This is a genomic window from Cloacibacterium normanense, assembly GCF_002943105.1.
Classification (GTDB): domain Bacteria; phylum Bacteroidota; class Bacteroidia; order Flavobacteriales; family Weeksellaceae; genus Cloacibacterium.
This window is the reverse complement of record NZ_PTPZ01000003.1, coordinates 403,520-461,190: the sequence shown is the minus strand read 5'-3', so window position 1 is coordinate 461,190 and position 57,671 is coordinate 403,520. Positions and strand designations below refer to the sequence as shown.

Below are 57,671 nucleotides of genomic sequence, written 5' to 3'. Positions count from 1 at the left end.
GCAAGTATCATTAGAATGATTTGACCATAAGTTATTATAAATTTATCCAATCACAAATTTATTGGATATGTAAACAAAAAAAACTTCGTATAATAAAAACGAGTTTGCAAATTCATAAATAAATTCAACAACAATGCGAATGAAAACAATTTTAAAACGGAATTCAAAATTATTGATTACCATATTTATGATTTTGCAAGCAATTACTGCATTTGGTCAAGCAAGTGTAGATTTCAAATTAGTACAATTATTAAGTTGGAAATATGACGGAATCCAACATGAAATGCTTATTTTCCAGGACGATTTAATAGCTTCCAATGCTACTACTTATAGAGAACCGGGCTTACTTATGCCCGTTACCGTAAGGATGAAATCTACAGATAATAAAGCTAATGTAAATATCATCGAGTTTGACACAAATGCCATGTTTAAATATACCTTCAACATTAATGGAGAATCTACAGGTTTTACAATCGAAATTTATCCAAAAAATGGAACTCGTGTCATCAAAGGCAAAGATATTCTTGGATTATTCACGTATAAATTGACCTTTGATGAGAAGTCAAATTTCACAAACGGACATGTGGAGAGAACAAAACTGGAAACAAGTTCAGTATATGCTGGTGCAGATACTGAAAACATAGCAACAATAAGTACTTTTCCTGTAAATTCACAAGAAGAATTTAACAAGTCTATTAATGAAATGTATCCCAATGGAAAAAACCATTTGGCAAATGAATTACTATTAAGACAAAAACCAATTGAAACCTATGTAGAAAAAAAAGCAGATGATTTTCTAAAACATATTAAAGAAATTGTAGCGGCAAAATGGTCTCAGGTAAAAGGCAATTTGATAGATCAACAAAAAGATGATGAAAATAGTATTATGTCTCGATACTACTCAACACAACAGTCAAAAAATCTTGGTACGACAACTATAATGCTTGAGTATTTATTTGATAAGGAAATTAGTTACCCTTCGCATTACGTAATTATTAAAGAAGCAGCTACAATAAACGAAAGTATTATTGACTTGTTAGCTAAAAAAGTAAAAGAAAATTTCAAAGAGTATAGTGAAATAACTGACTCTACTGAAAATTCAGACAATATAAGAGATATTAATTTTAAAACTCCTAACCTTTTTTCTAAAAATATTAACATGTACATTTCAAAAGACGGAAGACTTTTTATTGCTATAAGTCCTGAAAAATTTGAATAAGTTATTTTGAATATTATGGTTTTTATTTCTTTTGCAACATTATTATAGTAATAAGTGTCAAAATATCCTATTTAATAAACCGAATAAGTTTTCATAAATGTAATTCAAAATAAATAACATGATGAAAAAAGCAATAATAGTATTTATTTTATTGTTAGTGAATTTTTCTTTGGCACAAAACAGAAGTGCAATAGATAGTTTGTTCCAAGTAAAAGACTATTTGCTGAACGTGAAGCACTGTATCAATGAAGAGCAAACAGGGGGAGAAAAAATAGCGCAATTGAAACAGTTTATAAAGCTTGCTTCCTCACAGGAAGCAATTTTTGAACGCAATGCAACTGCTATTATAAAAAACAAAAAAGAACTAACGCAATTAAAAACAACGCTTCATTTTATATTGCAATCCATCATTTTATATCATGAAGACATCAACCAAAATGGTAAAAGCCCAACGGAAAGTTTTTATCTCAATAAAAACATCCCTCCACTAGTAGATAAAATATACTATTATTGCAAAATTGAGAAACTAGAAGAGCAGAAAAGAACACCTAAAAAACAGTAGTAGAACAGAATATTTTTATCCTTACAAAAAAATAGGAGTAAAATCAGTAAATTAGTGTAATTTAATTCATTTGGCATGTCTCAACGCTTTCAAGATCAAAATTTTCGACTTACCCATTTCCAAGAGGAAGTAGCAGTGGTTTGTCCCAAATGCAACAAAAAAGCAAGGGCAACTGTAGACTATGAAGAGAAAAAAGCTAAACTTACTTGCTCGTATTGTGGCTTCCATGAAATAAAAGACAGTTTACTAACCTATTTGGGTTATACTGCTCATTATAAAGCAGAGGCCGGTGCTTATTTTGATGCGGCACTATGGTATTACGCTCCATTTAAAAACGATGTCTTTTTTGCCTACAACGAAGCCCATTTGTTGTATTTAGAACAATACATCGGTGCCAAATTGCGCGAGCACAAAGACCGCACGCATTTTACGCTTTTAGAAAAACTACCCAAGTTTTACCACGAAGCCAAAAACAGAGCGGCTTTATTAAAACTAATCCAGAAATTGAAAAAGAAATAAAATGAAAAAACACCACTTTCTATTTTTAGTCCTAGCCTGCCTTGCGCAAATGGCATTTGCTACACCACCACAAAACCCAAATATGGTTTTCGTAAAAGGAGGTTCATTCATTATGGGTAATGGTGCCGAAGATAAAAAATGGGCACATGCCGAAACAGTAGCTGATTTTAGCATTAGCCGCTACGAAGTAACCGTTGGCGAATACAAAACTTTTTGCACCGCAACCAATAGAGCCATGCCCGAAGCACCTTATTGGGGTTGGAACAACCAACACCCCATGGTAAATGTATCTTACAATGATGCGATTGCCTATTGCGAATGGTTGAGTAAAACTTTGGGCTTTACTTACCGCTTGCCGACCGAAGCCGAATGGGAATTTGCAGCCAACGGAGGTACACAATCCAAAGGCTACACCTATGCCGGTAGCAACGACATCAACGAAGTAGCGTGGTATTACAAAAATGCCAACTATCAAATGCAAGCCGTAGGACAAAAGAAACCCAACGAGCTTGGGCTTTTTGACATGACAGGCAACGCCTGGGAATGGTGCAGCGATTTTTTTGAGGATATAGCATTTGACAAAGGTGTACTGAAAGGAGGCAGCAGCATGAGTTTTGAAACCAACAGCACCAACGTACAACGCAATTACAGAGCCACGAATCGTGCCATTTACAGCGCTGGTTTTCGCTTGGTAACTACCGCCAAAATAACGGCTAGTGCAACACCAACTTCCAAAGCTAACCCTAAAGCTGAATATTCTGAATTTAAGTGTAATACAAAAAAAACTGGATACGCTATTTTATGTGGAGCTTTAGAAAGCAATAGACCAGTAGATGATGATGAATTCTTGTATGCTTATAAATACGAACAAGAATTAGCCCGTTTAGCCCAAGCTGATGCTGAAAACGACAGCGATATTTTCTATGTAGAAAAAATCCATGTATACGTTACCCGATGTTCATGCTGCTTGGTTTGTGATACCATTCGAACTGCTAAAAAAGAAATCTCATTACTCAAAGTGGCAGTCGCTACAGGAAATCTAGATTTTTTCCAGCGAGCGGTTAATCTCTATCGTTATCCGTTAGATGTAGTAGATGAAATGGACGGGATGAATATTATGGATTATGTATATGAGGATTTAGAGTTTTTGAACAAGAATAATCCAAAAAGTGATGAGGTTGTAAGATCAAAAATCATGTTCGACGTCGCAAAAAAAGCGGGAGGCAAATTCCACAAATACAAACATTTGAATGAATGACAAATCTGAGAAATTATGAGTATAATAAGTATAATCACCTTCGTATTTATGTTGAAATTTTCTGTTTACGCCCAAAAAGCAGATACAACTTATTACCCAGCTGGCCAAATCAAAAGCGTAGGTGTTCGCAATTTAGAATCGAAAAAAACCGGCGAATGGCGCACGTACTTTGAAAATGGTCAAGTAAAGTCCATCATTCAATACCAAAACGGGACCGAACATGGAAAATGGATTACATATTTTGAAACGGGTGTAATTTCCAGTCAAGGTCAATTTACGAACGGTTCAAAATCAGGAATTTGGACGAATCACTATCCTTCTGGTAAAGTAAAAACTCGAACAAACTATCAAACCGGTGAAATTGAAAATTTTACGGAGTAATGAGCTTTCGATTTTTGTTATTCGCAAATTTAATTTTAGAATACAATACCAAAAGATCTATTCGCTCCAATTCACTATAAATCAAAAACAAATGAAAATAAATTTAAGTACTATGAAAGCTCAATTAACAATCCTTGTAGTTTGGATTTTTGTTTTTAATTCAACCTCGGTGTGTGGCCAGTCCTGGCGATTGGATTATCTTAAAGAACAAGTCAATAACGACGACATCATCCAACCTCGTTTTCTTGGTATGGAGTTCAATGAAGTAACTGCCATGTTAGAATATTCAGGAGAATCGTATGATGCGAAAGAATTAGATGATTCCCATTATCAGATTACTAGGATTAATGAAAGGTCTATCGCAGAAGTTTTAATTTTTGAAATTTACGGATTGTCCAATAAGTGTGTTTCGGAGATACATCTTCATAGTTGCGGAGGAAAAAAAAGTTTGGATTTGGTTCAAAAACGAATTAAAGCATCGGACATAAAAAAAACAAGCTACATTACAGGTGAAAAGCCCGGAAAATTTGCATTTGACTCTGGAATGAATATTTATAAATCAATCGACCCAAAAAAAGAAGAATTTTATTTTGCCTTCCAAAAAAGGGAATCAGAATGTAAGAATGGAGAAACTTCAAGTATTTACATTTACTATGCTTCAACACTTGATGCTTTCATTATCGAATAAGATTAGGTGATGTTTTTGATTGAAGCGTGTGAAGATAGGTAAACCCTTCCAGCATCTGATTCCGCGCGGGAAAACGGGAATGAGTCGGTATTAGCGGGAGAAGAGCGAGAGCGTAGAGACGAACGTGAGATATGCAAACATTGCTTTTATCGTATGTCTTTCCCGATGTCGCGGATTTGTAATCCGTGACTATACTAAAAAATAATAGATGATTAATCATTAAAAAAACAGCCACTTTTTTGTTGCTGTTTTTTTATTATTTTTACTCAAAACTAATAATGTCAACCAAATACAAAGCCACTGAAATTTCACAGGCATATTTCATTACTATTACCACAGTAGGTTGGGTAGATGTCTTCACAAGATTGCCACAAAAACATTTAATCATAGATGCACTCAAGTATTGTCAAAAAAATAAAGGACTTGTTGTATTTGCATATTGCCTTATGCACAGTCATTTGCATTTATTTTGCAGAGCAGATGGAGGTTTAACATTATCAGAAATTATGCGAGATTTTAAAAAATATACTTCTAAAAAAATAATTCAAACCATACAAGACGAACCAGAAAGCAGAAGAGAATGGCTGTTAGAGTATTTTAGCAAAGCTTGCGAACATTTATCACGACCACAGCAATACAAAGTTTGGCAAGATGGCTATCATGCAGAAGAAATTTTCTCTAACCATTGGATAAAGGAAAAAATAAAGTACATACATGAAAATCCTGTAAAAGAAAAGATTGTAACGGAAGCAGAAAATTATTATTTTAGCTCTGCAAGAAATTATGCTGATTTAGATAGTGCTTTAGATGTAGAAGTCGTTTTCATGGGTTGGGATAATCACAAAATATAGTGAGAGTAACAAATTGCAAAACATCTAGTAAAATAATAGTCGTCACGGATTACAAATCCGCATTGAGCATAGATAATTATAAAATAGTAATAGTCACGGATTACAAATCCGCGACATCGAGTAAAATAATAGTCGTCACGGATTACAAATCCGCATTGAAAAAAGATAATTATAAAATAGTAATAGTCACGGATTACAAATCCGCGACATCGAGTCTAAAATTGAACTAAAGTCCACTTTATTCCCGCAATTCGTCAGTACTTTTTCTTTATCTGAAAACAGATTAGACCAATATTGCGTAAATAAATTTGGAGAAAATACCAAAAATTGGTATATTTGATTTTGAATTTTACATCAGATTGTTATGGCAAAAAACACTTCGATTTTATTGGGCGATTATTTCGACAATTTTATCAATTCACAAATAAAAAATGGAAAATACTCTTCTGCAAGTGAAGTGATAAGAGCTGCTTTAAGAATGTTTGAACACGAGGAAACTAAAAAGTCTGAATTAATTAAAGAACTTAAAAAAGGAGAGAAATCTGGATTTTCAGCAAGTTTTAATCGAGAAACTTTCAAACAAAATTTACATCAAAAATATTCTGCCGAATAATGAATTACAAAATTAGTAAACAAGCAGAAATTGATTTAGAAAAGATTTGGCTTTATACTTTTGAAGAATGGTCGATTGATCAAGCAGATTATTATTTTGATTTGATTATGGATGAAATCGAATATATTTCGAAAAATCCAAAAACGGGTAAAGATTATAATGAAATCAGAAAAGGTTATTTTCGTTCACGCGTAAAATCTCACTTTATATTCTACAAAATAAATCTTAAAGAAGAAAATATTGAGATTATTAGAATTCTTCATCAACAAATGGATATAGAATCTCATATAAATGACTAATAAACCGCAATTCTAACAGTAGATAAGATAGATAGCCGTTGCACAACTCCCTTTTTTGAAAAAAACTTTGATGTCGCATTCTATCACAAAAAACAAAATCCTCAAATTGAAATCAATTTGAGGATTTTTTAAACAACGTAATAAAGCTATTTATTTGAAAACACTTACATTTCCTTGCTTGTCTGTGAGTCTTCCTGAATTCCCATCATCAGACAGTTCCCAAGCATAAAAACCGTCTGTAAAAATAGGTTCGCCTTTTGGATTGGTTCCTTTTGCCAACAATTTGTGTTCTTCTTCATCATTCTTTTTAAGGGTCATCGCAAGGTCGATTCCTTCGGCAAAATAGGTTACCACTATGGTTTCTCCTTTATCATTGGTCAATGTTTTTGCCTCTTGTTTTAAAGAAACTTCTTTTGAATTTTTATCACTTATCACCGGCGAATTTTCTGTGGTCGATGATTCTTTGTTACAAGAAATCAAGAAAGCGAACATTGCTAAGATTATCCAGTTATTTTTCATATTAATTCAATAGTGTTTTTTTGAAAGAAATGAGTCCACTATATGAGCAGTCATTATTTTAAGAAATAATCACAAAAATGCTCTTCTGTTTTACAGGTGCAAATTTGCTAATAAATGTCATGTTTATTTTATGACTCAAGTCATAAATCCCAACTGTTAAACAACGTTAAATTTGTTATCAAATTAATATTAAAAATAAAAATATATGAAAAATTTGAAATTTCTAGTTCTTCCTATGATGGCTTTCGCGATGGTTTCTTGTGGTAATGACAAGCCTGCAGACGCTTCTGCATCTACCTCATCTACAGAAACATCTGCCACTGCTACAGAAACTAGTGCATCATCTGAATCAGGACAATACGATCCGAAAAGAGGTTTAGGTAAATATGACGAAAGCAACGTAGATGTGAGCAAATTTAACGCTGCTATGGCTGCTGAAGGTAAGAAAGTAGCAGAGGTAAAATGTACTTCTTGTCATAAACCTACAGAAGAAAAATTAGTAGGACCAGGATGGAAAGGAGTGACTACAAGACAAACTCCCCATTGGATTATGAACTTCATCAGCAATCCAGATCCTATGATTAGTGTAGACCCAGAATTACAGAAACAATTAGAGATTTGTTTAGTGAGAATGCCAAACCAAGGGCTTAATGAAACTGAAGCAAGACAAATTCTAGAGTACATGAGAGAAATCGACGGTGCAAAATAATTTAGATAGACTATAAAAATAAATATATGAAAATTATTCAGTTATTTGGTATTTCGGCCTTTGCTTCATTAGCATTTTTAGGCAGTTGTAAACCCAAAGGTACAGAAACCGCAGTAAGTGGTGACGCCGCAGAAAAAGTATATGTAGCTCCTGGAAAATATGATGAGGTATACAATTTCGTGAGTGGTGGTTTTAACGGACAAATGAACGTTTATGGTTTACCGAGCGGAAGATTATTGAAAGTAGTTCCTATTTTCTCTGTAAATCCAGAAAATGGGTATGGTTTCAGCGAAGAAACTAAGCCTATGTTAGAAACTTCGCACGGTTTTATTCCTTGGGATGACCAACACCACTTAGAATTATCTCAAACAAATGGTGAACAAGACGGAAGATGGATTTTTGCGAATGCTAATAACACTCCACGTGTGGCAAGAGTAAACCTTAAAACCTTCAGAACTGAGGAAATTATAGAATTACCGAATTCTGCTGGTAACCACTCTTCTCCATTTATTACCGAAAATACAGAATATGTAGTGGCAGGTACTCGTTTTGCTGTTCCTACAGATGACATGAACGGTGACGTTCCTATTAATTCTTTCAAAGAAAACTTCAAAGGAGTAATTTCTTTCATCGGAGTTAATAAAGAAACTGGTGATATGAATTTATCTTTCCAGATAGAAGCTCCGGGTGTAAACTTTGACCTTTCTCACGCTGGTAAAGGAAAATCTCATGGTTGGTTCTTCTTCTCTTGCTATAATTCAGAACAAGCAAATACTTTATTAGAAGTTAATGCTTCTCAAAATGATAAAGACTTTATCATGGCGGTAAACTGGAAAAAAGCTGAAGAATATCTAAAAGCTGGTAAAGGTAGAAAAGTAAAAACGCAGTATGCTCACAATAAATTTGATGAAAAAACTCAAACTGCTACCTCTAAAATGGAGCAAGAAGTGACTGTACTTTCTGCTAAAGAATTAAAAGATATTTGCTATTTCATGCCAACTCCTAAATCACCTCACGGTTGTGACGTAGACCCAACTGGTGAATACATTGTAGGTTCTGGTAAATTAGCAGCTCTTATCCCAGTTCACAGCTTCAGCAAAATGCTTAAAGCGATTGAAAACAAAGAATTTGCAGGTGAATATGATGGAATCCCAATCTTAAAATATGAATCTACACTTCATGGTGAAGTTCAAAAACCAGGTTTAGGGCCATTACACACAGAATTTGACGGAAAAGGAAATGCTTATACTTCATTCTTCGTTTCTTCAGAAGTGGTGAAATGGGATGTTAAAACATTAAAAGTTCTTGACAGACAACCGACTTTCTACTCTGTAGGTCACTTAATGGTAGTAGGTGGTGATACTAAAAAACCTTACGGTAAATATCTCGTTGCTTATAATAAAATTACGAAAGACAGATTCTTACCAACTGGTCCAGAATTAACCCAATCTGCACAGTTATATGACATTAGTGGAGATAAGATGAAACTCTTATTAGACTTCCCTACTTTTGGTGAGCCACACTATGCACAAGCTGTTCCCGCTACTCTTATCAAAGACCAACAGGTGAAGTTCTACAATATTGCAGACAACAAACACCCTTATGCAACCAAAGGTGAAGCAGAATCTAAAGTGGTAAGACAAGGCAATAAAGTACACGTTTACATGACTTCTATCCGTTCGCACTTTGCTCCAGATAATATTGAAGGAATCAAAGTAGGTGACGAAGTTTACTTCCACGTGACCAACTTAGAACAAGACTGGGATGTACCGCATGGTTTCGCTATCAAAGGCAATCAAAATGCTGAATTATTGATTATGCCAGGTGAAACTTCTACTCTAAAATGGGTTCCTAAAAAACCAGGAATGTACCCAATGTATTGTACAGACTTCTGTTCTGCATTGCACCAAGAAATGCAAGGTTATGTAAGAGTTTCTCCAGCAGGAAGCAATGTTCCTCTTACCTATAGCCTCAATAATAAAGCGGATAACGCTAAAAGCCCTGTGAAAACAGCAGTCACAAAATAAATTTCTAAAAGGGCGGTTTCTACTGCCCTTTTTTACTTCTGTAACAAAAGTTACACTCTATAAGAACTTCTTATTACAATCTAAAAACAATGAAAAATAATTCATTATCCAAACTCTCTAAAATTTTGCTTATTACAAGCGGAATTGGATTAATCATCAGCATCTTCGTTCCTTTATGGGCCATTTATCTAGAAGCTCCACAATATCCAGAAGGATTGGGCATGTTTCTCCATGCCAACAAAATCACAGGAGACTACGAAATTATCAATGGACTGAACCATTACATCGGGATGAAAGAAATACATCAGGAAGATTTTTGGGAATTTAAAATTTTACCTTATGCGTTAGGATTCTTTGCAGCGTTGGCATTTCTCACCGTATTTCTCAATAATAAGAAATGGCTTTATTTCTTTGCCGCTTTATTTCTTATATTTGGAGTAGCTTTCATGGTAGATTTCTATCTTTGGGAGTACGATTATGGGCATAACCTCAATCCAAATGCAGCGATTGTAGTTCCGGGTATGAGTTACCAACCACCACTTTTCGGCTTTAAACAACTTCTGAACTTCGGTGCGTATTCTTATCCTGATATTGGTGGCTGGATTATGTTTGGTGTAGGAATTATCCTTGTTGTTTTGTCTTATTTAGAAATAAAATCTTCTAATAAATAATGTAAAAATGAAAAATTTATTTAACATTCTAGGAATCATATCTTTAGGCCTATTTTTTTCTTGTTCACCGAAAGGTCCAGAAAAAATTAACTTCGGCAAAGACCAGTGCGAACTTTGTAAAATGGGAATAGAAGACCCTAAATTCGCCACAGAGCTTATTACAGAAAAAGGCAGAATTTATAAATTCGATGATCTGAACTGTATGCAAAGTTATGCCACCGAAAATGCAGAGCAAGTAGGTCAAGCCAAACTTTATGTGCCTGATTTTCTTACCCATGAATTGTTCCAAATAGAAAAAGCAACCCTAATCACAGGTGGTGCTATAAAAAGCCCTATGAATGGTAATGTAGCTGCATTTATCGACAAAACCAAAGCCCAAGAAGAAGCTCAAAAATTAGGAGCGAGCTTCCTAGAACAATAAATTTCACTTTAACTTATAGCTTTTAGGCTTTGTGAAAAATCCGTATTTTCTATTGTAATTCATTATAAAAATGATTAATTTTTATTTTTTGAAACGCAAAGTTTTTTATTAAAAATATAAAAACATTAAGCAAGCAAAGTTGGTATTCGCTAGCGAATTGATAAAGCGAACGCTTTAAACGAATTTATTCGTAAACTTTGCTCACTATAATAATAATATTGATATTATATTGCTTTGCGTTTAAAAAAAATCAATACCAATAGTTCATTTTAGTATTTTTAGCAAAGCCTATTTTTTTGAAACATTTTGAAAAATTTATCCAAAATATTATCATTTTTCTTCCTCCTGAATTTTGTTTATCATTCAGCGAAAACGCTGATAGTGGGGAAAAATCAGGCTTATAAAACCATTAACTCTGCCCTTGCTCAAGCTCAAAATGGCGATACGATTTTGGTTCAAAAAGGACATTACAAAGAAGGAAACATCAACATCCAAAAATCTATTGCCCTGATTGGAATCGACAGACCTGTTTTGGACGGACAAATGAAGTACGAAATTGTTTCTCTAAGAGCCAATAAAATTCTTTTGCAAGGCTTTAAAATCATCAATTCTGGGGAAGACGAAGTGAAAAACATAGGAGCTGTTCGTTTATATGACAGTCAGTTTTCCACCATTAAAAATAATATTTTCGAGAACAATTACTTCGGGATAACCATTCAGAGAGGTTACCAATGTTTGATTCAAAACAATAAAATCATCACCAATAGAGGGAAATCTCAAGAATTAATCGGTGATGGCGTTCACGTTTGGTCCAGTGCAGAAATCTGGATCAAAAACAATTACATTTCTGGTCACAAAGACGGCATTTACTTAGAAAAAGCCAACAACACCTTTGTTTTTAGAAATATTTCCGAAAAAAATAAACGTTACGGGTTGCACTTCATGTTCGCGCATAACAATGTTTACACCGGAAATATTTTTAAGAATAATGACGCTGGAGTTGCGGTAATGTACAGCCGAAATGTAGGCATGTATAAAAATAAATTCCTCGATAACTGGGGAGATGGCGTTTATGGACTTTTGCTCAAAGACCTTACCTTCAGTAAAATCAAAAACAATATTTTCAATAACAACACGGCTGCCATTTTTATGGACGGTTCATCTAAAGTTGACCTTTACAACAATCAGTTTTCTAATAACGGTTGGGGTATAAAACTCAATGCCAATTGCATGGAAAACCGTCTCATGAATAACAATTTCGAAAACAATACTTTCGATGTGAGCACGAGTGGAAGCCTTGTGATGAATATTTTCAAAAATAATCACTGGGACAAATACGAAGGTTATGATCTAGACAAAGACCAAATTGGCGATGTTCCTTTTCATCCCTTGAGTTTATACTCCGTGCTTTCTGAGCAAAATCCTATGATTATGTTGTTATACAGAGCCTTTTTTGTGGAGATATTAGACCGTTCCGAACGCTTAATCCCAAGTCTTACTCCTGAGAATTTTGTAGATGAGAAGCCGGAGATGAAACCTAATAAGGTGATGGAGTTATGAGGTTATGGAGTTATGAAGTTGTAAAGTTGTAAAGTTGTAAAGTCGTAAAGTTGTAAAGTCGTAAAGTCGTAAAGTTGTAAAGTTGTAAAGTTGTGAAGTTGTGAAGTCGTAAAATCGTGGAGTTGTAAAATGGTGAAGGATGAATGGTGAATTGGTGCACCGTTTTGTGATTTTAAAAATTATTTTTATAAAAAGTTATGATTGAAATAAAAAATTTAACCAAAAAATTCAATAAGTTCACTGCGCTTAATCAGGTGAATATTCGCTTTAATGATGGGCATTCTGTAGCACTCATTGGTCCCAATGGATGCGGAAAAACTACCCTTATTAAATGTATTCTCGGATTAAATGTAGTAGAAGATGGCGATATTTTGGTCAATAATGAAAGTGTAAAAGAACATTATCTCTACCGAAAAAATATTGGTTACATGCCTCAAATTGGTCGATATCCTGAAAATATGACCATCGCACAAACCATTCAGATGATTAAAGATACCCGAAAAGTCTCTGAAAACGAATTAGATACTGAACTTTTAGAAGCTTTCGAACTGGAAAGTATTTTCGACAAAAAAATGCGCACACTTTCTGGGGGAACTACCCAAAAAGTAAGTGCAGTTTTGGCTTTTTTATTCAATCCTGGAATTATTATTTTAGATGAACCTACGGCAGGTTTGGACCCACTTGCTTCTGAAATTTTAAAAAATAAAATCATCAAGGAGAAAAACAAAGGAAAACTCATCATTATCACCTCTCACCTCTTAAGCGAATTGGATGATATTGTGAGTGAAATTGTTTTTATGAATGAAGGAAAAGTCATTGTTCACCAATCTGTAGAAGAATTAATGACGGAAAGAAAAACCGAGAAAATCTCAGAAAGTATCATCAGTATTTTAAAGGAAATGAAGCCATGAACAATATCGCAAAATTCATCTTTTTCGACATTTTAAAGAATAAAATCGTCTTGTTGTATACCCTACTCCTCTTTGTTATTTCATGGTCAGTATTGGGATTAGACAGCAATTATACCAAAGCTACTCTGAGTTTGCTCAATATTGTTTTATTGGTGGTTCCACTTGTGAGCATTATTTTTTCTACGATTTACGTCTATAACAGCAGTCAGTTTATAGAATTATTGCTCAGTCAACCGATTGCAAGAGGTAAAATTTGGTTGAATATTTTTATCGGGCTTTCCTCCGCATTGATTCTGGCGTATTTGCTTGGTTGTGGCGTTCCTATTTTACTTTATTCTTCTATAGAAACAGGGTTTTCGCTTATTATCATTGGAGTAATGCTTTCGGTTATTTTCACGGCTTTTGCCATGCTGTCTTCTATCGTCAGTAGAGACCGTGCGAAAGGAATAGGCATTTCGATTTTTGTTTGGTTGTTTTTTGCTATTATTTATGACGGCATTTTATTGGTTCTCATGTTCCAATTTTCGGATTATCCCATAGAAGGAATCATGGCGACTTTAGCAGCGATAAATCCTATTGGTCTTGCTCGAATTTTCGTGCTCTTGCAACTCAATATTTCAGCGATGCTCGGCTATTCTGGAGCAGTTTTTAAAGATATTTTTGGTTCAGGCGGCGGAATGGGAATTTCTATGGTGATTCTCTTCATTTGGATTGCAGTCCCTTTTCTGCTCTCTTATATCAAATTTAATAAGAAAGATTTATAATTTTCATCATTTGTGTTTTTTTGTAGATCTTCCCTCTTTTGGGAAGATTTTTTTTTAAAATATCAATTTAGCTCTTTTTCAATTCTCTGATAAATCTCACGTTTTCAAGCCTTTATTTTATGATTACAATCATAAAAGCATGACTGGGTTTGCTCGTAATTTTATTTAAAATTTTATAAAAATATGAAAAAGACATTTCTAATCCTTTCTTGTGTTGCTCTAGGACTTATCTCATGCAACAAAACCGAGGCTACCACTGAAACCTCAACCTCTACAGAAGCTGTAGCTGGTGGTCAAGAAGCTGTAGTAGACGAAGATTCTGCACCTACCATTGTAAAATTAGCGGCAGGAAATAAAGATCTTTCTACCCTTGTTACCGCAGTAGAAGCAGCGGGACTCACTACTTCACTCAGTAATGCAGGTCCATTTACTGTTTTTGCGCCTGTAAATGCTGCTTTTGATAAATTACCTGCTGGAACAGTAGATGATTTATTAAAACCTGAAAACAATAGTAAATTGGGTGACATTTTAGGACACCACACTTATGTAGGAGTGATTAAAACAGAACAAATGACTGACGGTCAATCATTAGGCATGGTAGACGGTAAAAATATTACTATTAAAATGGTGAATGGTAAACCTACCATCAATGGAACGGTAAATATTATTGCTACCGTTCCTGCATCTAACGGAATTGTACACGTAGTAGATGGTGTTATTTTACCACAATAATTATTAAATAGGTTTTTCACAACAAAAGGCTTACTGATTTTTAGTAAGTCTTTTTTTATTATATGTTCTTTTGGCTTGAACCAAAAGAACCAAAAGTTCAAGTCTGGAAATCCTCAGCTAAAAATGTATAACCTTTTCTAAAAACTCTGAAACTCACTCGGCAGAATGCCGAGCTTAAACAGCAGACTTTTTTTAACGAAAAGGTTATACATTTTTTTAACGCTTGCGGTTTCCTAGGACATCAAATTCAACTCGATTTGTAATGTACAAGAGATTTTCTGTCCTTTCGTTCTATTTTATATTTAAAAACGTTTCAACAGAATGATTGATGGAAATAATTTTCTTTTCCCCGACCCTGACTTCGACGACGCTCAGTCACCGAGGTGGAAAATTATTTTATATTTTAATATTGAAAAGTCTTTTTTCTCTACTGTGGCTTCGACAGGCTCAGCCACCGAGATAAAAATTACTGTTTTCCTTAGTTTTGTTTATATTTGTTTTAGATTACTCTATAAGAATAGATGACACCAAAAAAAACAATAACTGATTAAATTGAAAATATGAAATTCATTTACAACCAATTACTTTTCATCATCATTGCACTTGCAAGTTGTTCAAACGTATCTCAACCCACCGACCCCATTCCAGAATACGAAACCTTTAAAATTCAATCCAAAAAAGTGGGTGAAGAAAGAATAATTAATGTTTGGACACCTCCAAACTACAAGAATGATAAGGATTCATTAGCTGTGATGTATATGGCAGACGGTGGGATAAAAGAAGACTTTCCTCACATTGCTAATACATTGGCCAAACTTATAAAAGATAAGAAAATAAAACCTTTAATTCTAGTAGGAATTGAAAATACTGAAAGAAGAAGGGATTTAACAGGTTTTACAGAAATTGAAAAAGACAAAGAAATCGCAGCAGTTGTTGGTGGTTCAGAAAAATTTAGAGCATTTATTAATGATGAACTTTTTCCTGAAATTAACAAACGATATAGAACTACAAATGAAAAAAGCATCATTGGAGAATCTGCATCAGGTTTATTTGTAATGGAAACCTTCTTTTTAACACCTCAAATGTTTGACCATTATATTGCTTTTGATCCTTCATTATGGTGGAATAATCATTATTTAGTAAGAACAGCAAAAGAACATTTATCTAAATTTCCATCAAACGAAAAACGAGTTTGGTTTGCTGGTTCAAATGCAAAAGACATTTCGCCTTTCACAAAAGAATTAGCAAACATCTTAAAAAAAGAAAATAAAGCTAATCTAAAATGGAAATTTTCCGATGAACCAAAAGAAAAACATACTATTATTTTCAGAGCTACAAAAGAAAAAGCAATTATTTGGACATTAAATAAAACAGAGTAAAAAGCTATAGAAGCAATCTTAATAATTATTTCACAATCTTTTCATTATTTTTAAAAAGATATAAAACTCCGAAGATTGAAACTTCGGATTTTTTTACACTATAGCTTTGACAAGCTCAGCCACCGAAACGAGATAAAAACTACAGTTTTCCAAATTCTAAAAACAACAAAAAGGCTTACTGAAATTCAGTAAACCTTTTTTGGATTTATAAAAAAGTAAGGGATTTAATTGTTTTTTTCCTTTAAGGTGTTGAAAATGATTAGTATGGAAATTAAAATGAGTACAGAAATTCCGAATAAAAATTCATTGGCAAAAGGAATCGCCACATATTTTATCGAGAAAATGCCCATTAATCCCAATAAAAATTCATTCAGAAAAACGCTCAACAGAAAATATTTTAATCCAGCATTTAATCTTGGGCTTGTTTTAAAATTTTGAATCACTTGACTCAATAAAAAAGTCGCAACGCACATCAATAAAATCAAGTGTAAATAAGCAATGACCACGTTTCTAAAACCGAACGCAAATTGAGAAACCGCAGGAATTACTGAACCCAACTGCAAGAATATTTTCACCGCAAAAGCAAAGCCTACATAGATGAAAACAAATCTCTGTAAAGCATTGGTAGTGGTTTTTATCTTTGGCCATTGATTTTTTATCCATTTAAAAAACACAAAAGCGCCATGAGTTTGAACAAGTGTTGCCAAAACGATTACCAAATAGATGAAAACAGGCAGTTTCAACCATAAAACCGATAAACCGAAGCCAATGAAACAGCCAATGAACAACAACCAAAATATCATTTTGTTTTCTGTTGAACTGATTAAAATTCCTTTTTCTTTGAGGTGATAAAAGAGCAATCCTAAACATGAAAAAATAAAAAATCCGTTGTACTGAAAATGCAGATAAAAATAGGTAGACGCTAAATATAATTCCTGTACCAAATTTTTAGTCGCCATCATATAACTCAATGTAAAAACGCCTAATGATGACAATACGGCAAAGAAAAAAGCTGCTAAAAACCAAATTTTGGAATTTTCCCGATGGTTTTTAAGGTCTCTGTACAAGAAAAAATAGTACACAAAACTATTCAGCAAAGCGATGGTGGAAAAAATGATGGACAGCCAAAAATATCCTGCATAGAGAAAACTCAACAGAATTCCGTAAGAAGCGAAAAAATTAACCCCAATTAATATTTGGTATTTTTTCAAGTGAATTCCTTCTACGGTTTTGCTTAGATATTGCGCTACTAAAATGTAAATACACGAAGTGATGTAGCCGTAAAAAGCAAAATGAGAATGCGCTTCTTGCAGATGTTTTTGTTCTACAAAAGGCAAAGAAAAGGCAATTTTATAGCGCATCAATACGCCTAAAATCGCAACGATTACAAAACTGAAAACAGAAAACTTAAGTAAGAATGCTTGATTTTTCATGCCCTAAAATTAGAGAAATTAAAACGCTAATTCTATGACTGTAATCACAGCGACTAGAAATAAATTTTACCATTTCTAATTTCTAACTTGCCATCTCTTTCCATTTTTTTTACGGTTCTAATGATGGTTTCGGTTCTGAGTCCCGTCATATTCGAAAGTTCTTTTCGGGTAATGTCTATTAGAATTTTTTCTTCGCCACAGCTTTTTTGCTTTTTATAATCGCAGAGTTGGCTGAAAATTCTGTTCTCAGGATTCAGAAACACAATATTTTTAATAGAATTACTTTTGCTGATGGATTTTTCGGCAATAGACTTGGTAAATTCTATGAGTAAATCTGGTTTTTGTTTCAGATAATTGAGGAAATTATCTTTGTTGATTTTGTAAATTTCTGCACATTCTGAAGTCACCACTACATTCCCCGGAAAAGGCCTCCCTAACAGAACAGCTGGTTCCCCGAAAAAACTTTGGTCAAACACTTTGTGTTGCAAAAATTCTTTTCCTTCTTCGGTAAAATGAAAGACAGAAAGTTCTCCTTTTACCAAATAATAAAACGAATGCGAATGACTTCCTTCACTGTGAATAAGGTCGTCTTTTTTGTATTTTTTTAACTCAGCATTTGTGTTAAAACTAAATTCTTGATCTATAATAAAACTCATCTCAAACCATTTTAACTTTCTGCAATTTACAAAATATAAATGACCTTTACTCAATAATTTTAAAAAGACCGTTACGGTCTTATTTTAAGATAAAAAAGCGCTCAATTCTTAAAATTGAACGCCTTTTTAACAAAATTTTAAAACATTTTCTATCTCCAACCGCCACCTAACGCACGGTATAATTCTACTCCTGCTTGTAATTTGGTATATTGAGCATTGGCAATATTAATTTCGGCATTCAATTTATTTACGTTGGCATTCAACACTTCTAAATAATTTGCCATTCCGTAATTCACCAGTTCCTGAGAAAACTCTACGGATTTATCATACGCTGATAATTCTTTTTTCTTAAAAGCGATGAATTGGTCTTGCGCATTGTACATTTTTAACGCATCTGAAACTTCATTTCCCGCATTCAGAATGGTTTTCCTGAAATTCAGATAAGCTCTTTCCTGATTGGCCAAACTTACTTCGTAATTGGTTCTGATTTGTCTTTTGTTCAAAATCGGTTGAGCCAAACCTACCAAAACATTGGCAAAAACAGAATTGGCACTAAATAACTTGTCAATATCTACAGATTGTACTCCAGTACTTCCTGTAATTTTAAGACTAGGGTAAAATTGTGCTTTTGCAGCATTGGTGAGTTCAAAAGCATTGATGAGGTTAAATTCTGCCTGTTTCACATCAGCACGATTCGCTAAAAGAGCACTTGGATAACCTAAATCCGTATTGAGCGAAAAATTCTGAGTGCTGAGTGCTGTTCTTTCGATTTCGTGAGAAGTTTCACCCATTAATAAAGAAATGGTATTTTCTAACATCTGAATCTGAACGTCTAAAGTCACTAAAGAAGCTTCGGCGTTATACACCAATGCTTCGCTTTGTTGAACCGCTACTTCCGAAACAATTCCTGCTTCTTTTAATGCTTTGGTGGTTTCTAAATTCTTTTTGCGAATTTCTATGGTATTTCTGAAAATTTTCTTCTGTTCATCAAAAGTCAACAGTTGATAATACGCCGTGGCAATAGAAGCCACCAAATTGCTTTTTACATTTTGATGCGCTGCAACAGAACTCAGATATGCTGCATATTGCGCTTTTTCTTGCCCTTTTAGTTTTCCCCAAAGGTCGAGTTCCCAACCAAGATTTGCAGTAATATCAAATTGATTGATGTATCTTCTTTCTCCCACAATTTGTCCGAACTGTGTATTGAGCGAAGAAGTATTAAAAGAATAATCAGGTCCCACAGAAATGGTAGGTTGATACGCTGCTTTTGACTGTTTTAGATAGGCTTCTGCACTCGCAATATTTTGCAAAGCGATTCTGATGTCTAGATTATTCTCTAAAGCTTTGGCGATGTGTTTTTGCAAAACAGCATCGGTAAAAATTTCTTTCCAAGAGAGATTTGCCATGCTTAGACTGTCTTTTGGCAAGGCATCTGTTCTGAAAAGCTTTTCGTCTACCACATCGTTAGCTCTTTGGTAATTCTGTCTTGTGTGACAAGACACCACCAAAAAACTTACGAAAAATATAAGAATGATTTTATGGATTGTTATTTTCATAAACTTCGTTTTTAAATTATTCAGACAGATTTATTTCCAATTTTTTAGGCGGCGTGATTTTTTCTTGTAAATATTGGAAAATCACGAATAATACAGGAATTACCACCAATCCTAAAAATGTACCTATCAATAAACCTACTGCAGCACCCGTTGCAATCGAACGGTTTCCTACCGCACCTATTCCTGTTGCGAAAATCAGAGGCAATAAACCAAAAATAAACGCAAAAGAAGTCATTAAAATCGGTCTTAATCTCGCTTTAGCTGCATTGATGGCAGACATGACTAAGGTTTCGCCGTGGTGACGTCTTTGAACGGCAAATTCTACAATTAGAATGGCATTTTTAGCCAATAAACCTACCAACATGATTAAGGCAATCTGGAAGTAAATGTTGTTTTCTAAGCCTGCTAATTTTTGACCTAAAAACGCTCCCATTACTCCTAATGGAAGGGAAATAATCACAATTAGCGGTAAGATATAACTTTCATATTGCGCTGCTAAAATAAAATATACAAATACCAAACTTAAGAGGAATATCAACAACGTTTGAGAGCCAGAAGCTAATTCTTCTCTTGACAAACCTGTAAATTCTACTTCGTAGTTTTGGTTGAGTCCACCTTCTGCCACTTCTTGTACTGCTCTAATTGCGTCTCCAGTACTGTAACCCGGTGCATTAGACCCTGTAATTTTCACGGAAGTGAATAAGTTGTAACGGCTTACTGATTGCGGCCCATAGGTTTTTTCTAAGGTTACAAACTGAGAAATCGGCGCCATTACTCCAGATTTGGTTTTTACGTATAAGGCATTTAAACTTTCAGGAGATTTTCTAGCATCTGGTAACGCTTGCACCATTACTCTAAACTGTTTTCCATATTTGGTAAAATCTGCTGCATAAATTCCACCGATGTAACCTTGCATGGTATTTAAAATATCCGTCACCGAAACGCCAGATTGCTCTGCAACGGGAACATTAATCGACATTTGATATTGAGGATACTTGGTATTAAAAGAAGTCTGCGCAAATTCAATTTCGGGTCTTTCTATTAATTTTCCAATGAATTCTTGCGTTACTTTGTCTAAATCAGCATAATCACCACCCGATTTATCCAGTAAAACCGCTTCAAAACCTGCACTACTCCCAAAACCTGGAACAGAAGGCGGCTGGAAGAACACTACTTTCGCATCTGGAACCGTAGCTGCCATTCCGAAGAGTTTTTTGGTAATGTTTTCTATTTTTTCGTCGTCACTGGTTCTTTCTTCAAAAGGTTTTAGTCTGATGAACGCCAAACCATTATTGCTTCCGTTTCCTGATAAGAAACCTCTTCCTGTAGAAATGGTTACGTTTTTCACTCCTGGAATTTGTAAGGCTTTTTGTTGAATCGCTTTCAAAGCATTATACGTTCTTTCCATGGAAGCTCCTGCAGGAAGTTGAACATCTGTAAAGATGATTCCACGGTCTTCATTCGGAACGAAACCTTTTTTCATGGAAGCATTTGCCCACCATAAAATTCCCATGGTAATGGCAAAAATAATAACGGTCACTTTCTTGTGTCTGATAAGATATACAAAAGCTCTCCCATAACGGTCTGTAGATGCTTTGAAGCCTGCATTAAATCTGTGGAAGAATTTTCCCATGGTGGTTTTTTCTTCGTATTCTTTATCGTGATGTTGAGGCTTCAAAAATAAAGAACACAACACTGGACTCAATGTTAATGCGTTGATTGCTGAGATTAAAATCGCCACGATTAAGGTAATCCCGAACTGTTTATAGAATACACCGGTAGGTCCTTCAATAAAAGTCACGGGAATGAAAACGGCAGCCATTACCAAAGTAATCGAGATAATTGCCCCTGTAATTTCGTGCATGGCTTCTACGGTTGCTTTTTTGGCATCGCTGATGCCGTGTTCCATTTTGGCGTGTACTGCTTCTACTACTACGATGGCATCATCTACCACAATACCAATCGCTAATACCAAGGCAAAAAGCGTCAATAAATTCAAGGAATATCCTAGAAAATTCAGGAAGAAAAACGCCCCTATAATCGATACGGGAACTGCAATTGCCGGAATCAATGTAGAACGGAAATCTTGCAAGAAAATAAATACTACGATGAATACCAAGATAAACGCTTCAATTAAAGTATGGACTACTTTTTCGATAGAGGCATCCAGAAATTCATTGGTGTCAAAGTTTACGGTGTAGTGAATTCCTTCTGGGAAGTCGCTTTCGGCTGTTTTTAGGTAAGCTTTGATATCATTGATGATGTCTTGTGCATTAGAACCCGGCGTTTGGAAAATCCCCATACTTATGGCTGGAGAATTTCCGTTTTCTCCTCTTCCTGTATAAGATTGTGCGGCCAATTCTACTTTAGCCACATCTTTCAGCATTAGGTTTTGTCCGTTTCCTAAAGATTTAATGATGATGTTATCATACTGTTCTTTGCTGTTGTATTTCCCAACGTATTTGATGATGTATTCAAAAGAACTTCCACTGTTTTGTCCGATAGAACCTGCTGCCGCTTCTCTACTCTGTTCGTTTATTGCAGCGGTAACATCTGTAGGATTCAGTCCATATGCTGCTAGTTTATTGGGGTCTAGCCAAATTCTCATGGAATAATTTTTCCCACCCATTACGTTGGCATCACCTACTCCATTAATCCTTTTGATGTTTGGAATAACATTGATATTCAAATAATTCTGAAGATAAACATCATCTATTTTTTTATTTTCTGAGTAAAAAGAGAGGTACATCAGCGCACTGGTCTGTTGTTTTTGTGTTACCACTCCAGAACGCGTTACTTCACTTGGCAAAAGTGGTGTAGCTCTGGCTACTCTATTCTGCACGTTTACTGCAGCAATATCTGGGTTTACTCCTTGTTTAAAAAATATCTGAATATTCGCCGAACCATCATTTCCTGCAGAAGAAGTGATGTAGCTCATTCCTTCTACCCCGTTGATTTGTTCTTCTAAAGGCACTACTACACTTTTCATCACCGTTTCTGCATTGGCTCCTGTATAATTTGCCGATACGCTTACTGTAGGAGGTGCGATATCTGGATATTGAGTCACGGGTAAAGCCATCAATCCCAGCACCCCTAAAATAACGATGAGAATAGAAATTACGGTTGATAAAACCGGTCTGTTGATGAAATTCTTTATCATTAGAAAAGCGGTTTTATAGATTGTACAATGCTATCAAATTTTGCAGGTTTTGGAATAATTGCCGTTCCTGGTTTTAGTCCGCCAATTCCTGCTGCCACTACTTTGTCACCTTTGTTTACACCAGATTTAATGATGACCATGTTATTAATTCTGTCCTGAACTTCAATCACTGTATTTTTAGCGGTATCTTTTTCTACTTTGAAAAGATAGACCATGCCTTGCTGTTCATAGGTAGCACTTTCTGGAACCACTAAAGTATTGTCATAGAATTTAGGAAATCTGATGGCTCCACTGTTTCCGTTGGTGAGCAATTTAGAAGGATTAGGAAAACCTACTCTGAACTGAATGGTTCCTGTAGCTGGGTCAATCTGACCTGTTACCACTTCTATTCTTCCTTTTTCTGGATACAGACTTCCGTTGGCTAATTCCAGTTCTACGTTGGGAAGATTTTTGATTTTCTCAGGAACAGTAGCTCCGTAAGATTTTTCTAAGAAATCTAAATATTCTTTTTCATTCATTGAGAAATATGCATATACAGAACGGGTATCTGAAATGGTAGTCAATGGTGTAGCATCCGAAGGGCCAACTAAACTTCCAACTTTCAGTGGTAGTTTTCCTACAATTCCTGAAATAGGTGCTCTGATGATGGAATAATTGATATTCGCCTGTACTGATTTATAATTGGCAGATGCTTGTTGCTGAGAAGCCACTGCTTGTGACAATTGTGCTTGTGCTCTAGCTAAATTTGCTAAAGCCGTCTGCAATTGTACATTGCTGATGATATTTTTTTCAACGAGAGGTTTTAATTTATTTACTTCTACTTGCGCAGCATTTACGGCTGCTCTCGCCGCAGAAACATTGGCTTGTGCCGCAGTAATTCCAGATTTAGCTGCATCTGCATTTTCGCTTAGCATGTTGGTTTCTAGTCTGAAGAGCGGTTGACCAGCGGTTACATATTGACCTTCATCTACTAAAACCTGAGTAATATATCCTTGAATTTTTGCACGAACATCATTATTTACCACTCCTTTTATCGCAGCAGGATAGACATCATATCCTGTTACGTTTCTGGTTTCTACACTGATTACGGGATAAGGTTTTGGACCGTCTTTTTTCTCTTCTTGTTTTTTACAAGAAATGACTGACAGTAGTGATAAGATGAGGAGCAAAAAAATATTTTTCATATGATTCAATTTTTTCATAATTTATAATTTGTCTAATGTTTCCTGAATATTGGCAATGTTTTTTTCTAACAGTGATTTGTACAATATATAACGTTTGTCATACTCAACATTGTCTACGCGAGTTCTTCTAAACTCACTTAATTGGTCTAAAATTTTTATCTCTCGTTTCATTCGCGTTACAATTTCTTCGAATCTGATGTTGATAAATCCTTCATTAATGAGGAAATACCGCTTTCTTTCATCGATTTTATTGAGTGATTTAATGAGTTCTGCATTGAGCAAAAAATTAATGCTAGCAGAGATTGAACTTTTGCTCGCACAGAAAGTTTCTACCAATTCATCAAAGCATAATCCTTTTCTTTCGAAGTCGAAAGCAAGGTAAGCGTAAATTTTTGCAGAAAGTGGTGGCATATCAAAGAGTTGACCATAGAAATCTACTAATTCTTGATATACTTGAGGCTCTATTTGTAGGCTATTTTTCATTTAGAAATGAATTGAGGCGCTAATTTACCAATTAGTTCAGAACTAAACGAACTAAAGTAGATAGATTTTATCAATTTTTTTGGTGTGTAGGTGATGAAGTTATGGGTTATGAATTATGAATTATGAGTTATGAATTATGAGTTATGAGTTATGAGTTATGAATTATGAGTTATGAGTTATGAATTATGGGTTATGAGTTATGGATTGTTTTATAGAATTAATGAATATTTATTTTTTGTTTAGAAAATTAAAAAATTTTAGAAAGCAATTTTTTATTCATTTCGTTTTGTAAAATACTTTTTAAGAATATTTTTGCTTTTCCATTATAAACCAGAATCTCATGATCCGAACTTATTTTAATTCATATCATCTATTTAATGAAGAAGAAATTAACCAAATTGAAGAGCTTTCAGTCAAAAGGAGTTTAAACAAATTGGATTTTTTCATGAAAGAAAATGAAATTTGTAAAGAAGTAGGATTTATCGTCAGCGGTTCCTTACGTTCTTTTTACACCACACCCAGTGGAGAAGAAGTTACGTATTGCATTCATTTTCCTCAGCATGTTATCACTGCTTATTCTTCCTTTATTACTGGAGAAGCAACTCAAGAAAACATACAAGCGATTACTCCTGTAGAACTTTTGGTTTTTCCTAAGAACCTCATTTTGGAATTAGAAGCCCAAAGTCATCATTGGACCAAATTCCTAAAAACGATTGCAGAAGAGCAATATATCGCACTTGAAAAAAGAATTTTTCAACTCCAAAAAACAAGTGCTAAAGAAAAATATATGGATTTACTTACCAATCATCCCGAATATATTCAGCAAATTCCATTGCAATACTTGGCATCATATTTAGGCATTACCCAAAGACATTTAAGCAGAATTAGAAAAGAAATTACTTTTTAGACAAATGTCCTACAAAAGTAATCGCCGTACTCTTAATTTTGCCTTTCAATTTATATCAAGCAAAAAATGGGAAAAAAAGTATTGATTATTAATGGGCATCCTAATGAAGGTTCATTTAATTTCGGAGTTGCCACTGCTTATGAAAATGGGGCACGTTCGGTTGGGGCTGAGGTAAAACATCTTGTAGTTTCAGAATTAAAATTTAATCCAAATTTAGAATTTGGTTATCAAAAAAGAACGCCATTAGAACCAGATCTTATCGCAGCTTGGGAAGCCATACAATGGGCAGAACATCTGGTTTGGGTACATCCAGTATGGTGGGGTGGTTTACCTGCCATTATGAAAGGATTTATAGACCGTCTATTTTTGCCAGGTATGGCTTTTCAATATCGAGAAAATTCTATCCAGTGGGACAAATTACTGAAAGGCAAAACGGCTCATATTATCACAACCTTGGATCAACCTAGTTGGTACTATCGTTTGGTTTATGGTAGACCCAGTGTGAATCAATTAAAAAAATCTACTTTAGAATTCTGTGGAATATCTCCAGTAAAGGTTACTTACTTAGGAATTGTAAAAACTTCAGATTTTAACGTTCGAAAAAAATGGCTTGAAAAGATAGAACACCTCGGGAAAAAATTAAAATAACCTCCTCATGGTATTGTACAGCATAATGAAGCTTAAGGATACACTATCTTTTTCATGTAGAATAAATTTTGTTTCTTTGGATTTTATTTCACAATAATTTTGATTTCATTAAGAAGAAAAACGCTTTGTTTACTGTTAATGAATGAGATATTAACTTTTTCTCCAAGTCTTTATGTTTTACTTTGGTCAAAATTTTGGATTTTTTATTGGTTCATTACAAGAAAATATCACTCACAAGCATTATGCATTGCAGGTGAGTGTTTCTTTTCATTCTTCATTGCGACTTCAAGTAAAAGGAAAGGATGAAATTTTGGGTCAGGCTTTTCTCATCAATTCAAAAGTAGAGCACCAATTGCAATGTGAAGGTCTACAAATAACTTTACTGATAAATCCTCTCAGCAGTATTGGACACCAATTATTTTTGATTCTTGATAGATCAGAATTTTCTATTTTGCCAGATCCCATTACGCTTCTCTTTCAAAATTTATTAAAACAGTACACTACCGATCTTCCTCAAGAAGAAATAGCACAATCTATTTCAGATATTCTCCGAGAATACTCCTGTCTTTGCGAAAATGAAAACCATGTTCAAGATGATAGGATCATAAAAACGCTTTCTTTACTGGAACATCACTTTGATGAAATACTAAGTTTGGAAGCGGCAGCAGCGTTTTGTCATCTCTCTCCTCCTCGTTTTTTACATTTATTCAAAGAAAAAACTCAACTTAATTTTAGAAGATATCAACTGTGGAATAAGACCATCAAATCTTTACCATTTTTGGCTCACCATTCTATCACCCATACAGCTCATGCGTTTGGTTTTACAGACAGTTCCCATTATACCAGAACTTTCAAAGAAACCTTTGGCTTTTCACCTAAATTTTTTGTTTCTAAAAAATAGCCAGTTTATACAATTTTAAGACTTTGAGGATTCTGAATTTTGCAGTGTAAATGATTACATGGTAAAATATTCAAATGATTAAATCTCTTAAACACCTCTTATTATGAAAGCTTATTTAAAAGAAACTTCTATTCTAAATTATTCCTCACCTTCAATTCAATCATTCATCAAAAGTAAAAATTGGTTGGCTTTACCTCCTGTAGAAAGGGTAAAAACAATTTATAACTTTGTAAGAGATGACATACAGTTTGGTTACAATATATCTGATGACATCTCTGCCACGCAAGTATTACAAGATGGATATGGACAATGCAACACCAAGGCTACTTTACTTATGGCGCTTTTGCGGGCAGTGGGTATTCCTAATCGCATTCATGGGTTCACCATAGACAAAGCTCTACAAAAAGGTGCTATCACTGGTGTCTGGTATTTACTTTCTCCCAAAAATATTTTGCATAGTTGGGTAGAAGTCTTTGTTGAGGAGAAATGGTACTCTATGGAAGGTGTTATTCTAGACAAGGCTTATTTAAGCCAGCTCCAACAAAAAAATCAAGATTGTACAACTTCATTTTGCGGTTATGGAGCTTATACAGATGATTTAAAAAACCCACCTATAGAGTGGAATCTTAACCATACTTACATTCAAGACAAAGGCATTAATCAGGACCTTGGAATTTTTGATACTCCCGACGATTTTTATGCAAAACATCAACAACAAATGAGTTTTTTCAAAAAATTTATTTTTCAAAAGTTTGTAAGAAATATTATGAACAAAAATGTAGCTACTATTAGAAATCGTTCTTAAATTTGTAAAATCCCTAGAACGGAAGTAAACCTCCTTCTCGGTACTTCGCAAATCCGCAGAACTGTTATTTGTCAGCATTAGAGACACGTCTTAACCAAGAACCTTTTCTTAAATTATAAATTAATATTTAACAATCAACATTTATAAGCAAACAAAAAAAAGACAACAATGATAGAAAAACTGTTGGTATATCAGGTCTTAAAATGAATAACTCCTCAATAACTGAAACTAAAATTTCATCTTCAAATCCCGAAAGCGGAAACGTTGGAATATTTGACACTGAAATGACAGATTCAGAAATTTCAAAATTAGTTATATCCGACAAACAACTTTCAAAAGAAAACAAAGAAGAGTTAAAAAGTTATTGTATTGAAGATGCAGAAATAAATGAATTAAATGAAATTATTCAGGAAAATAGTGGTGATAAAAATTCATTAAAAAGCAAAGTATTAAAATGGGTTGGTAATGTAACTTCATCGATGGTAGCGAAAGGGCTTTATGATAACATTCCAAAAATTATTGAATTTATTGGTAAAATTATTTAATAATAATGCCGAACGAACAACAGCAATAAAAATTCCACATCTCTCATTTAAACACATAAAAAAAGCCAACTTATCGTTGGCTTTTCTTTTTACAATGTTTTTTAGCATTTATGGAATCAATGTTGAGCTTTTCACTTCAAAAGTAGATTTTGTGGTGTACGTTTTTCCGTAACGGTCTTTGGCTCTTACTTCTACTTCGTGGGTTCCCAATTCTAATTTTCTAGAAAAAGGAGCCGTCCAAATGTGTTTAGAAGCTTCTGGATTGCTAGGTCTTCTTCCTGTGAACAGTTCTTGTGTAGTATCCCATTTCAATACATCATTGGTGTAATCTGGGTCTATCGATTCGGTATAATCCATTTCTTTCCATTCACCATTATCTATTCTGTATTCCACCTTATCATGTTTGCTTCCCATAAAGAAATTGGCTACAATCCTTGCTGCATTTTTAGTTTTGAAAGGAATCACTTTCGGTACCCAAAGATTGATTTGATAATCTTCTGGTTTTCCTGCTACTTTATACGTGATTTCGTACTGATTGTCATTGAAACCCACAAAAGAATATCCTCTTTCTGTTCCGTCTCTCATCACCGATTTTGGTACGCCTAATTCATCTACCGTTCCAGAATACCAATCTCCAGAAGTGGTTCCTGCATTGAACTCATGAATCGGTTTGATGCCTTCCCAACCTTCTTTTTTTCCGTAGAACAATTGGGTTTGCTTGTGTGTATGTGCAGACATCATCAATACATTTTGGAAAGGCTTTAAAATCTCAAACAATCTTTTTCTGTCTTCCATTCTAAAGTGTTTATCTCCGTCATTTTCTGGCGTCAACTGAATATGGAATGAAAACACGACCAACTGATTAGGATTTACATTTTTTAAGTCGTTTTCTACAAAATCCAACTGGTCTTTTCTGAAACCACCCCAGTAACTTTTTCCATCTCTTGGGTCTGGATACAAAATATCATCCAAAACAATGAAATGTACATTTCCGTAATTGAAAGCGTAATTGTTCGGTCCGAAATTTGCTTCGAAAGTTTCGTCTGACAGTTTATCCTCTTTCGCTTCGTAGTTCATATCGTGGTTCCCCATCACATTGTACCAAGGCAAACCGACTTCTTTAACCGCATCAATGTATAGCGGATGTAAACTCAAATCATCTCCAACCAAATCTCCTAAACTGATGCCAAAAACAGCGTCTTTCTTATTGTTTTTGACTTCATTGATAATTCCTCTCCTGAAATAATCAATTTCTTTTTCATCATACGGTTGAGGATCACCAAACACCAATACTTTGAACTGTGTGTTTTCCTTTTGTGCATAGAGTGGAAAGTTGATTTCTTTTGGTAATTTTCCCGTTGGTTTTACGCCAGCATATTTCATGTCTTTTGGCGAACCTTCAGGCTTATGAATATAATAGAATTGGGGCAATTGCGTATTGCTTTTCGGCGTAGCATAATTGGCTGGTTTGATAACGAAAATAATATTGTCATTTTCTACAGGCAAAATATATTTTCCTGTTTCGTCTGTTTTTACCACTTCTACTCCATTGGAAACAGAAACGTTGGCAATTCCTTTTTCTTTACGGTCTTTGATTCCGTTTTTGTTGGCGTCTTCGAAGACATATCCTGTTGCTTGTTGCTGTGCAAAAGAAAATGCAGCGCACAAGAAAAGCATTAAAAATGATTGTTTCATTTGTTGATTTGTAATTTTATGAGAGTATATTCAATGGTTATGAAGCTATTCTCTGGATTTATTGATATTTAAAAATACATCTGGTGTATTGGTGGTTACGAATTGTACACCAGCATCATACAATTTTTTATAGATTTCTGGGTCATTTACCGTCCACACATTCGTGATAACACCCAAATTTTTGGCTTGTTCTATCCAATCTTGGTGTTTTTCTAAGAATACATTATAATGATAATCTACGCCATCAATTCCTAAATTTTTAATCTCTTGTGGCGAAAGATCACCTGCGAGATATTGCACCAAAGCTTTAGGATTTTGCTTTTTTAATTCTTTGGCAATATGCAGACTAAACGAGATGTACTCCGTCTGATTTTGCAAGTGAAATTTTTCTACCATTGCCAGCGTTTTTTCCACCATTTCGGTTTCCAATTCTGGAGTTTTGGCGGGTTTAATCTCAAGGATAAGCTTTACCTCAGATTTTTTGCCTTGCTTCAAATACTTCTCTAAAGTAGATAGATTTTCGCCGTTTGAGAGTTTCTGTTTCTTCAAACTTTTAAAATCCATAGCTGCAATTTCCACCCCATTGATGTGTTCATCATGATTGATAACCAGAACGCCATCTTTGGTCATTCTCACATCGAACTCACTGCCGTACACTTTCAATTGTTGAGCATTTTTAAGCGCTGCAATAGAATTTTCAGCAGTTGTAGGATTGGTTTTCCAGAAACCTCTGTGCGCAATCACTTGAGTCTGTGCGTGGTAAAAATTAGCGCCTACTAAAGTGGCCAAAAGAATTAATTTTTTCATATTGAATATCGTTACAAATCTTTTACAAAGCTAATCATCGCTTGTAAAAAATGTATTCTTTTTTTATTTTTTTATTGATTCCACCAATCTTTAACGTTGATATTATCTCCTCCTAAAGATTGAACTGCTGCGTTATAATTGGCACTGTTCAAAATTTTTGGTTGCGTAGGATATAATAATCTCTGTGGCATTTTACCGTCATTTAATAATCCTCCATTGTTGGGTAATATTGGGTAACCTGTTCTCTTATGCTCAAACCACTGTTGCTGGTCTACAAAGAATAGCGCTACATATTTTTGCAACATAATTCTTTCTAAAGTACCATCATAAGCCACTTTAGGATTTGCAAAATAATTGGCTGGAACTACAGCTCCCCATTGTTCAATGGCTGCTTTTACTCCGTTTTCATAATACGTTTGAGCATTTCCTGTGATAATTCCTTTGAATGCTAATTCCGAAAGAATGAACTGCAACTCTGCATAAGGTAAAATCAAGACTTTAAGCGGAGCTTTAGCTAAATTCTGGTTAAAGTTTGAAGGCTGATAAGTGAACGTAGTTCCATTCATGTAAGCAACTGGAGCACCTTTGTACCCTATATTTTGGTTATTGCTTAAGTTTTTGGCTTGCGTGAAAAACTGCGCCATTCTCGGGTCTTTGTTGTCATTCAGCGTATTCACAAAAAACTCCCCTACCGCTCTATAAGAAGTAAAATCTTGAGGTCTTGCTAATGGCGGAAGCATAGGCGCTACGCCTGTAACGTTCATCAAGGCACTTTCAGCATTGCTCTGAAAGATGGGGTAAACGGTAGGATTGTTTACTATTTCTTGGATTCTAGCATAGACATCTATTTCCCCATTTTTCTTTAAAATTCTGGTTAATAATCTTAGAGATAACGTGTTACAGAATTTTTTCCAATACATGATTCCATTGACATCATTATTCGCATTGTAGAATAAATCTTGTCCAGCTAAAGTAGTATTGGTTACAAAAAGACCATTGGCAGTTTTTAAATCATCTAATAATTTAACGTAAATGTCTTTTTGCTTATCGAATTTCGGTTGGGTGATGCCATCTTCCACTCTAGAACCTTCAGAGAACGGAATATCTCCAAAAGTATCGGTAAGGTTAGAATATAACCAAGCGTTCATTACCATCGAAATGGCTTGATAGTTTTTATTGTTTTGCTGAACCGCCAAATCTTGCATTTGTTTTACTTGCATCAGCCATTTATAAGAAGTATTCCAATAAGAGCTTCCTGTAGATTCGGTTACATAATATCTTGAAATATTGTTTCCTTCTCCTGGGAAATCTATTGCAATCTGCATGATATCAAAAGTGAAATCATTGGCTCTCAAATAGGCATTAGCAGCCATATTGTATTGAATCGGCGCCAACAAACTGGCAGGTGTAGGTTCTATAATCTTGCTGGTATCGGTATTGATTTCCTCAAAAGACCTGCTGCAAGAAGTAGCGGCTAGAGAAATTACGCAGAACACAACTGCTTTTATCCATATATTTTTCATAGTTGTCGATTAGAATTTAGCATTTAGTTGAATTCCTACAGTACGGGCAGTAGGAAGTTGCCCTATTTCTACTCCCGGAGTAATTGATGAATCGTTCAATGTAGCCGCTTCTGGATCAAATAATGGGAATTTCGTCCACATCCATAAGTTTCTACCAAATAAGGATAAACTTAAGTCTGACATGTTCAGCGACTGTACAATTTGTTTAGGGAAATAGAATGTGATATTGGCTTCTCTTAGTTTAACATAAGATGCATCAAATGAGTTGGTTTCCACATTGGCTCTTCTGTAATAATCTGCATAGTAAGAAGTTAGAGTAACTGCTTTGGTATTTGGCGAATAAGAGCCATCAGCGTTTTGTATTACTCCAACTCCTACAATCGTTCCGTTTGGATTATCTCTACCTACCAAAGTATGGGTAAGTTTTCCCTGCTCAGACATTTTATGGTGAGACTGTGAGTAAACTCTACCTCCGTATTGCCCGTCAAAAGAGAAACTTAAAGAAAAGTTTTTGTATTTAAAAGCGTTTTGTAAACCTCCTCTCCATTTTGCATAGGCATTTCCTACGTATTCTATTTCTGTAGATTTGGCAGTAAGACCATCGCTACCAAAAATCACTTGACCATCTGGAGCGTACTGTAATTTATATCCGTACATATCTCCTAGAGAACCTCCAACTACTGCATTAAAGAATACTACTCCCCCTACACTTCCCATGGTATATGGTTCCCCTTGGAATTCTGCCGGTAAAGACATGATTCTATTTTTATTCATAGACCAGTTTGCGGTAACATTCCATTGGAAATTTTTATTTTTCACTGGGAATGCATTTAGGGTCATTTCTATTCCTCTGTTTCTTACTTCACCAGCATTGATGGTACGTGTAGAATATCCTGTTTCAATAAGAGACGGTACGTTTACAATTTGGTCTTTGGTACTGTTTTGATAAACGGTTACGTTATACGTTAATCTATTTTTGAAGAAGCTGAAATCCATCCCTGCTTCTATGTTCTGGTTCATTTCAGGTTTCAGATTAGGATTCTGGAAATTGGCAATATTTTCTGCCGAACCTACAAAATCGCTGGTATTATAGAACTGTTGTAATTTGTACGGTTGGGTATCGTTCCCTACTTGAGACCACGAAGCTCTCAACTTCCAATAATTCCAGCTTTTCGACTTCATTTTCAAAACATCCGAAAGAATTAAAGAGGTAGCAACCGAAGGATAGAAATAAGAACGATTGGCTTTTGGTAAAGTACTGCTCCAGTCGTTTCTTGCGGTGAAATCTACAAACCAAATATTGTCATAATTGAATGACGCTAAACCGTAAACACTGTTGGTTTCTTTATCATTCGGTTGAGCAATTCTTGTATTTAGAGAAATCGCATTGGTTAACTGATAAATCCCAGGAACTCTAAGCCCGATGGCTCTATAATCATTTAACACATATTCATTTGCTCTGATGTTTCCCCCTGCTGAAGCAGAAACGCCCCATTTCCCAAAATTATTTTTATACGTAAAAAGTAAGTCAGTATTATACTCAGAATTTTTAATGTATTGTTCGCGATAGTATCCCTGTAGGTAATTGGCAGAACTGTAAGGTCTCTTGGTTGTTCTTTCTTCATCTGTAATTTCAATACCAGACCTTAGCATCATTTCAAAGTTATTATTGAAATTATAAGTAGCGGTAATATTTCCTGTGATTAATTTTTTGTGTACTCCATTCAGCATTTCATAAGCGATAAGATAAGGGTTATCTATAAATGTACTGAAAGGGTGAATTTGGTCTACCTGATATTTATCTTTCTTCCAAATCGGTTCATACCAAGCCAAATCAACGTTTGGATTTTGGAAAATCATGAAATAAGAAATCGATTGGTTGTTATAGCCTGTAGAAGGTAAATTATCACTCTTGGTATAATTGTAGGCAAATTTAGAAACCACCCTCAATTTTTTAGTAACCTTGTGGTCAAAAGACAAAGCATAATTGAATCTGTCAAAACCCGTATTCGGCATCATCCATGTATTGTTTACGGCGCTCAATGAAGTACGGAAAGAAGTTTTATCATTAGAACTTTCGATACTGATGCTGTTAGAATAGGTAGTTCCCATTTGCCAAAAACCTTTAACATTGTCTTTATAAGGTCTCCACAATTGTCTTTCTAAACTTTGTCCTTCTACGGTTGGGTCATATTGAAAATAATATTGCCCATCAAATTTAGGTCCGAATGCACTACTGGTTCCTCCTGTACTCACTCCATCAGCTGAAGCGCCATAAGAATAGTAAAACTGACCTGCTGAATTTTTCGCTAATGTTCCTTGACCGTATTCATATTGCCAATCTGGCCATTTCAAAACCGTATCAAAACTTGTAGAAGAATTAAGGGTTACTCTTATTTTTCCATTCTTATTTTTCCCTGATTTTGTGGTAATCATGATGGCTCCATTTGCCCCTCGAGAACCATATAATGCAGAAGCGGTAGCTCCTTTTAGAATCGTTACATTCTCGATGTCATCTGGATTAATACTGTTAAAGTTGTTCCCGTAATCTACAGGCAAATCTCCTCCAGAACCCGCTCCATACGCTGCGTTTCCTGTTCCTGTATTGGTTCCGCCCAATGGAACTCCGTCTACTACGATGAGTGCTTCGTTGTTATCCAAATTCATGGAAATACTTCCTCTCAAGGTGATTTTAGAGCTTCCTAGAGGACCTGCACCTGCTGTTTGGATTTTAAGCCCAGCCACTTTACCTTCTAACGCTTGTGCCCAGTTGTTGTTCTGTGTTTTTTCAAACTCTTCTGAAGACACTTTTTCTGCAACATAGCCTAGGGATTTGTCTTGTCTTTTGATTCCCAAAGCAGTTACTACTACCTCGTCTATGTTTCTTACGGAATCTAATTTTGCTTTCTTAGATTGCGCCTGTAAATGGGTTACACTTACCAGACCTAGAGCAGCTAATAAAATAATCTGCTGTGTTCGTTTTTGCATTTTACTTTTTTTTAAGCTCAAAAGTATTCTAATGCGACCGTTAAGTATTTTAACAAGCTTTTAACATTCTTTAAATTATTCGTCAACTAAATTTTAATCAAAAATGAATGTTATTTTGCCAAAATATTAAAAGTAAAAGAGTGAAAATATCTAAAGTTCTCATCTTTGGGAGATTGAGGATTTAACATTGAAAGAAGCTTTTTAAGAAAAGTTAATAAGAGAATTTGAAAATTTGAAAATGAGGGAATTTAAGGAATGTTATAAAGTTATAGAGGTTATGGTGGTTATAATGGTTATGAGGGTTATAATGGTTATGGTGGTTTTAAATTTTGCTTTTTGCGATTTTGTTTGCGAGGGCGCTTACATAGAACAATTGGAAACTGTGGTAAATCATGATGGGTAATAGGAAAAGAACTTTTTGTTCTTCGGGAATCCCTAGTATCATCACGAATAAACTGCCATGAACCAAAGATTTTTTGGAGCCACAAAAAGTCGTGGTAATCACATCTTCCCTGCTGAAACCCAATCGAAGTGAAATACGTTTTAAAATCTCATATACGATAAAAAAAAGCGCTACTGCAGCAAGTGTAATCACTACAAAAACCAGAGAAGGAACGGTAGAAAAAATATTCTCGATAAATGCTTTAGAAAAGCTTTCGTAAACGATGAGTAAAATAATGAGACGGTCAAATTCTGCAATGATTTTACTGTATTTCGTTACCCAATTTTTGAAAATCGGATTGAGCAGAATTCCCAAGATAATCGGCAAAAGAACTTTGAGTAATAATTGTTGGATAATCTCTGCTTGATGGTTTTCGGCAGCTTGAGCATTTAAGAAAAACCCCATCAACAAAGGCGTCATTATAATGCCAATAAGCCCAGAAATAGATGCATTAAAAATAGCTGAAGTCACATTTCCTTTGGCTATAGAAACCATCACTACCGATGAAGAAACCGTAGAAGGCAAACACGCTAAAAAATATACGGAAAGCCAACTTTGCAAGTACGGCGAATCTTTAAAAATTGGATAAAAAACCAATACCAATGCAGGAAAAAGAATGAAAGTTCCCGCTTGAACCAACAGGTGCAACTTCCAATTGGAGACATCTTTCAGGACTTCTTTCAAGTTGAGTTTTAGCCCGTACAAAAGGAAAATTCCCGCAATTCCCCAATCGATGAATTGTTCTAGGTTAAATATTTGATGGTAAGATTCTTGGTAAGGAATGAGTTTTCCTGCTATTACCATCACGAGCAATAACAATAAAAAGATGTTTTGTTTATCGGCTAATTTTCTAAGATTCAATTTCAGTATTTTCTACAAAGATACAGCAGATCAGGTTGGTGGGGAAATTATTTGGAAAATTAAAAAGTATTCTAATCACTATTTAAATAAAGATTTAATAGATGATACAAAAAATATGAGATTGATCCAGCAACAAAATACAACCATATATTTTCAAAAAAAGTTCCTGTAATTTTATACTTTTCTTTAATTATTTTTTCAAACTCTTCTTTCCAGATTTCAATGTTATTAACTTTTTCCATTTCAAGAAATGAAATATTATCATATATAGCATTTAGGTATTTTTTAATGAATTTAAATGCATTCAAAATACTTATTGCCCAACATAATATCGCAATAAAAACAAAAATCTGAGCATAATTTAATTCATCGTTTTTACCATTATATAATGCAAATCCAATTGAAGAAACATCTAATGCCATTAAGTAATAAATAAGTTTTTCTTGTCTTTCCTTGTACTCTTTTTTAAGATTATTAATTAGTTCACTCATAAAATTATTTTTATGCTATATAAACGTAAAAAAGAAAAAATTTTACCTTTTTTTTTATAAAATTTACATTTTAACTTCAGCAAATTAATTTGTTAACTATGTGTTCCTTTTTCCCACCTTTCTTCGAGTCAAGTTCGAATCAAGTCCGAATCAGCTTCGGAAAAACGGTACTTTTTCCGAACAAAACTGCACTTTGACTGCCACTTGATTCAACCCCAACCCTAATCACGGTGAAATCCTCCACCAAAAATTCATCATTAGGTCACGTCATTTATTTAGTGTACCTTTGTAGAATAATTTATAAAATAGGTTACTGCCTTTGCTATCTGTTACAGTTTAGAATATTTTTTTATTTCTTTTTCAGTTTTTGCTTTTTCAGCGTCCCTTTTTAGAATAACACCTCACAGATGCACATAACCCTGAAAGCAAAACAAGGCAAAATAACCTGGACGAAATTCCCCTGACCCTTATGATATAAGAGCTCTGTTTATAAAATTAGCAGATTTCTTATAGCACGCAATACACCAATATTTATTGGTTTCATCATTCATTAAAAAACAAACAGAACATTATTTATGGCAGATTCTTTCTCAAAAAAAGAAAACTTTAAGAAAAAAATTCAAAAACAAAAAGAAAAAGCACAGCGCCGTGAAGAGCGTAAAGCGAACAACAACAAAGGAAAAGAACTAGAAGATATGTTTTCCTATGTAGATGAGTTCGGAAGAATTACAACTACTCCGCCAGAAAAAAGACAAGAAGTTTCTCTAGACGATATTCAATTAGGAGCTGCTCCTATTCCTGAAGAAGAAACTAGAAAGTCTGGAATCATCACTTTCTTAAGCGAAAAAGGTTACGGCTTTATCACCGAAGACCGCTCAAAAGAAAATGTATTTTTCCACCAAAATAATGCAAGAGAAATCCTGAAAAAAGGGCACAAAGTATCTTTCGAGAAAGAAAGATCTGCTAAAGGATTTTCGGCAATCAACATTGAATTGGTAAAATAACGAGAAATCATCTTTGAAATACTGTTTCAAAACTATTTCTCTTTACTCCATACATTGCGCAAAAGCGCTATTACCCGTTAAGAAACTAGAAACTTAGGTTTACTGCTTCTTAATCCATTAACCAAGACATTGTAAAAAATGTCTATTTAAAAACCATTACTATGCAAGAAGGCACCGTAAAATTTTACAACGAAACAAAAGGTTTCGGATTTATTACTCCCAACAACGGAGGAGATGACATTTTTGTACATTCTTCTGGTTTAAGCACTAGAACAATTAAAGAAAATGACAAAGTTGTGTACCAAGTAACACAAGGACAAAAAGGATTAAACGCTATTCAAGTAAAATTGGCGTAATCTCTTTTTGGTATTCTATATACACGAAAGCGACTTCTTAGGAAGTCGCTTTTTTTTTGTTTTTCTTTTTAAAAAACGTATTTCTCTTGATTTAGATTTTTCAAAAGGTAAAAATCAATAAATTTTATTCTATTGGTTTACAAATCTTTTAAGACATAGAGAAACAAGTCAACAAAATTCCTTATTTTTGCACATCTTAAAAAATCATTCACTATGTTTAATAGTCTTCAGGACAAGCTAGATAAAGCCTTACAAAACATTCAAGGCCGCGGAAAAATTACAGAAATTAACGTAGCAGAGACGGTAAAAGAAATTCGCCGTGCTCTAGTAGATGCCGATGTTAATTACAAAGTAGCCAAAGACCTTACCAAAAGAGTTCAAGACAAAGCACTGGGACAAAACGTGCTTACGTCTATTACTCCAGGGCAATTGATGACCAAGATTGTACATGATGAATTGGTAGAATTGATGGGTACTACTCAGGAAGGCATCAATCTTTCTGACAAGCCTACCATTATTTTAATTGCTGGTTTACAAGGTTCTGGTAAAACTACTTTTTCTGGAAAACTCGCCAACTATTTAAAACAAAAAAGAAGCAAAAACCCTTTATTGGTTGCTTGTGATGTTTACAGACCTGCTGCAATAGACCAATTAACGGTTCTTGCAGACCAAGTAGGCGTAACCATTTACAAAGAAATCGAAAATAAAAATCCTGTAGAAATTTCTCAAAACGCTATTCAGTTTGCTAAAGACAATAAGCATGATGTAGTGATTATAGATACTGCAGGTCGTCTTGCCATAGATGAAGCCATGATGAACGAAATCAGAAACGTTCACCAAGCCGTAAAACCTACAGAAACCCTTTTCGTAGTAGATGCCATGACGGGACAAGATGCGGTAAATACAGCTCTTGCCTTTAACCACGTCTTAGATTATAACGGTGTAGTTCTGACCAAATTAGATGGTGATACCAGAGGTGGTGCTGCGCTTACAGTTCGCTCGGTAGTTCATAAGCCAATTAAGTTTATTTCTACAGGCGAAAAAATGGAAGCTCTAGACCTGTTCTACCCAGAAAGAATGGCAGACAGAATTCTAGGAATGGGTGACGTAGTTTCCTTAGTAGAAAGAGCTCAAGAACAATTTGACGAAGAAGAAGCTAAAAAACTTCATAAAAAAATCGCTAAAAATGAATTTGGTTTTGATGATTTCTTAACGCAGATTAACCAAATCAAAAAAATGGGTAACATGAAAGACTTAATGGGAATGTTACCAGGTGTAGGAAAAGCGATAAAAGATGTAGACATTAATGATGACGCTTTCAAACACATCGAAGCCATTATTTATTCTATGACTCCAGAAGAAAGAAGAAGACCTTCTGTGATTGATATGAACCGTAAAAAAAGAATTGCTAAAGGTGCTGGTAGAAAATTAGAAGATGTAAATGCACTGATGAAACAATTCGAACAAATGGGCAAAATGATGAAGATGATGCAAGGTCCTCAAGGAAAACAACTCATGCAGATGATGAGCAAAGGAATGCCAAGTATGCCAGGAATGGGCGGCAACCTTTTCGGAAAATAGTTTTAAAATATATAAATAAAAAATCCTGAGAAATTCTCAGGATTTTTTATTATTTTTTTATTAGAAATGAATTGCAAAACCAACGTTTCCAGAGAAAATTCCATCTCCACCATCATCGGCAGACACATCATATCTTAACCCTGGTTCAATAGAAATATTCGGGGCAACAAACCAAGCATATCCTCCTTGAAAACCAATCGCGTTTGTACTTGAACCTTCAGAAGATATACCACTGAAATCTACTTGTACAGGAAACTGACTCGCAATATAATACTTTACACCAACCTTGTAATTGAATGCAGAAACAGTTTCGCTGTCTCCATAAAAGTCTTCACCAGTCATACTTGTTAAGCCTAAACCTACTTTTAAAGCTAAATTATTAGCAACAAAATAACCCGCTTCTCCACCAATTTTAAAAAGTGAAGTTCCATTAGAAGACATAAAACCAATAGAGGTATTTGATGGGCTTAAAACTCCAAAATTAGTATTCGTTTCTACTAACCAATGCCCTTTAGATAATACATCTTTTGTTTGAGCATTTACCGCTCCAAAAAGTGCTAATGCACCTACTAAGAATAATTTTTTCATGATCTATTAGTATATAATTAACAGAAACTAAATTAAAAAAAATAAACTAAACCATCAAGAATTTTATGAATTATTTTCACTTTTTAGAAAAATTAATAAAAAAAAGCGAATTAAAATTCGCTTTTTTATCTATATTTATTTCAGAAAATATGTATTATTCTTCTCTTTGTCTTTTTTCTTCGGCGTTGTAAGCCAAGATAATTTTCTTCACTACTGGATGTCTTACCACATCTTCTTCGGTAAGATGTACAAAACCTATTTCATGAACTCCTTTTAGAATTCTCATCGCTTCTTTTAGCCCAGAATGTTGTTTTGGCGGTAAATCTACCTGACTTGGATCTCCAGTGATAATGAATTTAGCATTCATTCCCATTCTCGTCAGAAACATTTTCATCTGAGAATGTGTGGTATTCTGCGCTTCATCTAGAATGACAAAAGCTTCATCTAAAGTTCTCCCTCTCATAAAAGCTAATGGAGCCACTTCTATCACTTTGCGCTCGATAAAACCTTCTAATTTTTCGTGAGGAATCATATCTCTCAACGCATCATACAACGGTTGTAAATAAGGATCGAGTTTTTCTTTCAAGTCGCCAGGTAAAAATCCTAAACTCTCCCCCGCTTCTACTGCAGGTCTGGTTAAAATAATTCTTTTGACTTCTTTATCTCTCAATGCTCTCACTGCCAATGCTACACTGGTATAGGTTTTCCCTGTTCCTGCAGGACCGATGGCAAAAACCATGTCTTTCTTTTCGCTTTCTTTGACCAATTTTTTAAGGTTGGTGGTTTTCGCTTTGATGACTTTACCATTTACCCCTTTTACAATAATATCTTGGTCAAAAACCAATTGTTTCTCCTCCTCACTTTTTATTTTGAGAATGTTTTCTAAATCTTTAAGTCCAATAGAATTATTGGTGGAAATATAACTCACAATATCATCTAATTTTTGCTGGAGTACATCTAGCGTTTCTTGATTACCCATTGCAAAAATAAAATTGTCTCTCCCTGTGATTTTCAGCGTAGGAAAAGAAGATTTCAATAAATTAAAATACTGATTGTTAACACCATAAAACGTTTTAGTGTCTATTCCTGTGAGTTCGTAAGTGATTTCGTACAAATTGTTTATATTTTTAAAAATTTTATCTTACCAAAAATAAGCAATATCTTTGTTTTTTCAAATTTTTACTATTAAAAATGCCAATAATTACCCTTACATCAGATTATGGAAATCTAGACCACAGAGTTTCAGCCATTAAAGGCAGCATTCTCCAGCTTAATCCCGATGCTAGAATTATTGATATTACCCATGAAATTGGAGCGTATAATTTGATACAAACCGCTTATATTCTTAGAAATGCTTATGCGCATTTCCCTAAAGAGAGTGTGCACATTGTTTCCGTGGACAGTTTTTTTCACAAAGACCGTAAAAATCTTTTGGTAAAAATGGATGGGCATTATTTCATTACTGCTGACAATGGATTGATGAGCCTCACTTTTTTTGACCAAAAACCAGAAGCCATTTACGAAATCACCATCAATAATCGTTTTGACGACGAAGTGAAATTTGCCAGTGTGGATATTTTCGTTCCCGTCGCAGCACATTTGACCAAAGGTGGTTTGCCAGAACTTATCGGCAGAAAAATTAAGCATTACAAGTGTACTACTTTTGCAAAACCTTATTTTAATGAACCTGAGAAAATGCTGATTGGCGAGGTGATGTACATTGATAATTTCGGGAATTGCGTAACCAATATCAGCAAATTAATTTTTGATAAAACAATGGTGAATTTCAATAATTTTGAGATTAACATTCGAAATATTTTACTGAAAAACATCAACCGTAAATACACAGACATCGTCACCGATTGGGAAAAAGAAAATGAATATCATGGCAAAGCTTCTGCTCTTTTTAATGGTCAAGATTTATTAGAAATCACCATTTATAAAGGCACAAAAAACAATGGCGCCAATTCACTTTTTGGCTTAAAAGTGGGTGATAAGGTGTATATACAGTTTGAATGATGAATGTTAGATGTTGGATGTTAGATGTTAGATGTTAGTAAAATTATAAATCATAAATCGTAAATCGTAAATTACCATGACTTATTTAATCATAAAAGCGCTGCACATCATCTTTATGGTGAGTTATTTTGCGGGAATTTTTTATCTCGTAAGAATTTTTGTGTATTACAAAGACACTGATGCTTTCGAAAGTCCTAAAAAAGAAATTCTACGTGAGCAATATGTATTTATGGCAAGAAGATTATGGAATATTATCACGGTTCCTGCTTTTGTTTTGATGACGATTTTTGGAACAATTTTAATTTTAATGAACCCTACACTTTTACAAATGTCTTGGTTTCAGTTGAAAATAGCCTTTCTCATAGGACTTTTCATCTATCATTATTGGTCTTGGAAAATAGTATTAGAAATAAAAAACCTACAAAACGGTGAACTAAAAACCGCCAATCTCAAATTAAGACAAGCCAATGAAATTGCAACATTTCTTCTATTTTTAGTGGTTTTCACAGTAATTTTAAAATCTTTGACCATTGAAAATTGGTGGCAATTAATTACAGGATTTTTCGTTATTGTGTTTGTGATTATGATGACGGTAAAATTGGTGAATAAGAAAAAAAGTGAATAGTAAATTCGCTACGCTGTGAAAAGTGAATTAAAAAATTAACGCAAAGCAATTCACTATAAAATAAATTGACTTGCGAATCAAAAATTGATAAAAGTATGATTGCTATACTAAAAAAAGAACTTTGGAGTTATTTCGGGAATTGGAGTGCATGGATTATCATCGGTGCATTTTCTTTGATTTCTGCCTTATTTTTATTTTTTTTCGAGAATGATTTCAATATTCTAGAAATCGGAACTGCCAGTTTGCAGAGCTTTTTCACGCTTTCGCCGTGGTTGTTTTTGTTCATTATTCCAGCATTAGCCATGAAATCTTTTTCCGAAGAACAACAAAACGGAACTTTGCAATGGCTTTTTTCTCAACCATTAAGCATTTCTGAAATCGTTTCAGGGAAGTTTTTCGCGGTATTTTTGGTTGGGATTTTATGTTTACTTCCTTCATTGGTTTACCTCTACTCGGTTTACGTTTTAGGCGTTCCAGCAGGAAATTTAGACCTGGGAGCAACTTTAGGAAGCTATTTTGGGATTATTCTTCTCATTGCTGCATTTTCTGCGGTTGGGATTTTGGCAAGTTCACTCTCCACGAATCAAATTATGGCTTATTTATTGGGCGTTTTCTTGAATTTCATCTTATACTTTGGAATAGAACAATTGGCCAATTTCAAATTATTGGGAGGTGCAGATTATTTGCTTCAAAATCTTGGTTTTTATCATCATTTTATCGCTTTTACAAGAGGTTTGATTGATACCCAAGATGTGTTTTACTTCTTGTTCGTTATTGTATTGAGTTTGTTTTTGGCAAGGGTTTTTGTGGAGAAAAAGAAATAGTTATTTAACCGCAAAAGCAACAAAAGAATTGATTGAAAAATAAAGCAAGCCAAAAGTAAAAAAAGCAACAAAAGCTTTTGTCTCTTTTGTGGTTTAAAATTTAAAATAAAAAATGAAACAAAATTTAAAATATATTATTCCAGCCATCATCCTATTATTAGGGATTTTCGGGGTTTTTTCTCATCGTTTTGATTTGACTAAAGAAAAACGTTATACCCTTTCTGATGCTACGGTAGAAACACTGAAATCCGTAAAAGAACCACTGACTGTAGAAGTTTATCTGGAAGGTGATTTTCCTGCAAGTTTTAAGCAATTGCAGAACGAAACGCAGTTTCTTTTGGAAGAATTCAGAAAAATCAATCCAAAAATTGATTATAAATTCATCGATCCTATTGCGACCAAAATGTCTCAAGATACGCTTCAAGCGATGGGAATGCAACCTTCTATGTTGCCAGATATGAAAGATGGGAAAGTTTCTCAAATCGTGCTTTTTCCTTACGTAGCACTTAAATATAAAGGTTACGGAACTTCAATTTCGCTCATTACCAATCAAATGGGAATAGATGCAGCGGAACAGTTAACCAAATCCATTGAAAATCTGGAGTTTAACTTCGCTTCTACCATTAAATCTTTGGTAGCAGACCAAAAGAAAAACGTAGGCGTTTTGGTGAATCAAGATGAATTAAGAGTAGATGAATTTCGTAGTTTTATGGACATGACGCTCGAAAATTACAATGCTGGTCCTGTAATTCCTGTAAACAAAAAAGAGTTGACTTTAGAAGATCTTCCGAATTTAGAAAGAATGGATGCTTTGGTGATTGCAAAGCCTAGAAAAGCCTTTACTGATGGTGAAAAAGTGATCCTAGACCAATACATTATGAACGGTGGAAAAACAATTTGGATGATTGACGCCGTGAATGCAGAAATGGATACTTTGATGACTAAGAAAAAACTCATGGCATATCCTATCGACATTAATATGACCGATTTTTTCTTTAATTATGGCGTGAGAATCAATGCGCCTTTGATTAAAGATTTCCAAAAATCTGCTTTGATTAGATTGCAAGTTGGCGAAGTAGCAGGAAATCCTCAATACACCAACTTAATTTGGCCTTATTTTCCTTTGGGAATTAATGAAAACAACAATCCGATTACCAAAAACATCAATCCTGTAAAATTTGAATTTCCAACTGCTATTGATACTTTAGGAAGAAAAAATATCAAAACTCAAGTGCTTTACGAATCGAGTGAAAGAACCACTGCTAAATCGGTTCCTAATTATGTAGAACTCTCAGAAATGGCGAATCTTGACAGTCTTTCTGTAATGGAAAAACCTACTACTCCTAAGATTTTTGCGGTGAGTTTAGAAGGTAAATTTACTTCTGCTTATGCGAATAGAAGTGAGAAAAACGGTTTCCCTAATTTCAAAAATGAAGTTGCTGGAAACAATAAAATGATTGTTATTTCTGATGGTGATGTTGGCCGAAATCAAATGATGAAAGGTCAAAACTTACCTTTAGGAGCAGATTTATTAACCGACCAACTTTATGGAAACGGACAATTTTTGAGAAACTGCTTAGATTGGCTTCTCGATGATTCTAATTTAATTGAATTAAGAAACAGAAATATAGAATCTCGCTTGCTTGACAGAAGAAGAATAGACGAAGAAAAAACGAATTGGCAATGGTTTAATTTATTGACACCTTTGGCAATTTTAGGACTTTTGGGTGGGATTTTCTTCTGGTTGAGAAAGAAGAAATTCGGATAATTATTGAGGGTTTGTGAAGTCGTTTATTTGTAAAGTTGTGAAGTCGTAAAATTGTATTTTTTTTCCACAATTTTACTGTTTATCAGTTTAACATTTCTACGACTTCGCGACTTTACCGTTTAACAGTTTTACATTTACACATCTTTTATAAACTCCTCATATTCATAATACACCATTTCAAAAGCGGTCATTTTTTCGACAAAAAATTCGAAAATTTCTCGCCAAGTGTTTTTATTGTAGATGGAAACGCCATGTTTTTCTACCCAAAATCTAGAAATCACTTTTCCGTTTTCTAAGGTGTAGAATTCGTCTTTATATACCTCGCATTTCAGTTCATCTTCTAAAATTCCTTCGAGAGACCAAAGCTTCTCGTAATAAGCATTTCGGAAGATTTCATCTTTCATTTCGATGTCTATAGAAACTTCAGCTTTTCTGTTATCACAATAGAATTTAAAGGCGAAATCTTTGATTTTAGTATCATACAAAATCCATTTTCTCGGAAACGACTTCCCGAAACTAGTCCAAAATTCCTTTTTTATTTTAGCAGCTTCTTCTTTGCTGAACATTTTTATTAAATTATAAGTGATGAAGTATGAGTTATGAGTTGGCGAAAATAGGGAAATTATGTTCAAATATTATTTTATTTCGTTAAAAAATATTAGTTTTGGAGAAACTTACACCATGAAAAGCCTCATCATTATTGCCTTATTTTTCAGTTCTTTGCTTCCCGCACAAAGTTTTTACAAAAAAATTTCAGATAAAAACATCAATACAGAAAGACAAACCATTGCCAAAAATTTTATTCAAGAATTTCTCAATAAATGTGAGAATAAGAACTATACTTCTTTTGAAAAATTCAATGTTGCGAAGAAATTTGAGATGTTTTTAGATGAAAAATTAAGTGAAATCTGTCAAAAAAACGAAACCGATTTAGGAAAAATAGAATTGCAAGATTTTAATTCTGCTTATATTCATAAAACATCATTGACAACAGATCCTGTGGAATTATATGTTTTCAACACAAAAACGGAAAAGAATCCTGATATTCAATTTTTAAGCGTTTGGATTTACCAAGACCGAAACTATATTCGCGGAATGGTCATCACCAAAGAAAAGCCCATCAATCCTAATAAAAGAGACTAAAAAAGCGGATTTTTTTTAACTCCAATTCTATTGATAAACTTCTCTTTTTTAAATAGTAAAAACTCTCGCACATTTAACAGATTTAACAGATGATTAAAAATAAAATCTTCTTAATCTGTTAAATCTGCGAGAGAAAAATTTAAGTTTAGGCTAAAGCCAAAGGAATTTTCAAAACAAAAAAGCGGACTATAGAAAACATAGCGTTCTTACTGAACGCATTTTATTGTTTCTGATTTTCTACACACATTACGTTCCTAAGAAACGGTAAATATTGAAAACTCTTTCAAATTTAGCAAATTATAATAATCAGCAAAATCTGCACAATTTGCGAGAAAAAAATTTAAGTTTAAGCTAAAGCCAAAGAATTTTTTAAAACAAAAAAGCGAACTTTCGTCCGCTTTCATTGATTTTTATATTTTACATCAGAATGAATTCCGATGCTTATGTATCGTTCGTTGCTCCGCAACTTTCTTAAAGAATCTAAATTTTTAAGAAATAACGCCTAATTCTTTCCCTACTTTTGTAAAAGCAGCAATGGCTTTATCTAAATGTTCGTGGGTATGCCCCGCAGAAAGCTGAACTCTAATTCTTGCTTTTCCTTTCGGTACAACTGGGTAGAAGAAACCAATGACGTAAACGCCGTTTTCCATCATTTTTTCTGCAAAAGTTTGGGCTAATTTAGCATCGTATAACATTACCGGAACAATCGCAGCATCACCATCAGGAATATCAAAACCTTTGGCTTTCATTTCCGTACGGAAATATTCTGCGTTTTCCATCACTTTATCACGAAGTGAAGTGTCTTTAGAAAGCATTTCTAGAACTTTCAAAGCTGCTCCTACAATTCCTGGAGCCAGAGAATTTGAAAATAAATACGGACGAGAACGCTGACGAAGCATATCGATAATTTCTTTTTTCCCAGAAGTAAATCCACCAAGAGCGCCACCTAAAGCTTTTCCTAAGGTAGAAGTGATAATATCTACTCTTCCCATAACTTCATTCGCCTCGTGAGTTCCACGTCCTGTTTTACCAATGAAACCAGTTGCGTGAGAATCGTCAACCATTACCAACGCATCATATTTCTCTGCTAAATCGCAAACACCTTTTAAATCGGCCACGATTCCGTCCATTGAGAAAACTCCATCTGTAACGATGATTTTGAAACGGTGATTTTGTTTAGAAGCTTCAATAAGTTGTGCTTCTAAATCTTCCATGTTATTATTTTTATATCTGTATCTCACTGCTTTACAAAGTCGAACTCCATCAATAATAGAAGCGTGGTTCAACTCGTCTGAAATAATAGCATCTTCTTCTGTGAAAAGCGGTTCAAATACCCCACCATTTGCATCAAAACAAGCTGCATATAAGATCGTATCTTCTGTTCCTAAAAATTCAGAAATCTTAGCTTCTAATTCTTTATGAATATCCTGAGTTCCGCAGATAAAACGCACAGATGACATTCCGTAGCCGTGAGAAGCAATCATATCCTGAGATGCTTTCATCACTTCCGGATGGTTAGAAAGTCCCAAATAATTATTCGCACAGAAATTCAATAATGATTTTCCATTGGCTACAATTTCTGCAGACTGCTGAGACGTAATAATTCTTTCACGCTTGTACAATCCGTCATTTTCGATATTTTCTAGTTCGTTTTGTAAGTGTTTAAGGTATTTTTCTGAAATCATTTTTTAGATTTTTTGATTTTCACAAATGTAATAAAAAAAGCCGTTTCACTATTATGAAACGACTTTCTAATTTAAAGAAATTAAAAACAATATGATTTTAAAATCTTATTTCTTTATTACTTTTTTTGTAAATTCTGCTTTATCAGTTTTAACTTTTACCAAATAATTTCCAACGCTTAAATCAGAAACATCAACCGTTTTGTTAGCCCCTGAAATAGTTTTCACTAAACTTCCTTTAAAATCATAAATTGAAACAGAAATAATTTTTCCTTCAGTTTCAATATTCAATTTTTCTGTTACAGGATTAGGTGAAACTACAAGATTACCTTTTTCAGCAATTTCTCCAGTAGAGAGATTGCTTAAATTAGTGACAAGAATATTATCAACTTTAAATCCTGTACCATAATCATCGTAAACAAAATCAATAGTATGAACATTTTTATAAGTTCCTAGCGCTCCAGAATATATGGATGTGCCGTCTACAAAATATTCTAATGTACTATTTGATTTTTTAATTCTTATTTTAAAATTATACCATTTGTTAGGTGTCAAAACTGGTCCATTAACAAATGATGTTGCATTTCTATAAGATAATGTCCCGTCAATATAACTAACACCTAATGCTGCTGTGTAATAATAATCTACATTATCATTGTAAACTGCCATTTGATAATCCGAACCATTAATATTATCAAACTTGTAATCAAATGAGATTTCTACATCATTCCCAGTTACTAAACTTGAAATATTTTTCTCAATTCCACAAGATTGATTTACTTCACCATTACTACCCATGGTAAAGGAATTTACACCATCTGTTGCATTAGCATTCACAACCTGTGGATTAGCCACAGGTAAACCTCCCCATACTGTCCAACCTTGTTGCCCACTAAGACTTCCTACCGAATACCCTTCGGATGTTTCAAAAGAAATTTTTGTAGTTTGTGCCTTAATTGAAAGAACACATAATGACAAAATTGTAATTAAAGAAAATAAAGTTTTTTTCATAATAAAAATTTTAGTTATTAAATCCTTAACAATATACAAAAATATATCATATAAATACAAAATTTTAAACTAAAAATTAAACATAATATACAAAAAGAACAAAAAAACCCGAAAATAAAGATAAAAAAAAACCTTCACTAAAGAAGGTTTTATGTATTAAAATGAGGAAATATTACAAATCTATCACAGGTTCTAGCAATTGTTCCATTCTGGCTTTTATTTGGTCTACAGAACCTAAATAACCATTGATTAACAAAGAAAAAGAAAGAATTCTTCCGTCTCTAGTTTTAATGTAACCTGCCAAACATTTTACCCCATTGAGTGTTCCTGTTTTGGCAAAAATTTGACCGTAATTGTTACCCGATTTAAACATTCTTCTCAGCGTTCCTGTTTCACCAGCAATCGGCAAAGATTTAAGAAAATCGTCATAATATTTTTCTTTCATTACCTCTGCTAAAAACTTCACCTGAGAAATCGGTTTTACTTTATTTGCTCTCGACAAACCACTTCCATCCGCTAAAACTAAGCCATCAAAATCATATCTTTTTTCTTCTAAATGTCTCACGATAGTTTCTCGTCCCGATTCTAGAGAAACATTTCCTGTTTTGTAAAAACCTACCGTTTTCAACAGAGATTCTGCTAAAGCATTATCACTTTTTTGGTTGGTAAAGTAAATAATATCCACCATTGTAGGCGAAGAATATTTCGCTAAAAACTGTCTTTCTTCAGGATTTGGGTCAGTCACTCTATTGATGACTTTTCCAGAAATAGGGATTCTATTTTTAATCAAACTCGCTCTAAGATTATTGGCTAATAACGCTGGAGCTGCAGGAATTGTGGTAATTAAATTATTGGCTTCAAATTTTTCGGTGAAAGCCATTTTGTGCATGTAAGGAGAAACGTAAAAATATCTTTTTGAAGTGTCAAAAACAGATTTTGCTTTTACGGCAATTCTCTCGTTTTTTGGGTTGATGTTATTGGTATTTCCTACAGGAAGATAGTAATTGTTGTGCTCTAGCCAAACTATTTTTTCAGGCAATTCTAATCTTACATCTTGAAAAACAGCCGTTTGCACCACAATATCTCCATTGATTTTTTTAATTCCTGCTTCAGAAATTTTCGCTAAATAATCGCTGATAATTTGAGAATAAGACCACGCTCCTGCTTTTCCTGTTCCCATAGAAGGATCACCACTGCCAATCACGAAAAGATTTCCGTTAAGCGTTCCCGTTTCGTCAATGGTTCCAGAGTATTCTAATTGGGTAATCCATTTGAATCTTCCTCCCAAAAGTGACATAGAAGCATCGGTAGAAAGCAATTTGGTAGTAGAAGCCGGAATCAGAGGTTTGTCTTCATTATAACCGGTGATGACTTCTTTTTTTTTGGTATCGTAGACTACAAAACCCCAAGTTGCATTGCGCAAAAGAGGGTCTTTTTTCATTTTTTCTATATTTTCTTCTAACTGTTCTTTAGGAGAAAGCACGGGTTTTTCTATTCCAGCACTTCCTATTCCACTTTTTTCGGTATATATATTAGAAGAAACTGATGAAGTTTGGGCAATAACTGCGGTTTGTACAAGCACAGTTGCAGCTATAGCTATTCTTTTCAATTCTCTCATTTTAGACTTTATAATAATCAGATTTTCAATATTCTAACGAGGCAAATTTATAAATTATTGCCTTTTCCTATTCTTCTTGTATAGCTAAAACTGTCCCAAGAATTGTTAAAATTTGTTAAAAATCAACAAACGTATCTATTTTGATACTTTTATAAGCAGTAATTTCTTCGAATTCTTCGAGAGATTTCAGCACGTAATCCTTGTATTCTTGGTACTTTTTGCCTCTTGGTAATTTGAGCAAAATCTGATACTGATACAAGAGATTTATTTTACCAATCGGTGCTTTTTCTGGCCCTAAAATACATGGCAAAGGCAAATATTTTTGCAAAACCGAACTTAAAAACTGAGAAGCTCTCTGTAATTTTTCTTCTTTTCTGTGCTTGAGTTCTATTAAAACCAATTTCACAAAAGGTGGATACAAAAATTGCTCTCTTTCTTTGAGGAAATGCTCATAAATTTTTGTAGAATTTTCTTCTTTAATCAGTTCAAAAAGAGGATGATGAGGATTATAAGTTTGGATATAAATTTTACCTTTCCCAGAGTTTCTTCCCGCTCTTCCCGAAACCTGCGTAATTAACTGATAAGCTCTTTCTTCTGCTCTGAAATCCTGAACATACAACAGTGCATCTGCTTTAGGAATAGCCACCAATTCTATATTATCAAAATCCAAACCTTTAGAAATCATTTGTGTTCCTACCACAATTTCGGCTTCTCCAGATTCTATTTTTTCGTAGAGTTTTTCGTAGGCAAATTTCTTACGCATACTGTCTACATCCATTCTTTCTACTTGAGTTTCCTTAAAGATTTTCTGCGTTTCTTCTTCTATCTGTTCTATGCCAATTCCACGAGTGTTGAGATTTGTACTTTGACATTTCGGACAGATTTTAGGTTTCTGCGCTTTGTGACCACAGTAATGGCATTTCAACTCGTTGGTAGATTTATGATAGGTCATCACCACATCACAATTGCTGCAATAGGTAACATGACCGCAACTTTCGCATTCTACCACGTTTGCATAACCTCTTCTGTTGTGCAGAATGATGGTCTGCTTTTTATGTTCTAAATTTTCAGAAATTTTATCAATTAAATGCTGAGAAAAATGCCCTACTGAAAGTTTCGATTCTTGCGCTTCTTTGAAATTGATGATTTCATATTTTGGCAAAGCTACTTCGCCAAATCTTTCTCCTAAGAAAACGTATTTTAACTTGCCTTTTTTTGCAGCGTAATAACTTTCTACAGAAGGCGTTGCAGAACCCAAAATCGCTTTTGCTTGATAATAATTTGCCAAAACCAAAGCGGCATCTTTTGCATTAAAAAACGGTTTTACTTCACGTGGTTTGTAAGCAGCATCATGTTCTTCATCGATGATGATTAAGCCCAAATTCTGAAACGGAAGAAACAACGAACTTCTGGTTCCGATGAGGATTTTAATCTCATTATTCTTCACTTTTCGCCAAACTTCTACTTTTTCGAAATCTGTGAGTTTTTGATGATAAAAACCGAGTTGTTTTCCGTATTTTTTTTCTAATCTTTGGATAATTTGTTTGGTCAAAGCAATCTCTGGAAGCAGAAACAATACATTTCTTCCATTAGCAATGGTTTCTTCTATTTTTTCCAGATACAAATGCGTTTTTCCTGAACTGGTAACACCATGAAGCAAGACATTTTTGCCATCACGGAAACCTTCATCTATTTCTGTCAAAGCTTTTTCTTGAATTTTCGAAAGTTTTTCCAGATTTTCTATTTCTCCTTCATAAGTTTCGATTCTATCTTTCTGAAGGTAATATTCTTGCACCAAATTTTTCTCCACCAAACCTCTTAAATGCGAAGCATTGAAAACTCCATTTTCAAAAAATTGAGACTTTCGCAGCGGTTGATTTTGTGTTTGTTGAGCCTCCAAAATTGACAAAAACAAATCTTTTTGTTTTTTGGCTTTGGTTAAACTTTGCAGAATTTCTGACAGATTGCCGAGAATATTTTCATCAATTTTAAGATAAGCTACTTCTTTGGCTTTATATTTTTCGTAGATTTTTTCGTCTATTAAAATCAACTGTTCGTCGATGAGTGCTTTTACTGTTTTTACGATTTCTTTTTTAGGAATAAACGCTTCTATTTCAGATAAACTGATGAGGCTTTTCACTTCTAGAGCTTGTAATAAATAGGTTTCATTGGCGTCCAGAACTTCCCAGTCTATTTCTTTGTTCGGATTTCGTTTCAGATAGGTTTCACTTTCTAATTTTAAAGAACTTGGAAACGCAAAACGGTAGATTTCGCCAATATTACAGAGATAATATTCCGAAAACCAATTCCAGAATCTCAATTGCTGTTTGGGAACAATAGGTTCTGCATCTAGCAATGAATGAATGTCTTTTGGCAAAAAAGTTTCGGGTTCATTCTGATGAATTTCGGCAACAATTCCTGTATAGATTTTCTTCCCACCAAAAGGAACCAAAACACGCATTCCTACTTCGATTTTCGACAAAAATTCTTCGGAAACTTTGTAGGTAAAAGTTCCTTTGAGATTAAGCGGTAGAATGATTTGTGCGAAAGTCAATGCGGCGATGTGTTGATTTGACGATTTGATGATGATTTTTACAAAAATACGGATTTTAGAATTGATTTTTCACGCAAAGTCGCAAAGTTTTTACGCAAAGAACGCGAAGTTTCCTTTAATTTAAATTTAATAAATGAATTAAGAGAATTAAGTTTTAGCTAAAGCCGATAACCAAATTCATAAAAAAAGCGGACTACTTTTCGACTACGCTCAAAGTGATATCCGCTTGTATTGATATTTTGAAAAATTTCTGAAAAAATTACTTTTCTTTTCTTCTTCTTTCTAATTCTTTTTGAATCAATGAAAGTTCACGACCTGTTTGTCCAGCTACAGAAGTGTTTTCCTGTGCTCTTCTGGTAAGATAAGGCACCACGTCTTTTACAGGACCGTAAGGTAAATACTTGGTTACATTGTATTTTTTTTCGCCAAGGTAATAAGTTATGTTATCACTCATTCCGTATAACTGCCCGAAATGGATATTTTCATGGTCATGAGGTAAACCTTTGGCTTGCATTTTATCCATCGCCAATTCTGTAGACTTTTCATTATGAGTCCCGAAAAATGCTGCTACTCTCTCTAAATTTTCTAAAACAAAATCTACTGCTGCATTATAATTATTATCGGTAGCTTCTTTGGTTGGCTGTATTGGATCTGGGTATTTTTTTTCAGCAGCGCGCTCTCTTTCTTTTTCCATGTAAGCACCACGAACAAATTTATATCCCAAGAAATAGTTTTTAGATTTTGCACGCTCTAAATCTTGAGCCATATATTCTAATCTTCCGGTTCTGTACATTTGGAGTGTATTCCAGATGTAGGCTTTTTCTTGGTTGTATTTCTCCATCATTTCGTTTACCAAATGATCTACTGCATCTTGCATCCAAGACTCTTCTGCATCAATCATCAGAATTACCTTATTTTCATACGCCATTTTGCAAACTTCTTCATAACGGTTTCTTACACGTTGCCATTCTTCTTTTTCGGAACTGGTTAATTCTTTTCCCGCTGATACATCAGCATACAAGTCTAATCTACCAAAACCTGTTGGTTTAAAAACCACAAAAGGAATAGCAGGATTACCTATTGCAAATTTTATATTTTCTTTAATTTCTTCGCAAGTTATATCAAAAGCCGCTTCTTCTTCTTTTCCTTCGATGGCATAATCAAAAATGCTTCCTACATGATGCTTAAACATTTTGTCTACCACTTTCATGCTTTGTTCACGCGTTTCACCACCACAGAATTGCTCGAAAAGAGTATTTTTCACTAAATCTGTTACCAAAGGAAAATTGTTTTTAATGGTGAAATTCAAAACGTTAATTCCCACATTCGTAAGGCTAGGATATTTAATAGCGGTAAACATCCACTTGGCTTTTTCTAGTTGCGCTGTTGACTTTTCAGCAAAAGCAATTTTAGTATCGTTGAAAATTGACATATATAATTATTTGACGCCCAAATTTAATGATTGTTATGCAATTACTAAAATATAAATTTCATGATTTTTATAGGTCTAATAATTAAACATTTGTATAGAATAATTTTGTTATACAAGACAAAAATCACGGCACACCAAAATTTTGGTGTGCTTTTTATTGTTATTTTTGCAAAAATTTTTTGCATGCTTTCTATTTTAGACTCAGAATTTTCAGCACTTAATACGTTTATACAAGAAAAAAATCCAAGTCAGATTTTCATCTTGGTAGACGAAAACACTCATCAACATTGCCTTCCTACACTTTTAGGAAATCTAGATACCGATGTTCACTTTGAAATTATAGAAATAGAATCAGGAGAAGATGCTAAAAATATTTCTACGGTGGTACAACTTTGGGAAATTTTATCAGATTTTGAAGCAGACAGGAAATCATTACTTCTCAATTTAGGAGGTGGTGTGATTACCGATTTGGGCGGTTTCGTAGCTTCTACTTATAAGAGAGGAATTTCTTTCATCAATATTCCCACTACACTTCTAGCGATGTGTGATGCTTCTATTGGAGGAAAAACAGGAATAGACCACCAATATCTTAAAAATATTATAGGAACTTTTGCAGAAGCAGAGCATATTTTGGTTTATCCAGAATTTTTAAAAACGCTGGACTTTGTAGAGTTAAGAAGCGGTTTTGCGGAAATGCTGAAACATGGATTAATTGCGGATGTTTCTCACTGGAATGATCTCATTACCATAGAAGAACTTACGCCCGAAAATATTGCTCCGCATATCGAAAACTCTATGATGATTAAAGAAAATGTGGTGGTAAAAGATTACAAAGAAAAAAGTCTTAGAAAAATATTAAATTTTGGTCACACCATTGGTCATGCTGTGGAAAGTCTTTGCCTTAAAACGCACCACGTCATTCCACATGGTGAAGCGGTAGCGCTTGGAATGATTATCGAAACTAAAATTTCGGAGTTAGAAAATCTTATTTCGCCAGAAAAAGCACACCACATTATTGAAAATATTCAAAAATACTATCCATATATTTCGATTTCTGCATTTAGCAATAAAGAGATTATCTCACTGATGCTCAATGACAAAAAGAACGACCATGGAAAGATTAATTTCTCTATTTTAGAAGGTTTAGGTAAATGTAACTATGACTATAAAGTAAGTCAAGAGCACATAGAACAAGCTTTAGATTACTACAGAAATATTAATGCATAGCATAATAAAAACCCTTTAACAAAAGGTTTTTTGGCAACATATTTGAAAGTTTGGCTTTGGCCAAACTTTTTTTTATGGAATTCTGTAAAAAACAATGAAAATTTTGTAAAATAAAATTTTAAGAAATGCTACAACTTTGCCTTAGAAATCTGAACAACTTTTCAGTTTTAATAAAGCTTACAAGTGTGGAGCAAAAATTTTGAAACAATTGTTTAAAATTTTATAACGAGAAGCTTTTACAAAATTTGAAACTTTGCAAAGACAAAAACATAAAACTTAAAAATTAGAAATTAGAAATTAATAAGAACAAAAAATTTAAAATTATGAAAAAATTATTTTTAACCGCTGCAGTAGCAGTAAGCTCATTGACATTTGCACAGCAATTCGGAGCAAAAGCAGGTATGAACGTTTCAACTATTTCAGACGAAGGATTTGATGACACTAAATCAAAAGTAGGTTATTATGCAGGTGTATTCATGAACGTTCCAGTATCAGAATCATTCAGCATTCAACCAGAAGTTTTATATAACAATTTAGGCTCTAAAGTATCTTCTACCGTATTAGGAACTACTTATTCTTCTACCCTTAACTTAGATTATGTAGCAGTACCAGTGATGTTCCAATATAAAGCTACTCCACAGTTTTACTTAGAAGCAGGTCCAGAATTTGGATTTTTAGTGAATGCTAAACAAAAATTTGATGACGGTTCTTCTTCAACAGTAACAGAATTGGATAAAGAAGACTTCAACAGCTTCAACATGGGAGTTGGTCTAGGTTTAGGATTTGACATTTCTAAAAATGTAGGTTTAAACGCAAGATATGTAGCTGGTTTCAGTGATATCACTAAAGAATCAGGACCTTCAACTGACGCGAAAAATAAAAACAACGCTTTTCAAGTTGGTTTAAATATAAAGTTCTAATGAAAGAACACTTGATGAAAAAAAGTAAAAGCCGAAGATTATTCTTCGGCTTTTTTAGTGCTGTAAATCAGACACTTGATAATTCGGTTGCATTTTTGGCATGCTCTTTGGAAATATGAAAACATTAAACAATTATTTAATTTTGAAAAAT

The 57,671-nt window shown here is 34.1% G+C and carries 54 protein-coding genes; 33 read left to right on the top strand and 21 right to left on the bottom strand.

Annotated features, from left to right (window positions below):
- Nucleotides 1-172 precede the first annotated feature (172 nt).
- The 9 genes from C3729_RS07535 to C3729_RS07495 all read left to right on the top strand — a co-directional run bounded on the left by C3729_RS07535 (nt 173) and on the right by C3729_RS07495 (nt 6,390).
- Nucleotides 173-1,219, top strand: coding sequence for a hypothetical protein (locus tag C3729_RS07535; protein ID WP_133159954.1), 1,047 nt, complete (start codon nt 173-175; stop codon nt 1,217-1,219).
- A gap of 118 nt (nt 1,220-1,337) precedes the next feature.
- Complete coding sequence (locus C3729_RS07530) at nt 1,338-1,781, top strand: hypothetical protein (protein WP_104793580.1); 444 nt, start codon at nt 1,338-1,340, stop codon at nt 1,779-1,781.
- Nucleotides 1,782-1,856: 75 nt separating this feature from the next.
- Nucleotides 1,857-2,300 (top strand): hypothetical protein, encoded by a 444-nt coding sequence (locus tag C3729_RS07525; protein WP_104793579.1) that lies wholly within the window; start codon nt 1,857-1,859, stop codon nt 2,298-2,300.
- 49 nt (nt 2,301-2,349) lie between these two features.
- A complete protein-coding gene (locus C3729_RS07520; RefSeq protein ID WP_165785742.1) occupies nt 2,350-3,558 on the top strand; it encodes a formylglycine-generating enzyme family protein in 1,209 nt (402 codons plus the stop codon).
- A 15-nt stretch (nt 3,559-3,573) separates the two neighbouring features.
- Nucleotides 3,574-3,939: a toxin-antitoxin system YwqK family antitoxin gene (locus C3729_RS07515; protein ID WP_104793577.1), complete on the top strand. Its 366-nt coding sequence runs from the start codon at nt 3,574-3,576 to the stop codon at nt 3,937-3,939.
- Between the two features lie 91 nt (nt 3,940-4,030).
- Nucleotides 4,031-4,627, top strand: a complete 597-nt coding sequence (locus tag C3729_RS07510; RefSeq protein ID WP_133159953.1) for a hypothetical protein — start codon at nt 4,031-4,033, stop codon at nt 4,625-4,627.
- 278 nt (nt 4,628-4,905) lie between these two features.
- The gene (locus C3729_RS07505; RefSeq protein WP_104793575.1) at nt 4,906-5,478 is read left to right on the top strand and encodes an REP-associated tyrosine transposase; all 573 of its coding nucleotides are present in this window, start codon (nt 4,906-4,908) and stop codon (nt 5,476-5,478) included.
- A 364-nt stretch (nt 5,479-5,842) separates the two neighbouring features.
- Nucleotides 5,843-6,091, top strand: coding sequence for a type II toxin-antitoxin system ParD family antitoxin (locus C3729_RS07500; RefSeq protein WP_104793574.1), 249 nt, complete (start codon nt 5,843-5,845; stop codon nt 6,089-6,091).
- On the top strand, nt 6,091-6,390 hold the full coding sequence (locus tag C3729_RS07495) for a type II toxin-antitoxin system RelE/ParE family toxin (protein WP_104793573.1): 300 nt from the start codon (nt 6,091-6,093) through the stop codon (nt 6,388-6,390). The genes C3729_RS07500 and C3729_RS07495 overlap by 1 nt, the downstream gene beginning before the upstream one ends.
- 150 nt (nt 6,391-6,540) lie before the next feature.
- Here C3729_RS07495 and C3729_RS07490 read toward each other — a convergent pair whose 3' ends face one another.
- Nucleotides 6,541-6,909 carry a hypothetical protein gene (locus C3729_RS07490; RefSeq protein ID WP_104793572.1) on the bottom strand — a complete coding sequence of 123 codons (369 nt, stop codon included), beginning with the start codon at nt 6,907-6,909 and terminating at the stop codon, nt 6,541-6,543.
- A gap of 205 nt (nt 6,910-7,114) precedes the next feature.
- On the opposite strand from C3729_RS07490, the gene C3729_RS07485 reads away from it, so the two are divergent.
- The 9 genes from C3729_RS07485 to C3729_RS07445 all read left to right on the top strand — a co-directional run bounded on the left by C3729_RS07485 (nt 7,115) and on the right by C3729_RS07445 (nt 16,083).
- On the top strand, nt 7,115-7,618 hold the full coding sequence (locus C3729_RS07485; RefSeq protein ID WP_104793571.1) for a c-type cytochrome: 504 nt from the start codon (nt 7,115-7,117) through the stop codon (nt 7,616-7,618).
- A 26-nt stretch (nt 7,619-7,644) separates the two neighbouring features.
- Nucleotides 7,645-9,645 carry a Sec-dependent nitrous-oxide reductase gene (gene nosZ, locus C3729_RS07480; protein ID WP_104793570.1) on the top strand — a complete coding sequence of 667 codons (2,001 nt, stop codon included), beginning with the start codon at nt 7,645-7,647 and terminating at the stop codon, nt 9,643-9,645.
- A gap of 89 nt (nt 9,646-9,734) precedes the next feature.
- Nucleotides 9,735-10,316, top strand: coding sequence for a hypothetical protein (locus tag C3729_RS07475; RefSeq protein ID WP_069796445.1), 582 nt, complete (start codon nt 9,735-9,737; stop codon nt 10,314-10,316).
- A 7-nt stretch (nt 10,317-10,323) separates the two neighbouring features.
- The gene (locus C3729_RS07470) at nt 10,324-10,737 is read left to right on the top strand and encodes a nitrous oxide reductase accessory protein NosL (RefSeq protein WP_104793569.1); all 414 of its coding nucleotides are present in this window, start codon (nt 10,324-10,326) and stop codon (nt 10,735-10,737) included.
- Nucleotides 10,738-11,118: 381 nt separating this feature from the next.
- The gene (nosD, locus tag C3729_RS07465; protein ID WP_260204491.1) at nt 11,119-12,297 is read left to right on the top strand and encodes a nitrous oxide reductase family maturation protein NosD; all 1,179 of its coding nucleotides are present in this window, start codon (nt 11,119-11,121) and stop codon (nt 12,295-12,297) included.
- A gap of 197 nt (nt 12,298-12,494) precedes the next feature.
- Nucleotides 12,495-13,208 carry an ABC transporter ATP-binding protein gene (locus C3729_RS07460; RefSeq protein ID WP_069796451.1) on the top strand — a complete coding sequence of 238 codons (714 nt, stop codon included), beginning with the start codon at nt 12,495-12,497 and terminating at the stop codon, nt 13,206-13,208.
- On the top strand, nt 13,205-13,972 hold the full coding sequence (locus tag C3729_RS07455) for an ABC transporter permease subunit (RefSeq protein WP_104793567.1): 768 nt from the start codon (nt 13,205-13,207) through the stop codon (nt 13,970-13,972). The genes C3729_RS07460 and C3729_RS07455 overlap by 4 nt, the downstream gene beginning before the upstream one ends.
- Nucleotides 13,973-14,155: 183 nt before the next feature.
- Nucleotides 14,156-14,704: a fasciclin domain-containing protein gene (locus C3729_RS07450; protein WP_104793566.1), complete on the top strand. Its 549-nt coding sequence runs from the start codon at nt 14,156-14,158 to the stop codon at nt 14,702-14,704.
- A 560-nt stretch (nt 14,705-15,264) separates the two neighbouring features.
- The gene (locus tag C3729_RS07445; RefSeq protein WP_104793565.1) at nt 15,265-16,083 is read left to right on the top strand and encodes an alpha/beta hydrolase; all 819 of its coding nucleotides are present in this window, start codon (nt 15,265-15,267) and stop codon (nt 16,081-16,083) included.
- Nucleotides 16,084-16,307: 224 nt separating this feature from the next.
- Here C3729_RS07445 and C3729_RS13275 read toward each other — a convergent pair whose 3' ends face one another.
- The 6 genes from C3729_RS13275 to C3729_RS07415 all read right to left on the bottom strand — a co-directional run bounded on the left by C3729_RS13275 (nt 16,308) and on the right by C3729_RS07415 (nt 24,555).
- Nucleotides 16,308-17,516, bottom strand: coding sequence for a hypothetical protein (locus C3729_RS13275; protein ID WP_185117731.1), 1,209 nt, complete (start codon nt 17,514-17,516; stop codon nt 16,308-16,310).
- Between the two features lie 53 nt (nt 17,517-17,569).
- Nucleotides 17,570-18,172: a Crp/Fnr family transcriptional regulator gene (locus tag C3729_RS07435; RefSeq protein ID WP_104793564.1), complete on the bottom strand. Its 603-nt coding sequence runs from the start codon at nt 18,170-18,172 to the stop codon at nt 17,570-17,572.
- Between the two features lie 149 nt (nt 18,173-18,321).
- Nucleotides 18,322-19,728 (bottom strand): TolC family protein, encoded by a 1,407-nt coding sequence (locus tag C3729_RS07430; protein ID WP_104793563.1) that lies wholly within the window; start codon nt 19,726-19,728, stop codon nt 18,322-18,324.
- Nucleotides 19,729-19,744: 16 nt separating this feature from the next.
- Nucleotides 19,745-22,888, bottom strand: coding sequence for an efflux RND transporter permease subunit (locus tag C3729_RS07425; protein WP_104793562.1), 3,144 nt, complete (start codon nt 22,886-22,888; stop codon nt 19,745-19,747).
- Nucleotides 22,888-24,072 carry an efflux RND transporter periplasmic adaptor subunit gene (locus C3729_RS07420; protein WP_104793633.1) on the bottom strand — a complete coding sequence of 395 codons (1,185 nt, stop codon included), beginning with the start codon at nt 24,070-24,072 and terminating at the stop codon, nt 22,888-22,890. The genes C3729_RS07425 and C3729_RS07420 overlap by 1 nt, the downstream gene beginning before the upstream one ends.
- 21 nt (nt 24,073-24,093) lie before the next feature.
- A complete protein-coding gene (locus C3729_RS07415) occupies nt 24,094-24,555 on the bottom strand; it encodes a transcriptional regulator (RefSeq protein ID WP_104793561.1) in 462 nt (153 codons plus the stop codon).
- A gap of 340 nt (nt 24,556-24,895) precedes the next feature.
- Between C3729_RS07415 and C3729_RS07410 the strand changes: the two genes are divergently transcribed.
- The 5 genes from C3729_RS07410 to C3729_RS07390 all read left to right on the top strand — a co-directional run bounded on the left by C3729_RS07410 (nt 24,896) and on the right by C3729_RS07390 (nt 28,361).
- The gene (locus C3729_RS07410; RefSeq protein ID WP_104793560.1) at nt 24,896-25,462 is read left to right on the top strand and encodes a Crp/Fnr family transcriptional regulator; all 567 of its coding nucleotides are present in this window, start codon (nt 24,896-24,898) and stop codon (nt 25,460-25,462) included.
- Between the two features lie 66 nt (nt 25,463-25,528).
- A complete protein-coding gene (locus C3729_RS07405; RefSeq protein ID WP_104793559.1) occupies nt 25,529-26,110 on the top strand; it encodes an NAD(P)H-dependent oxidoreductase in 582 nt (193 codons plus the stop codon).
- A 172-nt stretch (nt 26,111-26,282) separates the two neighbouring features.
- Complete coding sequence (locus C3729_RS07400) at nt 26,283-27,011, top strand: helix-turn-helix domain-containing protein (RefSeq protein ID WP_104793558.1); 729 nt, start codon at nt 26,283-26,285, stop codon at nt 27,009-27,011.
- Between the two features lie 103 nt (nt 27,012-27,114).
- Nucleotides 27,115-27,816, top strand: coding sequence for a transglutaminase-like domain-containing protein (locus C3729_RS07395; RefSeq protein WP_104793557.1), 702 nt, complete (start codon nt 27,115-27,117; stop codon nt 27,814-27,816).
- A 203-nt stretch (nt 27,817-28,019) separates the two neighbouring features.
- Nucleotides 28,020-28,361 carry a hypothetical protein gene (locus C3729_RS07390; protein ID WP_104793556.1) on the top strand — a complete coding sequence of 114 codons (342 nt, stop codon included), beginning with the start codon at nt 28,020-28,022 and terminating at the stop codon, nt 28,359-28,361.
- Nucleotides 28,362-28,469: 108 nt separating this feature from the next.
- Here the strand turns inward: C3729_RS07390 and C3729_RS07385 are convergent, their stop codons facing one another.
- The 6 genes from C3729_RS07385 to C3729_RS07360 form a co-directional block, all read right to left on the bottom strand.
- Entirely contained in the window at nt 28,470-30,056 is a 1,587-nt protein-coding gene (locus tag C3729_RS07385) for a calcineurin-like phosphoesterase C-terminal domain-containing protein (RefSeq protein WP_104793555.1), read from the bottom strand.
- A 45-nt stretch (nt 30,057-30,101) separates the two neighbouring features.
- A complete protein-coding gene (locus tag C3729_RS07380) occupies nt 30,102-30,863 on the bottom strand; it encodes a glycerophosphodiester phosphodiesterase (protein ID WP_104793554.1) in 762 nt (253 codons plus the stop codon).
- A 71-nt stretch (nt 30,864-30,934) separates the two neighbouring features.
- Entirely contained in the window at nt 30,935-32,386 is a 1,452-nt protein-coding gene (locus tag C3729_RS07375) for a SusD/RagB family nutrient-binding outer membrane lipoprotein (protein WP_104793553.1), read from the bottom strand.
- 9 nt (nt 32,387-32,395) lie between these two features.
- Complete coding sequence (locus C3729_RS07370) at nt 32,396-35,374, bottom strand: SusC/RagA family TonB-linked outer membrane protein (protein ID WP_104793552.1); 2,979 nt, start codon at nt 35,372-35,374, stop codon at nt 32,396-32,398.
- A gap of 322 nt (nt 35,375-35,696) precedes the next feature.
- Nucleotides 35,697-36,677 carry a bile acid:sodium symporter family protein gene (locus C3729_RS07365; RefSeq protein ID WP_260204490.1) on the bottom strand — a complete coding sequence of 327 codons (981 nt, stop codon included), beginning with the start codon at nt 36,675-36,677 and terminating at the stop codon, nt 35,697-35,699.
- Between the two features lie 71 nt (nt 36,678-36,748).
- A complete protein-coding gene (locus C3729_RS07360; RefSeq protein WP_104793551.1) occupies nt 36,749-37,168 on the bottom strand; it encodes a hypothetical protein in 420 nt (139 codons plus the stop codon).
- Nucleotides 37,169-37,743: 575 nt separating this feature from the next.
- On the opposite strand from C3729_RS07360, the gene C3729_RS07355 reads away from it, so the two are divergent.
- The 3 genes from C3729_RS07355 to ffh all read left to right on the top strand — a co-directional run bounded on the left by C3729_RS07355 (nt 37,744) and on the right by ffh (nt 40,109).
- A complete protein-coding gene (locus C3729_RS07355; protein WP_069797279.1) occupies nt 37,744-38,172 on the top strand; it encodes a cold-shock protein in 429 nt (142 codons plus the stop codon).
- A 161-nt stretch (nt 38,173-38,333) separates the two neighbouring features.
- Nucleotides 38,334-38,528 (top strand): cold-shock protein, encoded by a 195-nt coding sequence (locus C3729_RS07350; protein ID WP_069797280.1) that lies wholly within the window; start codon nt 38,334-38,336, stop codon nt 38,526-38,528.
- A 213-nt stretch (nt 38,529-38,741) separates the two neighbouring features.
- Nucleotides 38,742-40,109, top strand: a complete 1,368-nt coding sequence (gene ffh / locus C3729_RS07345; RefSeq protein ID WP_104793550.1) for a signal recognition particle protein — start codon at nt 38,742-38,744, stop codon at nt 40,107-40,109.
- Between the two features lie 60 nt (nt 40,110-40,169).
- Here ffh and C3729_RS07340 read toward each other — a convergent pair whose 3' ends face one another.
- Nucleotides 40,170-40,697, bottom strand: a complete 528-nt coding sequence (locus tag C3729_RS07340; protein WP_104793549.1) for a hypothetical protein — start codon at nt 40,695-40,697, stop codon at nt 40,170-40,172.
- 154 nt (nt 40,698-40,851) lie between these two features.
- Complete coding sequence (locus tag C3729_RS07335) at nt 40,852-41,811, bottom strand: PhoH family protein (protein WP_104793548.1); 960 nt, start codon at nt 41,809-41,811, stop codon at nt 40,852-40,854.
- 77 nt (nt 41,812-41,888) lie between these two features.
- Here C3729_RS07335 and C3729_RS07330 point away from each other — a divergent pair, with 77 nt between their 5' ends.
- The 4 genes from C3729_RS07330 (at nt 41,889) to gldG (ending at nt 45,933) form a co-directional block, all read left to right on the top strand.
- Nucleotides 41,889-42,716 (top strand): S-adenosyl-l-methionine hydroxide adenosyltransferase family protein, encoded by an 828-nt coding sequence (locus tag C3729_RS07330; protein WP_104793547.1) that lies wholly within the window; start codon nt 41,889-41,891, stop codon nt 42,714-42,716.
- A gap of 76 nt (nt 42,717-42,792) precedes the next feature.
- Complete coding sequence (locus C3729_RS07325) at nt 42,793-43,341, top strand: CopD family protein (RefSeq protein WP_104793546.1); 549 nt, start codon at nt 42,793-42,795, stop codon at nt 43,339-43,341.
- Nucleotides 43,342-43,436: 95 nt separating this feature from the next.
- On the top strand, nt 43,437-44,165 hold the full coding sequence (locus C3729_RS07320; protein WP_104793545.1) for an ABC transporter permease: 729 nt from the start codon (nt 43,437-43,439) through the stop codon (nt 44,163-44,165).
- A 112-nt stretch (nt 44,166-44,277) separates the two neighbouring features.
- Nucleotides 44,278-45,933, top strand: a complete 1,656-nt coding sequence (gene gldG, locus C3729_RS07315; RefSeq protein ID WP_104793544.1) for a gliding motility-associated ABC transporter substrate-binding protein GldG — start codon at nt 44,278-44,280, stop codon at nt 45,931-45,933.
- 134 nt (nt 45,934-46,067) lie between these two features.
- Here gldG and C3729_RS07310 read toward each other — a convergent pair whose 3' ends face one another.
- Nucleotides 46,068-46,499 (bottom strand): DUF4268 domain-containing protein, encoded by a 432-nt coding sequence (locus C3729_RS07310; RefSeq protein WP_104793543.1) that lies wholly within the window; start codon nt 46,497-46,499, stop codon nt 46,068-46,070.
- Nucleotides 46,500-46,557: 58 nt separating this feature from the next.
- On the opposite strand from C3729_RS07310, the gene C3729_RS07305 reads away from it, so the two are divergent.
- A complete protein-coding gene (locus C3729_RS07305; protein ID WP_104793542.1) occupies nt 46,558-47,076 on the top strand; it encodes a hypothetical protein in 519 nt (172 codons plus the stop codon).
- 488 nt (nt 47,077-47,564) lie between these two features.
- Here the strand turns inward: C3729_RS07305 and kbl are convergent, their stop codons facing one another.
- The 5 genes from kbl to C3729_RS07280 form a co-directional block, all read right to left on the bottom strand.
- Nucleotides 47,565-48,761, bottom strand: a complete 1,197-nt coding sequence (kbl, locus tag C3729_RS07300) for a glycine C-acetyltransferase (RefSeq protein WP_104793541.1) — start codon at nt 48,759-48,761, stop codon at nt 47,565-47,567.
- A 105-nt stretch (nt 48,762-48,866) separates the two neighbouring features.
- On the bottom strand, nt 48,867-49,769 hold the full coding sequence (locus C3729_RS07295) for a T9SS type A sorting domain-containing protein (protein ID WP_104793540.1): 903 nt from the start codon (nt 49,767-49,769) through the stop codon (nt 48,867-48,869).
- 172 nt (nt 49,770-49,941) lie between these two features.
- Nucleotides 49,942-51,387 carry a D-alanyl-D-alanine carboxypeptidase/D-alanyl-D-alanine-endopeptidase gene (gene dacB, locus C3729_RS07290; RefSeq protein WP_104793539.1) on the bottom strand — a complete coding sequence of 482 codons (1,446 nt, stop codon included), beginning with the start codon at nt 51,385-51,387 and terminating at the stop codon, nt 49,942-49,944.
- Between the two features lie 115 nt (nt 51,388-51,502).
- On the bottom strand, nt 51,503-53,941 hold the full coding sequence (gene priA, locus C3729_RS07285) for a primosomal protein N' (RefSeq protein ID WP_104793538.1): 2,439 nt from the start codon (nt 53,939-53,941) through the stop codon (nt 51,503-51,505).
- Between the two features lie 259 nt (nt 53,942-54,200).
- Complete coding sequence (locus tag C3729_RS07280; RefSeq protein WP_104793537.1) at nt 54,201-55,373, bottom strand: proline dehydrogenase family protein; 1,173 nt, start codon at nt 55,371-55,373, stop codon at nt 54,201-54,203.
- A gap of 183 nt (nt 55,374-55,556) precedes the next feature.
- On the opposite strand from C3729_RS07280, the gene aroB reads away from it, so the two are divergent.
- Entirely contained in the window at nt 55,557-56,600 is a 1,044-nt protein-coding gene (gene aroB / locus C3729_RS07275; protein WP_104793631.1) for a 3-dehydroquinate synthase, read from the top strand.
- A gap of 323 nt (nt 56,601-56,923) precedes the next feature.
- Nucleotides 56,924-57,520 carry a porin family protein gene (locus tag C3729_RS07270; protein ID WP_104793536.1) on the top strand — a complete coding sequence of 199 codons (597 nt, stop codon included), beginning with the start codon at nt 56,924-56,926 and terminating at the stop codon, nt 57,518-57,520.
- Nucleotides 57,521-57,671 lie beyond the last annotated feature (151 nt).

Excerpts from the sequence above, each read along its gene's own strand:
- C3729_RS07375 (WP_104793553.1), bottom strand. The coding sequence starts at position 32,386 with ATGAAAAATATATGGATAAAAGCAGTTGTGTTCTGCGTAATTTCTCTA.
- C3729_RS07530 (WP_104793580.1), top strand. The coding sequence starts at position 1,338 with ATGATGAAAAAAGCAATAATAGTATTTATTTTATTGTTAGTGAATTTT.
- C3729_RS07360 (WP_104793551.1), bottom strand. The coding sequence starts at position 37,168 with ATGAGTGAACTAATTAATAATCTTAAAAAAGAGTACAAGGAAAGACAA.
- C3729_RS07270 (WP_104793536.1), top strand. The coding sequence starts at position 56,924 with ATGAAAAAATTATTTTTAACCGCTGCAGTAGCAGTAAGCTCATTGACA.
- C3729_RS07520 (WP_165785742.1), top strand. The coding sequence starts at position 2,350 with ATGGCATTTGCTACACCACCACAAAACCCAAATATGGTTTTCGTAAAA.
- C3729_RS07505 (WP_104793575.1), top strand. The coding sequence starts at position 4,906 with ATGTCAACCAAATACAAAGCCACTGAAATTTCACAGGCATATTTCATT.
- C3729_RS07500 (WP_104793574.1), top strand. The coding sequence starts at position 5,843 with ATGGCAAAAAACACTTCGATTTTATTGGGCGATTATTTCGACAATTTT.
- C3729_RS07410 (WP_104793560.1), top strand. The coding sequence starts at position 24,896 with ATGATCCGAACTTATTTTAATTCATATCATCTATTTAATGAAGAAGAA.
- C3729_RS07330 (WP_104793547.1), top strand. The coding sequence starts at position 41,889 with ATGCCAATAATTACCCTTACATCAGATTATGGAAATCTAGACCACAGA.
- C3729_RS07445 (WP_104793565.1), top strand. The coding sequence starts at position 15,265 with ATGAAATTCATTTACAACCAATTACTTTTCATCATCATTGCACTTGCA.
- C3729_RS07420 (WP_104793633.1), bottom strand. The coding sequence starts at position 24,072 with ATGAAAAATATTTTTTTGCTCCTCATCTTATCACTACTGTCAGTCATT.
- C3729_RS13275 (WP_185117731.1), bottom strand. The coding sequence starts at position 17,516 with ATGAAAAATCAAGCATTCTTACTTAAGTTTTCTGTTTTCAGTTTTGTA.
- aroB (WP_104793631.1), top strand. The coding sequence starts at position 55,557 with ATGCTTTCTATTTTAGACTCAGAATTTTCAGCACTTAATACGTTTATA.
- C3729_RS07320 (WP_104793545.1), top strand. The coding sequence starts at position 43,437 with ATGATTGCTATACTAAAAAAAGAACTTTGGAGTTATTTCGGGAATTGG.
- C3729_RS07450 (WP_104793566.1), top strand. The coding sequence starts at position 14,156 with ATGAAAAAGACATTTCTAATCCTTTCTTGTGTTGCTCTAGGACTTATC.
- C3729_RS07510 (WP_133159953.1), top strand. The coding sequence starts at position 4,031 with ATGAAAATAAATTTAAGTACTATGAAAGCTCAATTAACAATCCTTGTA.
- C3729_RS07370 (WP_104793552.1), bottom strand. The coding sequence starts at position 35,374 with ATGCAAAAACGAACACAGCAGATTATTTTATTAGCTGCTCTAGGTCTG.
- C3729_RS07425 (WP_104793562.1), bottom strand. The coding sequence starts at position 22,888 with ATGATAAAGAATTTCATCAACAGACCGGTTTTATCAACCGTAATTTCT.
- C3729_RS07495 (WP_104793573.1), top strand. The coding sequence starts at position 6,091 with ATGAATTACAAAATTAGTAAACAAGCAGAAATTGATTTAGAAAAGATT.
- C3729_RS07455 (WP_104793567.1), top strand. The coding sequence starts at position 13,205 with ATGAACAATATCGCAAAATTCATCTTTTTCGACATTTTAAAGAATAAA.
- C3729_RS07295 (WP_104793540.1), bottom strand. The coding sequence starts at position 49,769 with ATGAAAAAAACTTTATTTTCTTTAATTACAATTTTGTCATTATGTGTT.
- C3729_RS07405 (WP_104793559.1), top strand. The coding sequence starts at position 25,529 with ATGGGAAAAAAAGTATTGATTATTAATGGGCATCCTAATGAAGGTTCA.
- C3729_RS07475 (WP_069796445.1), top strand. The coding sequence starts at position 9,735 with ATGAAAAATAATTCATTATCCAAACTCTCTAAAATTTTGCTTATTACA.
- C3729_RS07340 (WP_104793549.1), bottom strand. The coding sequence starts at position 40,697 with ATGAAAAAATTATTCTTAGTAGGTGCATTAGCACTTTTTGGAGCGGTA.
- C3729_RS07280 (WP_104793537.1), bottom strand. The coding sequence starts at position 55,373 with ATGTCAATTTTCAACGATACTAAAATTGCTTTTGCTGAAAAGTCAACA.
- dacB (WP_104793539.1), bottom strand. The coding sequence starts at position 51,387 with ATGAGAGAATTGAAAAGAATAGCTATAGCTGCAACTGTGCTTGTACAA.
- C3729_RS07390 (WP_104793556.1), top strand. The coding sequence starts at position 28,020 with ATGAATAACTCCTCAATAACTGAAACTAAAATTTCATCTTCAAATCCC.
- ffh (WP_104793550.1), top strand. The coding sequence starts at position 38,742 with ATGTTTAATAGTCTTCAGGACAAGCTAGATAAAGCCTTACAAAACATT.
- gldG (WP_104793544.1), top strand. The coding sequence starts at position 44,278 with ATGAAACAAAATTTAAAATATATTATTCCAGCCATCATCCTATTATTA.
- C3729_RS07355 (WP_069797279.1), top strand. The coding sequence starts at position 37,744 with ATGGCAGATTCTTTCTCAAAAAAAGAAAACTTTAAGAAAAAAATTCAA.
- C3729_RS07430 (WP_104793563.1), bottom strand. The coding sequence starts at position 19,728 with ATGAAAATAACAATCCATAAAATCATTCTTATATTTTTCGTAAGTTTT.
- C3729_RS07325 (WP_104793546.1), top strand. The coding sequence starts at position 42,793 with ATGACTTATTTAATCATAAAAGCGCTGCACATCATCTTTATGGTGAGT.
- C3729_RS07350 (WP_069797280.1), top strand. The coding sequence starts at position 38,334 with ATGCAAGAAGGCACCGTAAAATTTTACAACGAAACAAAAGGTTTCGGA.
- kbl (WP_104793541.1), bottom strand. The coding sequence starts at position 48,761 with ATGATTTCAGAAAAATACCTTAAACACTTACAAAACGAACTAGAAAAT.
- C3729_RS07490 (WP_104793572.1), bottom strand. The coding sequence starts at position 6,909 with ATGAAAAATAACTGGATAATCTTAGCAATGTTCGCTTTCTTGATTTCT.
- C3729_RS07385 (WP_104793555.1), bottom strand. The coding sequence starts at position 30,056 with ATGAAACAATCATTTTTAATGCTTTTCTTGTGCGCTGCATTTTCTTTT.
- C3729_RS07305 (WP_104793542.1), top strand. The coding sequence starts at position 46,558 with ATGTTCAAATATTATTTTATTTCGTTAAAAAATATTAGTTTTGGAGAA.
- C3729_RS07485 (WP_104793571.1), top strand. The coding sequence starts at position 7,115 with ATGAAAAATTTGAAATTTCTAGTTCTTCCTATGATGGCTTTCGCGATG.
- C3729_RS07470 (WP_104793569.1), top strand. The coding sequence starts at position 10,324 with ATGAAAAATTTATTTAACATTCTAGGAATCATATCTTTAGGCCTATTT.
- C3729_RS07380 (WP_104793554.1), bottom strand. The coding sequence starts at position 30,863 with ATGAAAAAATTAATTCTTTTGGCCACTTTAGTAGGCGCTAATTTTTAC.
- C3729_RS07515 (WP_104793577.1), top strand. The coding sequence starts at position 3,574 with ATGAGTATAATAAGTATAATCACCTTCGTATTTATGTTGAAATTTTCT.
- C3729_RS07460 (WP_069796451.1), top strand. The coding sequence starts at position 12,495 with ATGATTGAAATAAAAAATTTAACCAAAAAATTCAATAAGTTCACTGCG.
- C3729_RS07525 (WP_104793579.1), top strand. The coding sequence starts at position 1,857 with ATGTCTCAACGCTTTCAAGATCAAAATTTTCGACTTACCCATTTCCAA.
- C3729_RS07395 (WP_104793557.1), top strand. The coding sequence starts at position 27,115 with ATGAAAGCTTATTTAAAAGAAACTTCTATTCTAAATTATTCCTCACCT.
- C3729_RS07310 (WP_104793543.1), bottom strand. The coding sequence starts at position 46,499 with ATGTTCAGCAAAGAAGAAGCTGCTAAAATAAAAAAGGAATTTTGGACT.
- C3729_RS07415 (WP_104793561.1), bottom strand. The coding sequence starts at position 24,555 with ATGAAAAATAGCCTACAAATAGAGCCTCAAGTATATCAAGAATTAGTA.
- C3729_RS07400 (WP_104793558.1), top strand. The coding sequence starts at position 26,283 with ATGTTTTACTTTGGTCAAAATTTTGGATTTTTTATTGGTTCATTACAA.
- C3729_RS07435 (WP_104793564.1), bottom strand. The coding sequence starts at position 18,172 with ATGAGTTTTATTATAGATCAAGAATTTAGTTTTAACACAAATGCTGAG.
- nosZ (WP_104793570.1), top strand. The coding sequence starts at position 7,645 with ATGAAAATTATTCAGTTATTTGGTATTTCGGCCTTTGCTTCATTAGCA.